We start from the raw sequence: 55346 nt of genomic DNA, 5'->3' as shown, positions 1-55346 counted from the left end.
GTTCGAAAAACTCACCGGGATCGCGGCCCCCATGCCGCTGGTCAACATCGACACCGACATGATCATCCCGAAGCAGTTCCTGAAGACCATCAAGCGTTCGGGCCTCGGCGTGAACCTCTTCGACGAGATGCGCTATGACCGCGACGGGAAGGAAAACCCCGATTTCGTGCTGAACAAGCCGCAGTACCGCGAGGCGCAGATCATCGTCGCCGGCGACAACTTCGGCTGCGGCTCGTCGCGTGAACACGCCCCCTGGGCGATCAAGGATTTCGGCATCAGCTGCGTGATCTCCACCAGCTTCGCCGACATCTTCTTCAACAACTGCTTCAAGAACGGCATCCTGCCGATCGTGCTGCCGAAGGAAGCGGTCGACGTGCTGATGAAGGACGCCGAGAAGGGCGCCAACGCCCGCATGACGGTGGACCTGCCGGCCCAGACCGTGACCACCTCGGACGGCGAGGTGTTCCACTTCGAGGTCGACAGCTTCAAGAAGCACTGCCTGCTGAACGGACTCGACGATATCGGCCTGACGCTGGAAAAGGCCGCCTCGATCGACGCCTTCGAGGCCAAGGCCGCCGCGGCCCGTCCCTGGGTCTGACATTCGCGTGGGTCGGCTCCGGCCGGCCCGCTGCGCCCCTGCCTTCGGGAGGCATGACCTCCCGCACAAGGCCCCCTTCCCCCGACATAGCCCGCAAAACGCCCCGCATCCGCGCCCATGCGATTGCGGCAGGCCCGACAGAATCGCCCGCCGCGCTTCTGCCGCATTGTGCCGGCGCTGATCTTGTTTTGCGCTCAATATCAGGATGTTGGGGCGGTTCTGTTCGTTAACGAAAACAATCCCGCTGGATCGTTTCGCCGCGAATATGGCAGTGACCGGGCGGCATTTTTCCCCGGCCCACCAGATTTGGTGCCTCTTTCGTGACAGTCGCCTAGAAGACACAAAAATTGATGCAAAGAGGCACCAGTTTGTCCTCGTTTTTGCCTCAAACTTGAAGTGTCATGGCGCCATGGCTTGAGCGGCACTCTAATTGCCGCCACAAATGAGGCCAAAATGAGGCATTCCACCCAGACACGGGCGGATTCAACTGGAACAGGTATCCGGCGATGTATCGGGACCGTCCAGATTGAAAGGATCGGACAGTGATCGGACGGATCGCAGGCGCAGCCTTGCGCGGACTGTTGGTGGCGCTGCTGGTGGCGACGCCCTCGTTGCTGCTGCCCGGCAGCATAACGGACGCGTCCGAGATGATCGCCCTGCTGGCCATCCTTGCCGGCGCGCTGACCTTTGCCGAATACAACACCGAATTCCCGAGCTTCATCGAATTCCGCGACGCCCCGCCGCTGAACCGGCTGCGCTTTTTCTGCCTGCTGGCGATGTTCCTCGTCCTGACCACGATCACCCGCCACACCACCGACCCGAGCGGCCTCACCGCCTTCCTGACGGGTCTCGGCGGCCTGATCGGCCACCTGACCGACTTCCCCTATTCGCCGGTGCGCCTCGCCATCCTGATGCTGCCGACCGAGGCCGGCGTGCAGACCGTCGACGCGGTGCGCATCGCGGCCGGCGTCTCCTATGTCATCGCGATGCTCACCGTGATCGCCTTCCTGATCTCGGTCCGCGTGATGGGCTGGCCCACCAGCAGCGGCGCCTTCAACGTCTGGGTGAACCTGCCGCTGTTCGACCCCACCACTGGCGGCGACGTGGTGCACCGTCTCCAGCGCGATGGGCGGATCAACATGATCGTCGGTTTCCTCGCGCCCTTCTTCGTTCCGGCGCTGATCAAGCTGGTCTCCGACAATTTCGAGCCGCTCTCGATGGAAGACCCGAAGACCCGCATCTGGCTGCTCAGCGCCTGGGCCTTCCTGCCCGCCAGCATGATGATGCGCGGGCTGGCGATGTCGCGCATCGCCGAACTGATCGAGGAAAAGCGCCGCCGCGTCTACGCCAGCGCCGAGGCGATGCAGACCGCCTGAACCTATCGGGCCGTCACTGCCTGCTCCGGCACCTCTGCCACCCCTGCCCCGATGGCGACGGCCAGCGCCGCCTCCAACTGCGTGTGGCGAAAGCCGGGCAACAGTTCCTGGAACCGCGCGCCGTCCAGCCAATGCGGCCTGCGCCAGAGATAGGACATCTCGACCAGCCGCCGGGCCATCGGCCAGACCGGGCGCAGCAGGTGCAGCGGCAGATACGAGAACCGCTTCAGCTGCAACCCTCGGCCCGTGACCCGTGACAGGGCCGCCACCAATTCGCGGCCGGTCAGGGTATAGCCGGGGAAGGGCACGTCGGTGAACGCGGGCAGGCTCTCGCGCTGCTCGGCCAGCAGCACGGCGGCACGGGCCACATCCGGCAACCAGGCCCAGGCGTGGGGAATGTCGGGATTGCCCGGATATTGCACCACGCCCCGGTCGAGCCGCGCGACCAGGATACGGTCGAACCAATTCCCCGAGGCGCCTGCATCGATGAAGTCACCCGCCCGCAGGACGATGGTCCGCACGCCCGAAGCACGGTAAGCCGCCTCCATCGCGATCCGCACCCGGCCGAGGCCGTTGGTGGCCCCATGCGGCGTGCGCTCGGACCAGGGCGCGGGCGTCTGTTCACCGAAGACATAGACATTCCCCGGCACGATGACCGTGGCCCCGGTCTGCTGCGCGACCTTGATCACCTTCTGCGTCAGGCCCGGCACCTGCTCGGCCCAGTCGGTATAAAGCGGGTTCCAGGCGTTGACGATCACATCCGCCCCCCAGGCCGCACGGGCAAGATCGCCCGAGGCACGGTCATAGTTGCGAACGGTCCAGCCAGCCTGGGCAAAGGCATCGGCGGCGGCACGGCCAAAACGGCCCGAAGCGCCGAGGATCAGAACGGTCTTGGACATCTGGTGTCTCCTTGGTTCATCCGATGGCACCAAGTTAGCTATTCAGCAGCAACGGGAACATTGCCCGAAACTGCAGCTATGGTATTCATCTATGAATGGATAACGCACTCACCTCCCTCGACTGGTCACTGATCCAGGTCTTCGTCGCCGTGGCCGAAACCGGCTCGCTCTCGGCCGCCGCCGCGCGGCTGGGGCGCAGCCAGCCGACGCTTGGCCGGCAGGTGCAGTCGCTGGAGCAGGCGCTCGACGCCACGCTCTTCGAACGCCACGCGCGCGGCCTGCGCCTAACGTCGCTGGGCGCCGACCTTCTGCCGCTGGCGCAACAGATGCACCAGGCGATGAACGCGCTGACGCTTACCGCGGCGGGGCAGAGCCAGCGGCTCGAAGGCACCGTGCGGATCACCGCCTCGGTCTTTGCCTCGCACTACCTGTTGCCGCCGATCCTCGCCCGCATCCGCGCCGCCGAGCCGGCGATCTCGCTGGTGCTGGTCCCTTCGGACCGCAGCGAGAACCTGCTGTTCCGCGAAGCCGACGTCGCCGTGCGCATGTTCCGCCCGACGCAGATGGACGTGGTCACCCGCCACGTCACCACCATCGAAATGGGCATCTTCGCCGCGAAGTCCTACCTCGCCCGCCATGGCCGTCCCCAGCGGCCCGACCAGCTCTTCGACTTTGACCTGGTCGGCTATGACGCCGACGAACTGATCCTGCGCACCATGCGCAAATTCGGCTGGCCGGCCACCACCGAGGATTTCGCGGTGCGCTGCGACAACCAGGCGACCTACTGGGAACTGGTGCGCACCGGTTGCGGCATCGGCTTCTCGCAACGGGTCTCGGGGCGCGCCGATCCGGCCGTCGAGGAGATCGACCTCGGCATCAGTATCCCGCCGCTCGACGTCTGGCTGGCTGCGCATCCGGCCATGCGCCAGACGCCACGGATCAGGCGGGTCTGGGACATGCTGGCCGAGGAATTGGAAAAGTCGCAGACCTGAGGCTCAGGCGATCCACCAGCGTTCGGCGATCCGCCCGTCATCCAGCGGCGCGCGGCTGCCGACCTGGCGCGGGATGCCCACACCGGCGCGGGCGGCAATGGCGATGTTCTCGGCGTTCGGGTGATAAAGGAATTCGCCCTGCCCGATCAGCCCTGCCGCCTCGGGCAGATAGACGAGGTCGACGTAACCGCCCCGCAGCGCCTCGGCCCGGACCGCGGCGTCGGGGATCACGATGACCTCGATCCGGTCGGCCCAGCCGGCGGTCCCGGCCTTGTAGTGGCCTTCGATCCGTGTCGCCAGCAGATGCCGCGCCTCGTCCATGCGGACGATCCGGTAGGCCCCGGTGCCCGCACCATTGCGCCGAATGGCATGGGCCGGATCCGCCAGATCCAGCGGCAGGCGCACATTCGCGGTCTCCAGTTCGAACACCAGGTCCTGAGCCGACTCGACGTGAACCGCCCGCACCGACGGCAGATCGCCCAGCGCCTCGGCCACGTGTCGGGCGTGTAGCGCCGTGCCGTCGTGGAACCGCGCGTCCTTGCGCAGGCGGAAGCTCCACCGCCGCGCGTCCTCGCTGCCGGTCCAGGACAGCGCCAGCTCGCCCCGCAGGGTGCCATCGGGCGCGATCTCGGTCAGCTGGTCAAAGGTGGCGCCTTGCGCGATCCGCGCCAGGCTGCCGTCGCGCGGCACCGCCAGGCGCATCACCCCACCGGCACGGGGTCGCGCATCCGCCGAAAGCCCCGAGGCCGCCAGCAGCGCCGCGGCGGCACCGGAGGTGAACAGGGCACGGCGGTCAAGGCGCGTCATTTCAGCCCCCGCGCCTCGGCGATGTCGTCCATCGCACGCACCAGTTCCGCGGAAATGCCTGGTTCGCTCAGCGCATGGCCGGCATTGCGCACCAGCTTCAGCTCGCCCTTGGGCCAGCGGCGCGACAGCTCCCAGGCGCCATGCGGCGGGCAGATCATGTCATAGCGCCCCTGCACGATAACGCCGGGAATATGCGCGATCCGGTCCATGTGGGCCAGGATCTGGCCATCGAACTCCAGAAAGCCGCGGTTGATGAAATAGTGGTTCTCCAGCCGCGCGAAGGCGCGGGCATAGTCACCGGGGCTCTCGCCCGAAGACCCGCTCGAATGGATCGAGGCCAGCGCATTCTCCCAGGCCGACCAGGTACGCCCGAACTGGGTTTCCTGCATCATGTTCCCCGAGAACAACCGCCGGTGATAGGCGGCGATCAGGTCGCCCCGCTCGTCCTCCGGGATCGGCGCCACGAAGCGTTCCCAGGTCTCGGGCCAGAACCTGCCGGCGCCGCCGCCATAGAACCAGTCCAGCTCGGACTGGGTCATCAGGAAGACGCCGCGCAGGATCATGTTGCTGACATGGTCGGGATGCGCCTGCGCATAGACCAGCGCCAGCGTCGCTCCCCAGCTGCCGCCGAAGACGATCCAGCGGTCGATCTTCAGAACCTCACGGATCGCCTCGATATCGGCGACGAGGTGCCATGTGGTGTTATCGACAACCGAGGCATGGGGCCGCGACCGCCCGCAGCCGCGCTGGTCGAACAGGATGACGCGATAGACCTCGGGGTCGAAATACCGCCGCATCGCCGGGCTGCAACCGCCGCCGGGCCCGCCATGCAGCACCACCACCGGAATGCCCTCGGGGTTGCCGCATTGCTCGACATAGACGCTGTGGCCCTGGCCAACATCCAGCATCCGCTGATCGAAGGGGTCGATCGGCGGGTAAAGATATTGCACTGCGCGCTTTTGATCCGGGTGTCTGTCCATCAATGCCCTATATAGTCGTCAGGAATAGAATGATCACGCGGAGTCAGCAATGCCAGTGTCACAAACCACCGTCGATCCTGCCGAGGTTGCCAAGTTCGAGGCAATGGCGGCCGACTGGTGGGATCCGTCCGGCAAGTTCAAGCCCCTGCACATGCTGAACCCCTGCCGGCTTGATTACATCTGCACCCAGATCGCCACCGAATATGACCGTGATCTCAAGGCCCAGCGCCCGTTCGAAGGGCTGCGCCTGCTCGATATCGGCTGCGGCGGCGGGCTGCTGTCGGAACCGATGGCGCGGCTGGGCGCCGAGGTGGTCGGCGCCGACGCGGCGGCGCGCAATATCCCGGTGGCGCAGATCCATGCCGAACAGATGGGGCTGGACATCGACTACCGCAACACCACCGCCGAGGCGCTGGCCGAGGCCGGCGAACGCTTCGACGTGGTGCTGAACATGGAGGTGGTCGAGCATGTGGCAGACCCGCTCGCCTATCTGACCGCCTGCCACGACCTGCTGAAACCGGGCGGGCTGCAGGTCTGCTCGACCATCAACCGCAACCCCAAGTCCTACGCCATGGCGATCTTCGGGGCCGAGGTGGTGATGCGCTGGCTGCCGCGCGGCACCCACGAGTGGAACAAGTTCATCACCCCCGACGAGCTGTTCGCGCTGCTCGAACAGGCAGGGCTGCGCCCGGTCGACCGCAAGGGCTTCGTCTTCAACCCGATCAGCTGGGCCTGGCGCCTCTCCGACCGCGATCTCTCGGTGAACTACGTCACGGCGAGCCTGCGCCCGGAGTAAATCCCCGTTTAGGGTCTAATCCTTGCGCTCCAGCCGCGCCCGCAGCTCGCGCAGGACCGGCAGCACGGTGCGCACCTTCTCGGTGCCCAGGTCGCCGACAACCTCGTTCAGCATCGGCGCGAGGGCAGCGACCGCATAGTCGCGCGCCTGCCGCCCGGCCGGGCTGATCGCCACCATCTTGCGGCGGGCATCGTCCCAGTCGGGCCGGATGTGGACATAGCCCGCCCACTCCAGCTTGTTCAGCGTATTGGTCATCGCGCCGCGGGTGACGTGAAAGGTCTCGGCCAACTGCGCCGGGCTGCGTTCGCCCCCCGAAAAGGCCAGGTGGTTCAGCACCGAGAAATGCGAGATCTCCATGCCGCGCGGCAACACCTTGCCCAGGCGGTTCCGCATGAGCTGGTCCGCGGCCAGGACCTCGCTGAACAAGGCGACCGCCAGGGTATTGTTGTCGTCCGCCATGAATCCTTCCCTGTCAGGGGCCGTCGAAATGCCTGACATGGGTCAGTGACGGAACCTTCCTGCGCGCATCGCTGACAAGCCTAGCATCCAGATCCACGATATGAAAACCCGGCTCGGTCCCGCCATCGACCAGCACCTCGCCCCAGGGCGAGACGGCCAGGCTGTGACCATAGGTCCGCCGCTGCTTGCCCGTGGTCTTCGGATGCTCGCCCGTCTGCGCCGGGGCCAGCACGTAGCAGCCCGTCTCGATCGCCCGGGCGCGCAGCAGGCTGTGCCAATGTGCCGCGCCCGTCACCGGCGAGAACGCCGCCGGAACGGTCAGGATCGAGGCCCCGGCCTGCGCCAGCGCCTGGTAGAGCGCCGGGAACCGCACATCATAGCAGACCGACATGCCGATCGCGCCGAAATCGGTCTCGGCCAGAACGGCGCGGCTGCCGGGACGGAAGCCCGCCGATTCGCGATAGGTCTCTTCCGGCGTCACCTCGACGTCGAACATGTGGATCTTGTCGTACCAGGCGCGCACCGCGCCATCCGGCCCGATCAGGAAAGAACGGTTGGCAAAGCGCCCGTCCGGATCGCCGGTCTTGAGCGCCAGCGACCCGATCAGCAGCCAAACGCCGAGGTCCGCCGCCTTGCGGCGCAGCCCCTGCAAGGTGATGTCATCGGCTTCCTGCTGCAGCACCGCGTTCTGCCGCTCGCGGCTGGCGGAAACGCAGTTTGTGACCTCCGGCGTCAGGATGAAACGCGCGCCGGCAGCGTGGGCCTCGTCCATATAGCCGATCACCGTCTCGAGGTTCGCCGCCGGGTCGTCACCCGAGCTGAGCTGAAGCAGCGCCGCCCGCATCAGTCGGCCAGCATCGGGTCAAGCTTGCCCGCGCGCTCCATGGCGTAAAGATCGTCGCAACCGCCGACATGGGTGCCGCCGATAAAGATCTGCGGCACCGTGCGCCCGCCGTTCGCGCGCTGCGTCATCTCGGCCCGGCGCTCGGGCGCGGCGGCGACGTCAATCTCGGCATAGCTCACGCCCTTCTGGGTCAGCAGCCGTTTGGCCGCATGGCAATAGCCGCAAAGCGGCGTCGTGTAGATTTCAACCTGTTTCATGTCCGGCCTGTGTCCTGTGGTCCGTTTCGACAGGGAACCTAGTGATCCTTGGTCACCCGCGCCAGTGCCAGCACGAAGACCTCACCAGATTGCGCTTGCCGGCAGGCCTCGGCACAGGCCGCCAGCGTCGCGCCCGAGGTCATCACGTCATCGACCAGCAGCACCGGACGGCCCACAAGACGCGCCTTTCGGCCGGGGTGAACCGCGATCGCCCCGTCGAGATTGGCAAACCGCTCGGCCGCGCTCCGCCCATCCTGGCTGGCGGTCGCCCGCCGGCGCAGCAGCAGGTCGGGACAATGCTCAAGCCCGGTTTGTTCCGCCAACGCGCGGGCCAGCAGCGCGCTCTGGTTATAGCGGCGGCGCAGCAGCTTGAAGCGGTGCAGCGGCACCGGCGCGACCAGCAGGTCGGGCCGCAGGAGCGGCCGCGCCGCGCGGGCCAGCCAGGGCGCGGCCAGCCGCGCCACCTCGGGCCGGTCGCCATGTTTCAGCGCCAGCACCAGCGCGCGGCCCTTGTCACGATAGAGCATCGCCGACCGCCCCCGCGCCCAGGGCCGGGGCGTGGCCATGCAGTCGTCGCATTCCACCCGCACCGCCTCGTCCGCGCCGGGCAAGGGCGCGCCGCAGGCATCGCAGACCGTGCCGCCGATGAAGGGCGTCTCGCGCCAGCACTGCGCGCAAAGGGCGAAATCGCTCTCGACCAGGGCCCCGCATCCGACGCAACGTGAGGGAAACAACAGGCGAACTGCCGTTTGAAACACCGCGCGCATGTGGCTAGGTATCCGCCATGACCAACCCACCCGCCCTGTTCGACCGCGCCGCCCTAGCGGCTCACCGCGCCCGCGCCCTGCCCGAGGCGCTGTTCCTGCACGAGGCCGCCCGCGACGAGGTGCAGGATCGCCTCTCAATGGTTAACAGAACCTTTACGGCGCCGGCCGTGGTCACGCCCTTTCCCGCGCTCTGGGAGGGCTTCGGCAAGATCGCGGCCGACAGCGACACGCTCGACCTGCAACCCGGCGCGCATGACCTGGTGGTGCATGCCATGTGCCTGCACTGGGCGAATGACCCGGTGGGCCAGCTGATCCAGTGCCGCCGCGCGCTTAAACCCGACGGGCTCTTCCTCGCCGTCCTGCTGGGCGGCCAGACGCTGAACGAATTGCGCGCCGCCCTGGGCGAGGCCGAGTCGCGCCTGACCGGCGGCCTGTCGCCTCGCGTCGCCCCGATGGCCGAGATCCGCGACCTTGGCGCGCTGCTGCAACGGGCGGGGCTGGCGCTGCCGGTGGCCGACAGCGTGCCGGTCACCGCCGCCTACCGCGACCTCTTCCACCTGATGCGCGACCTGCGCGCCATGGGCGAGACCAACGCCCTTTCCGCGCGCCGCCGCGGCCCAACCCGCAGGGCGCTGTTCGAGACGGCAAACAGTCTCTACAAAGACCATTTCGCCACGCCCGAAGGCCGCCTGCCCGCAACCTTCGACCTGATCTGCCTCACCGGCTGGGCGCCCGACGAAAGCCAGCCCAAGCCGCTGAGACCCGGTTCCGCCAAGGCCCGTCTCGCCGATGCGCTCAAGGTTCCGGAAACCAGACTGCCCGATTGACGCAAGCAGATATCCGCCTATTTCACCCGGATGCCCGCAGACGAGGACGTATTCCCGATGACCGAAGCCACCCGGCCAGCCCACGCACCCGCCACGCACCCCGCCCTCCCCCGCGAGAAGGTGGGCATCCTGCTTGCCAACCTCGGCACGCCGGACAACCACGACTACTGGTCGATGCGCCGCTACCTGAGCGAGTTCCTGTCGGACAAGCGCGTCATCGACTACCCCGCGTGGAAATGGCAGCCGCTGCTGCAGACGGTGATCCTCGCCAAGCGTCCCTTCTCAAGCGGCGCCAACTACCGGCTGATCTGGAACACCGAGGCGAACGAAAGCCCGCTGATGACGATCACCAAGGCGCAGACCGCGAAGGTCGCCGAGACCATGTCAGCACGGTTCGGCGCGCGCGTCATGGTCGATTTCTGCATGAGATACGGCAACCCTTCCACCGAATCGAAGGTGCGCGAGATGGTCGCGCAGGGCTGCAGCCGCATCCTGTTCTTCCCGCTCTACCCGCAATACGCCGGGGCCACCACGGCCACCGCCAACGACCAGTTCTTCCGCGCGCTGATGAAGGAAAAGTGGCAGCCCGCCAGCCGCACGGTCCCCGCCTATTTCGACCACCCCGCCTTTATCGAGGCGCTGGCGCAATCGGTCGAACGCACCTACGCGACCCTCGACCACCGGCCCGACCTGCTGGTCTGCTCCTACCACGGGATGCCCGAACGCTATCTCACCTCGGGCGACCCCTACCACTGCCAGTGCCAGAAGACGACGCGCCTGCTCAAGGAACGGCTGGGCTGGGAATCGTCCGATCTGGTCACGACCTTCCAGTCGAAATTCGGCCCCGAGGAATGGCTCAAGCCCTATACCGTCGAAGAGGTCGCGCGCCTGGCGCAAGCCGGGACCAAGCGGATCGCGGTCATTGCGCCGGCCTTCTCGGCCGACTGCATCGAGACTCTGGAAGAGATCAACGGCGAGATTCGCGAAAGCTTCGAACACGCCGGCGGCGAGTCGTTCACCTACGTGCCCTGCCTCAATGACGATGACGCCCATATCGCCGCGCTTGGCGAGATCATTGCCGAGAACCTGCGCGGCTGGGTCGACTGACCTGGCCGGCACAGCAAATAAAAAAGGCGGTGGTTTGACCCACCGCCTTTTCTTTGTTCCGTATCGTGCCGATTAGTCAGCAGCGACAGCAGCAGCCACCAGAACCAGCAGGATCAGCGGCAGCAGGATGCCCGACGACGAGCCTTTGGCTTCGGCGACGACAACCGGCTCGACCACGACCGGTGCGAGCGAACCAGCAGTTGCGGTCGAAGCAGCTGCAGCCAGGGAAGCGGCGAGAACGAGTTTCTTCATGTTAACCTCCAGTTTCGGCGCGCAACAGCATCCTGCGACGCGCACAATAGACGTACCTCGTATGATTTTTCTAACCAGCAAAAAGGAGGGATTGCAAATGGTTGTTGGAAGCGGTGCCCTAGGCGCCCGGTAAATGTCGTCAATTTGGCAACACTCTGGGTCCGCACGGGCACCCGGACGGCAGCCGGGCCGCCGTCCGGAGCAATTGAGCGGCGTTGCGTCAGTCGGCGGCGACGGCAGCAGCCACCAGAACCAGCAGAATCAGGGGCAGCAGGATGCCGCTGGACGAACCCTTGGCGTCCGCGACAACGACGGGCGGCGAGACGACAGGAGCCATGCCGCCGGCAGTGGCGGTGGTTGCGGAAGCGGCCAGGGCAGCGGCGAGAACGAGTTTCTTCATGATGACCTCCAGGTTCTGCGCCACCCGAACAGCCAAATGGCGCACCCGCAAAATGCACGGGTGCAGCAAATATATCAGATGCTTTCGATTCGTCGCCAAGCGACGATTGACGTATCGTCAGCGCGTGACGCGCCTTCGCGTCAAATGAGCAACACCTGCGTCCCGACCGAAGCCATGCCGAAGAGCTTGGCAATATGCTCGTTGTAAAGACCGATGCAGCCGTTCGACGACCGCCGCCCGATCTTGCGGGTATCGTGGGTCCCGTGGATCCGGTAATATTGCCAGCTCAGGTAAAGTGCGTGTGTTCCCAGCGGGTTATCCGGACCCGGCGGGATGTAGCTCGGCCATTCCGGGTTGCGCTCCAACATGCTCGGCGTCGGGCGCCAATCCGGCCCTTCGACCTTCTTGACAACGTTGGTCCGGCCCCGGCGGGTCAGGTCTTCGGTCGCCGGCACGCTGGAGGGGAACAGGTAATAGGTGCCGTCCTCGGTCCAGAAATGCAGCGCGCGCGAGGTGATGTCGACCAGGATCGCGCCCTTTTCCAGGTTGGTGAAGTAGGGCTGCCATTCCAGCGAGCGGAAGCTCGAGATGTTGTGCCGCACCGAATGCGACAGGTCCCGTTCAAGCTCGGTCGTGGCGGCGCTGTTCACGCCCTGCTGCTGCGCCAGCACCGGGCCCGCGGCAACGGCGGCTGCGGCCCCCGCAAGGAAACTCCGGCGCGAAGGAAGGAAATCTGAAGATCTGGTCATGACTCTGCTCGTCCCGTGTTCTCACGCTGACTTTGCGCCCTAAATATTGCCGGAATGACGCAGTCGCAAATCAAACCGGCGTAACCCGGCCAAATTCTGCCGTTGTGCGTTTGCGGCGCATCTGCGGTCAGGATAAATGCGGGGCCGGGTCGAAGACAAAGGGGCAAAAACATGGTTCGGCACGTATCGATGATCCTGGCGCTGGCAGTTGCGCTGGCTGGGTGTACCGTGCCGGAACCTCAGCTCGGTGCCGATGGCCGCCCGTTGCCGCAGGTCTACAAGATCCGCCCCGCCGACCAGGCCAAGATCCAGTTCCGGATGCTCGACGCCGTCAACGCGCTGCGCGGCGCCGCCGGGGCCGTTCCGGTGCAGATGAACGCCCAGCTGACCGCCGCCGCCGCGACTCACTCGCGCGACATGTCGGTGCAGAACCGCCCCTGGCACTTCGGTTCGGACGGCTCCTCGCCGATCGACCGCGTACGCCGCGCCGGCTATCCGGGCACCATGCTGGGAGAGGCGATTTCCGAAAGCTACGAGACCGAACTCGAAACGCTCGGCGGGTGGATGGACGAACAGGGCACGCGCGAGGTCATTCTCGACTCCCGCGCGCGCGCCATGGGGTTCTCGTGGTTCCAGGAAACCAACGGCAAGATCTGGTGGACGCTGATCCTGGGCGACTGACCGGGATCAGGCGTAGATCGAGATGACCGTGCCCTCGCGCACCATCGCGTAGATGTCTTCCATCTCGCGGTCCTTCACCGCGATGCAGCCGGCAGTCCAGTTCTTCTGCTTCGACAGCTTCTTGTTGTCGTTCGGCTGGCCGTGGATGAAGATATCGCCCCCCGCGCGTTTGCCCTGCGCCTTGGCAAAGGCCACGTCCTGCTCGTTGGGGTAAGAAATCCCCAGCGATAGGTGGAACGCGCTGTTCGGATTGCGCCGGTTGATGAAATAGGTGCCTTCCGGGGTCTTGCCGTCGCCCTCGAACTGCTTCGGTCCCGCCGGCGCAAAGCCGAGATCGATGTCATAGGACTTCAGCACCTCGGTGTGATGCAGCAGGTACATCTTGGACGCCGTCTTGTTGACAACGATGCCCGTCACCTCCGGGCCCCGATAGGTCCGGAACTTGCTGGCGCAGCCTGGAAGCGCCAGCGCCGCGAGAATGCCAAAGCCGAAAACACGGCGTTTCATTTGTCTGCCCTCGTTCATTTTTCGGGCAGAAATACCCGCGCTCGGGGCGCCTTGCAAAATCAAATTCGCGCGGGGTCGGTCGAAAAATCGCCGATCGTGGCCCGCGTCACCCGCGACGGAAGGCAGCTGCCAGTTCGATGTGCACCGACCAGCGGAACTGGTCGATCACCTGCACCCAGTCGAGGCTGTAGCCGGCATCGACCAGCACCCGCGCATCCCGCGCGAAGGTGACCGGATTGCACGAGACATAGGCGATCACCGGCAGCCCGGCCTTCGCCAGTTCGGCTGTCTGCGCCTCGGCCCCGGCGCGCGGCGGGTCGATCACCGCGGCGTCGAAGCGTTTCAGTTCATCCGGCATCAGCGGACGGCGGAACAGGTCGCGCGCCTCGCTTGTCACCTTCTTCAGCCCCTGCGCCTGCCGCCAGCCTTGGTCCAGCGCCTGCACCATCGCCTTTTCACCCTCGACCGCGTGCACCTCGGCCTGCGCCGCCAGCGGCAGCGCGAAGGTGCCGCAGCCTGCAAACAGATCGACCACCCGCTTGGCGCCGCCGGTGATCTCGGCCACGGCGGCCAGCAAGGCCGCCTCGCCCTGCGGAGTCGCCTGCAGGAAGGCGCCCGGCGGCGGCGCGACCTGTGCTGCACCAAAGGCCTGCACCGGCGGCTCGCGCAGGGCGACAACCTCGTCCTCCCAGGTCAGCCGCGCCAGGCGGTGACGCTCGGCCAGCCCGGCCAGCTCCATCCGCAGCGGCGTATCCGCCGGCTTGCCCCCGGCCACCAGCACGTCGAGCCCGTTGCGCGTGACCGTCAGAGTCACGTCCATCTCACCCTTGCGGCTGGCTCCGGCCTGCGCCAGCGCCTCGGCCAGCGGCAGCGCCGCGATCAGCGCGGGGTCGAGCAACCGGCAATCCGGGATCTCGACGATGGTGCCCGAGGCCCGGCCGTGGAAGCCCGCCAGCGACCCCTTCTTGGTTCGCCGCACCGCCAGGGTGGCCCGCCGGCGCGACTGCGGCGGCGAGGTCACGACCGGCCGCCACTCCGTTTCGATCCCCTGCGCAGCGAGCGCCGCGCGCACGACCTCCAGCTTCCACCCCTCGACGAAACTGTCCGAGGCATGCTGCAACTGGCAGCCGCCACAGCTGCGATAATGCCGGCAGGGCGGCGCCACCCGGTCCGGCGAAGGCGTGACGATGCGGATGTCGTCCAGCTGGCTCCCGGAGACCTCGGCGCTGATCGTTTCGCCCGGCAGGGTGCGGGGCGCGAACAGCGGGCCGGGCGCGATGCCGTCGCCCATATGGCCCAGCCGCTCGATGGTGAAGTCCTGACGCATGATCGGAAGATGTAACCCTATTCGGCCGCCTCGGCGCGGATGAACCCGCCCGACTGCCGTTCCCAGAATTTCGCGTAAAGCCCGCCCTTGGCCAGCAACGCATCGTGGGTGCCTACCTCGGCAATCCGCCCGGCGTCCAGAACGATAATCCGGTCCATCTCCGAAAGCGTCGACAGCCGGTGCGCAATGGCCAGAACCGTCTTGCCCTCCATCACCCGGTGCAGCGCGGTCTGGATCGAGGCCTCGACCTCGGAATCCAGCGCCGAGGTCGCCTCGTCCAGCACCAGGATCGGCGCGTCCTTGAGGATCGCCCTGGCCAGCGCGATGCGCTGCCGCTGCCCGCCCGAAAGCTTCACGCCCCGCTCGCCCAGATGCGCGGCATAGCCCTCACGCCCCTTGTGGTCCTTCAGCTTCAGGATGAACTCATGCGCTTCGGCCTTCTCGGCGGCGGCGATCAGCTCCTCCTCGGTCGCATCCGGCCGGCCATAAAGGATGTTGTCCCGCGCCGACCGGTTGAACATCGCGGTTTCCTGCGTGACCATGCCGATCTGCCGGCGCAGGCTTTCCTGCGTGACGCCGTCGATGTCCTGCCCGTCAATACGGATCTGCCCGGATTCCCCTTTGTAGAGCCTGAGCAGCAGCGATACCAAGGTCGACTTTCCCGCCCCCGAGGCACCAACGATCCCCAGCTTCTCGCCCGGCGCGATGGTCAGGGTGATGTTCTCGATCCCGCCGGTCTCACGCCCATAGGCAAAGCTCACCTGGTCGAACTCGATCTGCCCGCGCGGCACCACGAGATCGGCAGCCTCGGGCGCATCCTCGATCCGGATACGCGGCGTCAGCGTGCGCATCCCGTCCTCGACCTCGCCAAGGCTCGCATAGACCGCCATCAGCGACATGCTGACCCAGCCGGTCATCTGCGCGATGCGGATCGCCACCGCCCCGGCGGCGACGATATCGCCCTGCGTGGCGCTGCCCCGCTGCCAGAGCAGCAGCGTGCCGCCAATCAGGATCACCGGCAGCAGCCCCGCCAGCATCATCAGCCAGAACCGGAACTGCGCCGAAAGCTGCCCGAACTCCAGCGCGCGCTCGCGGAAATGGCCCAGCGCACCCAGCGCGGCGCGGTCCTCGTGATCGGCATGGGCAAACAGCTTGACGGTCTTGATATTGGTGATGGTGTCGACGATCTGCCCCGAAACCATCGCCCGCGCCCCGGCACGCCCCGCCGCCAGCTTGCGGATGCGCGGCAGGAACATGGCGATCAGCAGGAAATACAGGACCAGCCAGGCCGCGAAGACCACGGTCATGATGCCGTTGATCGAGGCGAGCAGCGCCAGCGACCCGGCCAGCGAGGCCAGAGCGAAGGCAACCACGTTGATCGCGTCCGACGCCACATCGGTCACGGCGCGGGCACATTGCATCTGCTTCTGCGCGATGCGCCCCGCGAAATCCTCGTCGAAGAAGCGCACCGACTGGCCCAGCGTCCACCGGTTGAGGCGCGACAGCACCAGCGGGTTGACATTGGGCTGCACGATGATCGCGTTCGAGGCCGAGGACAGCCCGAACAGCAGCGGACGGGCGATCAGGAAGAAGGCCACCGCCAGCACCAGCGTCGCGGTGTTCGACCCGTCGAAATAGGCCTCCGGCCCGCTGGCCCCCGCCGAGTCGATGACCCGGCCAAGTATCCAGGCAGTCCCGGCCTCCAGCATACCGGCCAGCACCGACAGGAAGGTTGCCAGCCAAAGCGCCGGCCAGGCACCGCTCAGCGTCCAGGCCATGAACGCGCCCAGCGTCTGCGGCGGCGGCCCCTCTGCCGGTCGGAACGCGTCTATCATGTCGCCAAGCTTCATTCTGCCGCCTCGGTATCGGTGTTCAGGGACCCGCCCGACTGGCGCGCCCGGAACCTGTGATATAGCCCGCCCGGCGCCAAAGGCGCGTCCGGTCCGTCATCTTCGACAATACGTCCTTCGTCGGGCCCCAGAATGCGACCCATCCCGGCCCTTGTCACCCCTCGGCAGTTCAGCCGAGCAGATCGTCGCGCGTCAGGGCAAAGCCTGAGTCGATCCAGCGCCGTTCCAGCTCGGCCAGCCGCGCGCCCAGCGCCGGCCCGGTGTAAGCGGGCATCAGGTCGCGCGCGGCAACTGGAAACCGCGCGGCGGCCCCCTGTTCGACGGCAGGCGTGGCCGCCGCATCCCAGGGCGTGCCCATCAGCGCATGGCGCAGCAGCAGCACGTCGCGCGCCGCGTCGGCCCCCAGCCGATAGGCCAGTTCGCCCGCCTGCGCCGCGCGGCCCGTCCAGTCGCGCAGCCGCTCCAGCGCCCCGGCCTGCGCACGGCTCAGGCGCAGCAGCTCGGCCAGGTCGCCGCCCAGCGCCGCCAGGCGGCGGATCGGGTCAGGCGCGGCCCCGGCCTCGGCCTCCAGATGTACCAGCGGCGCCAGCACGCGGTCGTCGGCCCCCGGCAGCAACCGCGCCAGCGCCCCCGTGCTGCGCAGCCCGGCCACGGCGGGCGCCGGATCGGGCGCGGCCAGCAGCTTGAGCGTCTCGGCCCCCACCCTTTCGCGCGAAAGCGACTCCAACCCGTCGAGATTGGCGGCAATCGCGGCAATCGCGTCCGGGTCCATCCCGTTGCCGGGATCGCCGTACCAGGCATGGAACCGGAAGAACCGCAGCGAGCGGAGATAATCCTCGCGGATCCGGTCCTCGGCGCTGCCGATGAAGCGCACGTGCCGCGCCTGCAGGTCGGTGATCCCGCCCAGCGGGTCGATCAGCGTGCCGTCGGGCAGCGCGTAAAGCGCGTTCATCGTGAAATCGCGGCGCGAGGCGTCATCCTCGACGCGGGTGGAAAAGGCCACCACCGCGCGGCGGCCATCGGTCTCGACATCGCGGCGGAAGGTCGTCACCTCGTGCGGAATGCCCCCCGCCACCAGCGTCACCGTGCCATGCTCGATCCCCGTCGGCACCGGCTTGATCCCGGCGGCCTGCGCCAGCGCGACCACCTGTTCGGGCGTCGCGTCGGTGGCGATGTCGATATCGGAAACCTCGGCCCCCAGCAGCGTGTTGCGCACGCAGCCGCCGACGAACAGCGCCTGCGCCCCGTCACGGGCAATCGCGGCGCAGACGGCCTGCGTGGCCTTGTTGCGCCGCCATGGCCCGTCGACGCGGATCACGGCTGCATCTGCGCGGCCAGCGCCCGCAGCATCCGGGCGGTTGCGCCCCAGATGTAGTAGGGCCCCCAGGGCACCACGAAATAGCGCCGCTTCATGCCACGCCAGCGGCGCGACTCGATCAGGTAGTTGCCGGGGTCCATCAGATGCGCCAGCGGCGTGCGGAACACCTCGCCCACCTCGCCGGGGTCGGGCATCAGCTGGAACGGCTCGCGCACCACGGCAAGCACCGGCGTCACGCGAAAACCCGTCACCGTCTCGTGCGCTGGCATACAGCCGATGACCTCGGGCAGGGTTTCCGGCAAGCCGATCTCCTCGCGCGCCTCGCGCAGCGCGGCGGCGGTCACATCGGCGTCGGTCGGCTCGACCTTGCCGCCGGGAAAGGCAATCTGGCCCGGATGGTGTTGCAGACCCGAAGCGCGCTTGGTCAGCAACACCCTCGGATCCGCCCCGGTCAGGTCGATCGCGATCAGCACCCCGGCGTCGCGCAGCTTGACGTTTTCGGGCCGCTGCGCCGCCGGGTTCAGATCGAAATCCGATGACGGCGCGCCCGGACGCGCAATTGCCGCGCGCAGGGCCGCCGCCAGTTCAGTCATTCTTGCCGGTCTCCGCCTCGAACCCGACCGACTTGGGGTCGAGCTCGTAATGCGCCGAGCAGAACTGGCAATCGGCGGTCACCAGCCCCTCGGGCGTGGTCATCTTCCCGATGTCGCGCGCCGAGTAGATCGAGAGGCTCTGCCTCACCCGCTCTTCCGAGCAGGTGCAGCCGAAGCGGACCGAGGTGGTGTCATAGACCCGCGGGCCTTCCTCGTGGAACAGCCGCACCAGCAGGTCGGTCGGCGGCACCGAAGGGCCGATCAGCTCCATCTCCTCGACAGTGTCGAGCAGGATGTTCACCCGGTTCCAGTTCTCGCCGGCCTCGCCGTCGACCAGATCGCCTGCCGCCAGGATCCCGCCCTCGCCTTCGCGCGTCGCCACGAAGGGCGAGGCCTTGGGCATGTGCTGGATCATGATCCCGCCCGCACGCCAGCTTTCCGGCACGCCCGGATAGGACGCCCGCCCGAAGCTGAGCGAGAACCGAGTCGGCAGCTGTTCCGACTGCGCGAAATAGGCCCCGGCGCATTCCGCCAGGCTCACGCCGGCCAGGGGCACGATGCCCTGGTAAGGCGTGGTGCCCTCGCCTTGGTCGATCAGGATCGCGAAATAGCCCTTGCCCACCTGGTCCATCGGCGACCCATCGGTCAGCCGCTCGGCGTCATAGCTGGCATAGGCGCGGATGCGCGCCGGCTCGCCCTCGGTCTCGGGGGCATAATAGTCGGTCGCGATCATCCGCACCGGGCCGTCCGACTGCACCTGCAGCGACAGCTTCCAGCGGAGTTTCACCGTCTGCCCGATCAGGGCGGTCAGCAGGGCCATCTCGGCCACCAGCGCCTCGACCTGAAGCGGGTAGTTATGTTGTTTCAGGATACCATCCAGAACACCGTCCAGCCGGGCGACCCGGCCGCGGATGTCGGAGGCATCGAGCTGGAAAGGCAGGACGGTATCGTCCCACGCGAGTTTTTGTCCGAACGTCATGGGGTTTCCTTAAGCGCCAAGGCTTGGCATACCGCCGCTATATAGGCGCGACAAGCCGTGGAAAAAGGGTTTCGGCCGTGATCAGGCGTTTTGGAGACACACCCGACCCCGGCCGGACTTATATCCGGCGCGCAGGGGCTTATGCGATTCTGCCGCTCGACGGGCGGCTTCTGCTGACCCACCAGGCCGAACCCGAACCCGAGATTCAGCTGCCCGGCGGCGGCATCGACCGGGGCGAATCACTCGTCGCGGCGCTCCACCGCGAGGTCTTCGAGGAGACCGGCTGGCGCATCTCGGCACCGCGCCGCTTCGGCGTCTTCCGCCGTTTCGCCTACATGCCCGAATACGACCTCTGGGCCGAAAAGATCTGCACCATCTACATCGCTCGCCCCGTCGCCTGCCTCGGTGAGCCCACCGAACCGGGACACGAGGCGCTCTGGGCCGACATGGACGCCGCCGCGCGCCTGCTGGGCAATCCGGGCGACCGGCATTTCACCGCGCTTTTCGCCAGTCTCAACGCCCGTTGAACTCGAACAACGTGGCCGAAACGTCGTCTTCCACGCCATAATCGGGCGCCATCCGTTCCATCAGGTTCCAGAACAGGTCCTCGAGCCATTCGCGGCCCGACTGGTCCGGCTGGCAGCGCGCAACGATATCGAGCATCCCTTCGGCGTCGAGCATCCCGCCCCCGACCACCTGCGCCTCGGTGAACCCATCGGAATAAAGCAGCAGCCGGTCTCCGGGCTCCAGCACCAGTTCGGTCTGGCTGAAGGACGCCTCCTCCAGCAGCCCGATCGGCAGCCCGCCCCTGCCGACGAATTCCATCTCCCCGTTCGCGCGGATCAGCAGGGGGTGCGGATGACCCGCCTGCACCAGCCGCAACCGCCCTGAGCCCAGGTCGACCGTCGCATAGGCCATGGTGAAATACTCGTCGATGCCCTTGTCGGCCATCAGCCGGGTGTTCAGATCTTCGGCCACCGCCACCGGCGGGCGCAGCGCAAGGCCCCGGTCATCAGTCTCCACACCGAGGTTCTGGTCGAAATAGACCGCGCTCAGGTAATTGCCCAGCCGCGCAGTCATCAGCGCCGAGGTGATGCCATGCCCCGAGACGTCCAGCGAATAGAAGGCCACCTGATCGGGCCGCGGCGCGAACATCCCCACCAGGTCGCCGCCGATATGCCCGCAGGGCTTGAGCAGCAGGCTCACCCGCGAGGCTCCGAAGGCCTCCGACACCCGCGGCACCAGCGATTGCTGGATCTTCCGCGCCTGCTTCAGGTCGTGGTCGATCGAGTCATAGGCCGCCTGCAACCGGTCCAGCGTCTCGCCGATGATGCGGTTCTTCTCGGACAATTCGCGCTGCATCGCGATGATCCGGTCCCCGGCAGAGATCCGGGCGCGCAATTCCTCGCGGTTGACCGGCTTGGTCAGGAAATCGTCGGCCCCGGCGTCCAGGCCCTGCGCCGTCTCGACCTTGCCGCTCTTGGCGGTGAGCAGGATGAAATAGCCATAGCGGTCGGACGGCAACTGCCGGAAGGCACGGCAGAAATCGAGCCCGTCCATTCCCGGCATCATCCAGTCCGACAGCACGATATCTGGGCGTGCCGCCTTGCAGATCGCCAGCGCATGATCGCCGCTTTCCGCCTCGATCACTGCGCAACCCCATTTCTGCAACATGCTGGCAAGGATGCGCCGTTGCAGCCGGCTGTCGTCGACCACCAGGACAGTGCGAACGGACCCGGCCTCTGGCCCGGTGCGGATCGGCGAAGACTGATTGAACCGCAAGGCGCGTCCTGCTGTGTCAAAGCTGCAATGCGCCCCTCCTGCCAGAACAGTCTTAACACCGCATGAATGCTTGAATTTTCCACGCTATCCGTCCGGCGTTAACGGGGCCTTCACCGCCCTCCCCTAGCCTCGCCCCGGATGGAGGACCTTGCCGATGATCGATTGGCCCCGCGTCATCGAATTGCGCGACGAAGTCGGCACCGATGACTTTGCCGAGGTTGTCGACCTCTTTCTGGAAGAGGTGGAAGAGCTGTCCGGACGGTTGCAGGTCACGGCGAATGCCGAGCGGTTGGCGGCCGACCTGCACTTCCTGAAAGGCAGCGCCCTCAACCTCGGTTTCGCCCATCTCGCCGCCCTCTGCCAGCACGGCGAACAGGCCGCCAGGACCGGCCGGGCGCAGGATGTCGACCTCGGCCAGATCCTGCGCGCCATCGATCAATCGACGGCCCTGTTCCTGGGAGAGCGGACCCAGCGCCTCGCAGGCTAGGATTGCCTGCCCCCGGCGATGCGGAATGCTTGCCCCGCTGGAGAAAACGGGATAACCCGCTGCCGACCTGCAAACCAAGGAACTTTCCATGTCCGCGCCCAAGAAAGTCGTTCTGGCCTATTCCGGTGGCCTCGACACCTCGATCATCCTGAAGTGGCTGCAAACCGAATACGGCTGCGAGGTTGTCACCTTCACCGCCGACCTCGGCCAGGGCGAGGAACTGGAACCGGCCCGCAAGAAGGCCGAGCTTCTGGGCATCGCGCCCGAGAACATCTACATCGAGGACGTCCGCGAGGAATTCGTGCGCGACTTCGTCTTCCCGATGTTCCGCGCCAATGCGCTCTACGAAGGGCAATACCTGCTCGGCACCTCGATCGCCCGCCCGCTGATCTCCAAGCGCCTGGTGGAAATCGCCGCCGAGACCGGCGCCGACGCCGTCGCCCATGGCGCCACCGGCAAGGGCAACGACCAGGTGCGCTTCGAACTCGCCGCCGCCGCGCTGAACCCCGACATCAAGGTGATCGCACCCTGGCGCCTGTGGGACCTGACCAGCCGCACCAGGCTGCTGGAGTTCGCCGAACAGAACCAGATCCCGATCGCCAAGGACAAGCGTGGCGAAGCGCCCTTCTCGGTCGACGCGAACCTGCTGCACACCTCCTCCGAGGGCAAGGTGCTGGAAAATCCGGCCGAAGAAGCCCCCGACTACGTGCTGCAGCGCATCACCCGCCCCGAAGACGCACCGAACGAGCCGGAATTCGTCGAGATCACCTTCGAGAAGGGTGACGCCGTCGCCATCAACGGCGAAGCGATGTCGCCCGCGACGATCCTGACCCGGCTCAATGAACTGGGCGGCAAGCACGGCATCGGCATCCTCGACCTGGTCGAGAACCGCTTTGTCGGCATGAAGTCCCGCGGCGTCTACGAAACCCCCGGCGGCACCATCCTGCTCGAGGCGCACCGCGGCATCGAACAGATCACGCTGGACAGCGGCGCGGGCCACCTCAAGGACTCGATCATGCCGCGCTACGCCGAGCTGATCTACAACGGCTTCTGGTTCTCGCCCGAACGCGAGATGCTCCAGGCGCTGATCGACAAGAGCCAGGAACATGTCTCCGGCACCGTGCGTCTCAAGCTCTACAAGGGCTCGGCCCGCACCGTGGCCCGCTGGTCCGACCACTCGCTCTACTCCGAGGCCCACGTGACCTTCGAGGAAGACGCCGGCGCCTACGACCAGAAAGACGCCCAGGGCTTCATCCAGCTGAACGCGTTGCGCCTGCGCCTGCTAGCCTCGCGCAAGCGCCGCCTCGGCTGAGAAAATGGCGGCCCCTCACCCGAGGGGCCGCCACACTCGCACCAACCCACCCTCTAAAGCGGTAGCCGCTACTTGGCGGTGATGGTCTGCATCACCAGCTTGCCATCCGGCTTGATCGGGCCGTCTTCCTTGGCCCCCAAGGTGTATTCGAAGGCACCGGTCTTCATGCCGCCCGCCTCGGAATGCACCATCAGCATCAGCATCTCGCCCGGCTTGACCTCCTCGGTCAGGATCGCGGCCACGTCGACGTTCTCACCCATGCGCAGCGGCGCATAGCCCACCACCGGGCCAGGCTTGCCTTCGGCATCGGTGCGATGCACCACCATCCAGCCATTCTCTCCGGCAACGACCTTGCTGGCCGAAACGATCCCGTTGGACACGTCCTGATCCGCGGCCTCGACCATCGGCGCCATGGCATGCGACGCGGCAAAGGCGGCCCCGGCCGCCATCGTCAGGGCCAGGGCGGTAACTGCAATCTTCATCGAACTTCTCCCTCCAGAGTGACATTCACACGAGACGGGCGGCCACATCGGCCCCCACTCGCAACCAGTCACGCAGGGCGCGCGGGAAAAGTTTCAAACAAGATGTGCTTTTTGAAAAATGCTCGCCGCCAGCCCCGCTCCGCACGCGGCACGCGCAACGGAGGCGTGCGCGAGGCTGGAAGCTTGGACAACGCATAAGCTGATCCGAGAACACGTCAACACAACCGGAAGGATAGTTAACTGACTGAGATATCACGAGAATAAACGTATCTCCAAAATGAAATCTATCCACGGCCAATTTCCCGCCACAATCGTTAACGAAACGGAGTGGACACAGCAGGGCAACAATAGGCGGGCCAACCGTGAACGTTATTTGGGGATCGCTGATAGCAACACACGCGATTATCGCGGTGTTCGTCGTCGCATGGGGAATGCTGGAACGCTGGCTCCCGCCGATGGAAAAGGCCTCCGGTCGCCTGTGCTTCGGCATCCTTGTCGGCCTGACCGCAATTGCGGCCATGTCGATGTCGGCCGAGGTCATGCCCGGCTTCATGTTCGACCTGCGGCACCCGCTGATCGCGGCAAGCGGCCTGTTTGCGGGCCCGCTGGCTGCGGTGGTCACCGGCATCATGTCGGCAAGCTATCGCGCCTACCTCGGCGGCGGCGGAGCCCTCGCCGGCGTCATCGGCATCGGCGTGTCGGCCAGCATCGGGCTTGCCGGCCACTACCTCTTCGGATCGCGTCGCAAGAGCCTCCCGCGGGTGCTCGGCTTTGCCTGCCTCGTCGGCCCCGGCGTGCTCACCAGCCTCTTGGTGCTTGACGCTTCCCTCCGCAGCACCCTGCTGCAGCAGGTCGGCCTGCCGATGGTCGTCATGACCTTCCTCGGCACCCTGGTGACAGTGCTTCTGATCGAGACCGAGGTGCAAAAGCGCCGCGCCTTCCAATCCAACCGCCTCTACCGCGCAATGGTCAAGGCGATGCCCGACTGTCTGAACGTGAAAGACCTCGAAGGTCGCTTCCTCATCGCGAACAAGGCAACCGCCGACGTGCTGAACGCCCCCGAAACCGGCGATATCATCGGCAAGACCTATTTCGACTTCTACGAAACGGAACGCGCAACCGAGCTGCGGGCGATGGAACAGGCGGTCATCAAATCCGGCGAAGCCCGCCAGACCGAACAGCTCTTCCGGTTCGTGAACGGCTCCGAGGCCTGGTTCTCGACGCTCAAGGTGCCCCTGCGCGACGACAAGGGGCAGATGATCGGCATCATCACCCACAACCGCGACATCACCGACCTGCACAACCTGGCCGTCCAGAAAGAGCAGTTCATCTCGACCGTCAGCCATGAACTGCGCTCGCCCGTCACCTCGATCCGGGGCGCACTGGGTCTGGTCTGCTCGCTGCCACTCTCGGACATGAATCCCAAGGTGTCCAAGCTCATCACCACCGCCGACCGCAATGCCAGGCGGCTGGCCGAGCTGATTGACGACATCCTCGATTTCGAAAAGGTCGTCTCGGGCAAGATGGACTTCGAACCCGAGGAAATCGACGTCGCTGAAACCCTCTCCGATGCGGTCGACGCAATCGCGCATTACCTGCCCGAGAAGGGGGTCTCGGTGCAACTCGACAACCAGGCTCCCGACGCGCGGATTTCGGTCAACCCGCAACGGCTGAACCAGATCCTGTCCAACCTTCTGTCCAACGCGGTGAAGTTCTCGCCCGAGGGCGGCAAGGTCACCGTCTCCACATCGCGCGTCTCCGGCTTCGTCCAGATCGCGGTCTGCGACCAGGGCCCCGGCGTCCCACCAGAGTTCGAAGCACAGCTCTTCGAGCGCTATTCGCAGGACAAGATCCGCGCCAGCAAGGCGAACCGCTCCAACATCGCCAGCACGGGCCTTGGGCTCAGCATCGCCAAGGAGATGGTCAACAAGATGGGCGGGGACATCCGCTATGACAGAGCCTCGGGGAAAACGGCATTCGTCGTCTCTCTGCCCGAGCTGACATTGGCCCAAAGCGCCTGAAGAACGGCCTCAAGCAAGGTTGCCCGCCGCGCCGCGTGCCGTTAAACGTCGCCTGCCATAAGGCAGGAGAAGACGCAGTGTCAAATACCATGCGATTGGCCATCGGTAGCGTCTTCGTCGGCGTGCTGGTCCTCGGCATCAAGTTCGTCGCCTGGTGGCTGACCGGGTCGGTGGCGCTCTACTCCGACGCGCTCGAAAGCACGGTCAACGTCGCCACTGCGATCGCTGCGCTGATCGCCATCCGGGTGGCCGCGCGTCCGGCCGACGCTTCGCATCCCTTCGGGCACCACAAGGCCGAGTTCTTCAGCGCCGTGCTCGAAGGCGTGATGATCATCGTCGCCGCCCTGCTGATCCTGCGCGAGGCCTATCTCGGCTTCCTGAATCCCGTGGCCCTGAACCTGCCCATCGAAGGCCTGCTCATCAACGGCGCCGCCACGGTCATCAACGCCTTCTGGGCCTGGGTCCTGGTCACCCGCGGCCGCCGCGCCCGCTCGCCCGCGCTTGTCGCCGATGGCAAGCACCTGTTCACCGATGTGATCACCTCTGCCGGCGTCGCCCTGGGTGTGCTGGTCGCCATCGTGACCGACTGGTGGATCCTCGATTCCCTGATGGCCGCCCTCGTCGCATTGAACATCCTCTGGTCCGGCTACAACGTGGTGCGCGAGTCGCTTAGCGGCCTGATGGACGAAGCCATTCCGCCCCACACCCTCGACGTCGTCCGCCGGATCATCTCGACCGAAGCCGGAGGCGCGGTCGAGGCCCACGACCTGCGCACCCGCCATGCCGGCCAGGCAACCTTCATCGAGTTCCACCTGGTGGTTCCCGGCGAAATGTCGGTCTACGACGCCCACGAGATCTGCGACCGGGTCGAAGCCGCGCTGAAGAAGGCGATAGACGGCGCCAAGATTACCATCCACGTCGAACCCGAGCACAAGCAGAAGCATTCGGGCATCGTCGTTCTGGACTGAGAACCGGGGCGACACCCCTGCCGTCGCCGTTGACAAGACCATCGCATTGCGGTCGGCTCGGGATGCCCCCAAGCTCTGATCGGGCAGTGAGCGCATCACTGAAGACAAGCGAGGTTCCACCATGAAGACATTCGCGGCAAGGCTGACCCTGATCTGTTGTCTGCCCCTCCCCGCCCTTGCCGATCCGGCGACGGAATGCGGCGGCAGCAGCCAGGTCGAGATCGGAAACTGCGTGGCGGATACCCTGCAAAGGGTCGATGCGACGATCGATATCTACCTCGGCTTCGCGACCCGCGCCGCCGAGGAACTCGACCAGGCCACCGGCCGCAAGCTGGCCGTTCCCGCCCTTGAGGCTTCTCAGACGGCCTGGTCGGCCTACCGGGACGCGCATTGCGATTACGTCGGCGCCACCTTCGGCGGCGGGTCCGGCACCGGCATCGGGATCGACTCCTGCCGGATCGAACTCGGCCGGGCACGCGCGGCGGATCTGATGCGATACGTTCGCTAGGGGCGCGTCAGACCGAACGCAACAGCCCGCGCTCAACCGCGCAGCGCGCGCTCGCCCAGGCCAAGGCCGCGCCCGATGATGCCCTTCATGATCTCGCTGGTCCCCGCATAGATCCGCGCGATCCGGGCGTCGCGGAACATGTGGCTGATCTCGTATTCGTCCATATACCCGGCGCCGCCGTGGAACTGCACCCCGGCATCCACCACCGCCCCCTGCAACTCGGAACAGAGCAGCTTGGCGGCGGCGGCATCCTCGGGCGTCAGGCGCGCGGCGTTCGACAGCATCACGCATTGGTCGAGATAGGCCTGGGCGGCATCGAGCCGCGCGCGCAGGTCGGCCATGACAAAGCTCGTGTTCTGGAACGCCCCGACCGGCTGGCCGAAGGCCTGGCGCTGCTTGACGAACTCCAGCGTCACGTCGAAGGCCACCTGCGCATGGGCCAGCGAGGAAATCGCGCTCATCGTCCGCTCGACCGCCAGGCATTCGGCCATATAGGCAAAGCCGCGCCCCGGATCGCCCAGCAGGTTGTCGCGCGGCACCCGCACGTCCTCGAACCGCAGCTCGGCGGTGTCCTGCACCGGCATCCCCATCTTGCGCAGGTGCCGCCCGCGCGAAAAACCCGGCATGTCCGAGGTGACGACGAACAGCCCGATCTGGCCCCGCTTGTCCCCGGTCCGCGCCGCTACGACGAAAAGGTCGCCGATGATCCCGTTGGAAATGAAAGTCTTGGCCCCGTTCACCAGGAAATGGTCGCCACGGTCCTCGGCCCGGGTGCGGATCGCGGCAAGGTCCGACCCGGTGTCCGGCTCGGTCATGGCAATGCCCATGATGGTCGCGCCACTGACCGCGCCGGGCAGGAAACGGGCCTTCTGCGCGGGCGTGGCAAAGCTGTCGATGTAGGGGCCGACCAGCATGGAATGGGCGTTGTGGAAAAAACCGATGTCGGTCCAGCGGATGGTTTCCTCCTGCAGGACCTGATCATACCGGATATCGCGGATACCCGGCCCGCCGAAGTTCTCTTCGGCCCAGAGGCAAAGCCAGCCCTGCGCCCCGAAGGTGCGGAAATCCTCGCGGTCGACATGGCCCTGCGCGCGCCATTTCGGCACCTTGGCCGACATGTTCTGCTGCAGGAAGCGGCGGACCTGGCTGCGGAACATCTCGTGTTCGTGCTCCAGATGCATACGTGGGAAAGCCATGCTCACTCCTTGGCAAGTTCGGCGCGCAGGGGTCGCATCAGCCGCTGTCCCGCGACGGGCGGCGACAGGCGGGCCGCATCGACGATCCGCGCCCTGGCGGTTCGGCCGGGCCGGCCCCAGGCCCCGCCATCAGTTGCGCCCGCGGTCGTCCAGGCCTAGGCCCCGCCCGATGATCTCGCGCATGATCTCGCTGGTGCCGGCGTAGATGCGGCTGATACGGGCATCGCGGTAGAGGCGCGATATCTCGTATTCGTCCATATACCCCGCGCCGCCATGCAGCTGCAGGCATTCATCGACCACCCGCCCCTCGACCTCCGAGGTGAAAAGCTTGGCCTCGGCGGCCATTTCGGCCGAAAGCCGGCCCTCCATGTGCTCGCGCACGCAATGGTCGGTCAGCGCCCAGGCGGCATCCAGCTCGGTGCGCATCGAGGCCATCTTGAAGCGCGAGTTCTGAAAGGTGCCGATCGGCCGGCCAAAGGCGCGGCGCTCCATGATGTAATCCATGGTGATCGCAAAGGCCCGCTCGGCGCGGGCGACAAAGCCGACGGCGCCGATCATCCGTTCTTCGGCCAGGTTCATCATCATGGTCTTGAACCCGGCCCGCGGGTCGCCCAGCACGTTGGCCTTGGGCACCTTCACGTTGTCGAAGAACAGCTCGGCCGTGTCCTGGCTTTCCAGTCCCATCTTCTTGAGGTTCCGCCCGCGCGAAAAGCCGGGCGACCCCGTCTCGACCAGGAACAGCCCGATCTCATGGGCGCGGTCGGGGTTTGTGCGGGCGGCGACCACCACCAGGTCGGCAAGGAAGCCGTTGGAAATATAGGTCTTGGAACCGTTCAGCACCCAGTGGTCGTCCATCTCGACCGCCCGCGTGCGGATCGCCGCCAGGTCGGACCCGGTGCCTGGCTCGGTCATGGCGATGGCCAGGATGCAATCGCCCGAAACGACCCCCGGCATGTAACGCTCGCGCTGGTCGTCCGAGGCGAACCTGTGCAGGTAGGGCCCGACGATGCGGTTGTGCAGCCCCAGGAACAGGCCCGACTCGCGCGGGCCGATCTCTTCGCAGAGGATCATGTCATAGCGGAAATCCTGCAGGCCAAGCCCGCCGTATCTCTCGTCGGCGAACATGCAGAGGAAGCCCTGCTCGCCCGCGCTCTTCCAGACCTCGCGGCTGACGCTGCCGGCCTCGCGCCAGGCCTGGGAATGCGGATAGACCTCCTTGTCGGCCCAGGCCCGCACGGTCTTGCGGAAGATCTCGTGTTCCTCGTCATAGATGGTGCGTCTGATCATCCGGCTCTCCGATTGGCGCGTCTTGTCGTGAAATGAGGTAACGCGGGGCGCGTCTCTGCGCGCCCCGCGTCTTGGCCTACTTGATCGTCTGGACCAGCACCCAGTGCCCGTTCTCGATGCGGCTGACAAAGACCTCGTCGGCGCCGACATGATCCTCGGCCGAGAAATCGACGCGGTTGCCCGAGATCGGGTCTTCATAGTCAAGCGACTCCATCGCCTTGATGAAGTTCTCGCGGGTCAGGTCCGGCCCGGCGGCTTCGAGGGCGGCAACCATGATGCCCGCGCCCGAACGGCCCAGCAGCGCGCCGGTGCCGGGATAATCCTCGCCCGTGGCGGCCTTGTACTGCGCGACCCATTCGGCCACGGCCGGATCGCCCATCCGCGCTTCCAGATCCTGCCAGCCCGCGCCGGCGTAGACGCCATCCATCACGCCCTGCTGCGCCAGGCCCTTGGCCACCACGGTGTGGAAGCCGGCGCCCGAGAGCATGATCTTGAGGTCGTTCATGCCCAGCTTGCGGGCGGTGGCGACCGCGTTGATCATCTGGCTGATGCCCAGCGCCATGCCGACGGTGTCGCAACCCGAGTCCTTGACCCGCGCCAGCGCGCCGGTGAAATCGGTCTCGTCCGGCTTGTGGCCGATCTCGGCCCCCAGTTCGACCTTGCCGGCGGCGGCCAGGTCGTGGACCGCGGCCTCGATCTCCTTGCCGAAGTCGGTGGGCAGGATCATCAGGCAGACCTTCTTGGTGCCCTCGTGGTCGGCCATGTATTGGGTCGTCGCCTTGATCGCGTCGTAATAGGACGAGGTGCCGGCGAATTTCCACGGTGCCGGCGGATCGATCATCTGGCGCGCCGCGGTGATCGGAGAGACGTTCGGCACGCCCTTGGGCTCCATGATCTGGAACATGGCCAGGTTGTGCGGCGTGCCCAGGCTCAGCAGCATGGCGAAGACCTCGTCGCGGTTCACCAGCTTGTTGGCGGCCTGCGCCGCCTTGGGCACCTGATAGCCGTGGTCCTCGACGATGTAGTTGATCTTGCGGCCATGCACGCCCCCCGCGGCATTGACCTGGTCGAAATAGGCGCGCGCGGCGGCGACGGCCGGCACCGAGAAGGGCGCGAAGATGCCCGACAGGTCATGCGCGCCGCCAATCTTGATCTCGGTGTCGCTGACACCCGGCGTCTGTGCCGCCAGCGGCGAGGCCAACAGCGTGGCCGCGGTCGCCAGTGCTTTGAAATGCTTCATTTCCTTCCTCCCATTTTCTGACCCCGCAAGGGTCAATACATCTCGTCGATCAGCGCCGCGTGGCGCCGGCTCACGAAATCCCGTTTCAGCTTCATCGTAGGCGTCAGCTCCTCGTCCTCGGCGGTGAGCTGGATCTCGATCAGGCGGAAATCCTTGATCTGCTCGACCTGGGCAAACTGCCGGTTGGTCTCGCTCACCACGCTGCCGATCAGCTCGCGCACCTCGGCCGCGCGGGTGAGCGAGGCGAAATCCGAGAAGGGCACCTGCCGGTCCTGGGCGAATTTCTCGACGTTCTCCTGGTCGATCATCACCAGGCAGGTCAGGTATTTGCGCCGGTCGCCGATCACCACCGCATCCGCGATATAGGGCGAGAACTTCAGCTTGTTCTCGATCTCGGCCGGGGTGATGTTCTTGCCCCCGGCGGTGATGATGAGGTCTTTCATCCGGCCGGTGATGGTCAGGTGGCCGTCATTGCCGATCCGGCCCAGGTCGCCCGTGCGCAGCCAGCCGTCCGGCGTGATCGTCTCGGCGGTCTTCTCGGGTCGCTTCCAGTAGCCGGCAAAGACGCCGGGGCCGCCGACCAGCAGCTCGCCCGTGTCGTCGATGCGCAGCCTCACCCCCGGCAGCGGCGCGCCGACGGTGCCGACCCTGTTGTCGTCCGTGGTGTTGATCGTCGCCACGCCGGCGGTCTCGGTCATGCCGAAGCCCTCGACCAGCGGCACACCGATGGCAGCGAACCAGCCGATCAGCTCGGGCGAGATCGGCGCCGCCCCCGAGGTGACGCGGCGGGCCTTCGACAGCCCCAGCATCCGGCGCAGGTTGCCCAGCACCAGCAGGTCGGCCAGCCCATGTTGCAGGCGCAGCCAGGGCGAAGGCCGCGCGGCCCCGGCCCGGCGCGCGCCGACGCGCAGCGCCCAGTCGAAGGCGCGCGCGCCCACCGGCCCGGCCTCCGAGCGCATGATCATCACGCGGGAATAGATCTTTTCCCAGATCCGCGGCACCCCGGCAAAGACATCGGGCGAGACCTCCTGCAGGTTCTCGAACACGGTTTCGGGGCTTTCCGCGAAGTTCACCACCGCTCCATGCGCCAGCGGCGCCTCGACCGAGACCAGCCGTTCCAGCACATGGCACAGCGGCAGGAAGCAGAGCAGGTTGTCGGTTTCGTGGAAGTCCAGCATCGAGCTGCCCGCAACCAGCTGGAAGATCATGTTGCGATGGGTCAGGATCGCGCCCTTGGGCGGCCCGGTGGTGCCCGAGGTATAGATCAGCATCCGCGGCTCCTCGGGTCGGACCGCGCGCAGCGCCCGCTCGAAACGCTCCGGGTCGGGGTCGGCCTCGCCCAGCGCGACGAGGGCGTCCAGGAACATCACCCTGGGATGCGCGAAGTCGGCCAGCCCGTCGCGGTCGAAGACGATGACATGCTCGATGCCCGGCATCTCGGCGCGCAGGGCGATCCACTTGTCGAGCTGTTCGTCATTCTCCACGAACAGCACCCGCGCGCCGCTGTCCTGCGCCAGATAGGCCAGTTGCTGCGGGCTGTCGGTGGTATAGACCCCGGTGGGGATCGCCCCGATCGAGGCGGCGGCGAGGTCGCAGTACAGCCATTCGCGCCGGTCCTCGGCCAGGATCAGCACCGGCTCGCCGCGCGTCACGCCCAGCTGCAGCAGCCCCAGCCCGATCTTGCGCGCGGTCTCGTAGTAGTCGCGCCAGGAATACGACTGCCAGATGCCCAGTTCCTTGGCGCGGTGACAGACCCGGTCACTGTACCGGGCACAGCGGTCGGCCCAGAGCGAGACGATGGTAGCATGGCCGTCAAAGGCGATGACCTCTTCGGCGTCGATGCGGGCTATCTCCATGTCTTGCGCCTCTTCCACCGCTTCTGGCCGCGCTCGGTCGCCTCGGTGCGGCCGAGGTAGAATTCCTGGATGTCCTCCGAGGCCTTGAGCCGCTCGGTCGGGCCCGACATCATGATGCGCCCCATTTCCAGCACGTATCCCTTGTGCGCCGTCTCGAGCGCGATATGGGCGTTCTGCTCGACCAGCAGCATGGTCACCCCCTGCTCGGCGTTCAGCCGCGCGATGATCTCGAAGATCTCGGTGGTCAGCAGCGGCGACAGGCCAAGGCTCGGTTCGTCCAGCATCATCAGCTTCGGCCGCGCCATCAGGCCGCGCCCGATCGCCAGCATCTGCTGCTGCCCGCCCGAGAGGAACCCGGCCGCCTGCCGCCGGCGCTCCTGCAGGATCGGGAAATAGCCATAGACCAGGTCGAGATCGTCCTGCGCGCCACCCTTGCGGGTGAAGGCGCCCAGCCGCAGGTTCTCCTCGACGGTGAGATAGGGAAAGACCTCGCGCCCTTCGGGCACCAGCGAGATGCCCCGCGCCACTAGCCGCGCCGGGTCCACCCCGGCGATTTCCTCGCCCAGGAACGTGATGCTGCCCTTGCCGGGGTCCATCAACCCCGCGATGGTCTTCATCAGCGTCGTCTTACCGGCACCGTTCGCACCCAGGATGGCGACGATCTCGCCCTGTTCGACGTCGATCGACACCCCGCGCAGCGCCTTGATCGCGCCGTAGAAGGCTTCGAGGTTGCGCACCGAAAGCACGCTCATGACGCCCGCTCCGTTCCAAGGTAGGCGGCCTGCACGTCCGGGTGCCCCTGCACCTCGGCGGGCGTGCCCAGCGCCAGCGGCCGCCCGTTCGCCACCGCCAGCACGCGGTCGCAGACCTGGGTCACCAGCGACATGTCGTGTTCGACCATCAGCACCGTCAGCCCCATCTCGCGGCGCATGTCCTCGATCCAGAAGGCCATGTCCTGCGTCTCCTCCACCGACAGCCCCGAGGCGGGTTCATCCAGCAGGATCAGACGCGGGCCGATCGCCAGGGCGCGGCCGATCTCGACCACCTTGCGCACGCCATAGGGCAGCCCGGCGATCATCTTGCCGCGATAGGCCTCGAGCTCCAGGAACTCGATCACCTCCTCGACCTTGCGCCGATGCGCCCGCTCCTCGCGGCGCACCTTGGGCAGGAACAGGATATCCTGCACCACATTGGTCGCCCGGTGGCTGTGCCGCCCCATCAGCAGGTTGGCCAGCACCGTGGAATGGTCGAACAGCTCGATGTTCTGGAAGGTCCGCGCGATGCCAAGGCGGGCGATGTCATGCGCCCGCAGCCTGGTGATGTCCTGCCCGTCAAACCGGATCCTGCCCCGCGTTGGTTCGTAGATGCGCGAGATCAGGTTGAAGATGGTCGACTTGCCGGCGCCGTTCGGGCCGATGATGGCAAAGACCTCGCCCGGCTCGACCGCGAACGAGATGCCGTCCACCGCCTTCACGCCGCCGAAGTGGATGGCGAGATCGTCGACTTCGAGCAGGCTCATCGCATCCGCTCCGTCTTGAGATAGCTCTTCTGGCGTCGGAACATGTCGCGCCGCGCCAATGGGAACAGCTCGATCCAGGCCCGCAGCTTGAGCCAGCGTCCATACAGCCCCGTCGGCTCGTAGATGATGAAGCCGATCAGGATGAGCGAGAAGATCAGCGTATCAAGGCCCGGCACCGCCGACAGGTCGATGCCCACCCCGGCCTTCAGGTTGTCGCGCAGGATCGCGATCAGCTGCGGCACCCCGGTGATCAGGATCGCGCCCAGAAAGGCCCCCTGGATCGACCCGAGGCCCCCGATGGTGACCACCAGCAGCAGGTTGATCGAGATGAAGATCGAGAACAGCTCGTAATTGAAGTAGCCGATGTAATGCCCCATCAGCGCCCCGGCCAGGCCGGTGACCCCGGCCGACAGGCCGAAGGCCAGCGCGCGGGTGCGGGTGACGTTGACGCCCAGCGCCCGGGCCGAAACCTCGCTGTCGCGCACCGCCAGGAAGGCGCGGCCGGTCGGGCTGCGCAGCAGGTTGGCATAGCCCCAGGTGGTCAGCGCCACGACGGCAAGGCACAGCCAGTAGAAATTCGCCAGCGCGCCGTAGCGGTCGAAACCGATGCCCAGGATCGTGATCGAGGGCGCCATCTGCCCGCCGACGCCGCCGGTGATCGGTTCCAGCAGGATCACCAGCTCCTCGACGATCACGAAGACCGCCAGCGTCGCGATGGCAAGGTAGATGCCCGACATCCGCGCGGCCGGCAGCGCGATCAGCCCGCCGAAGACCCCGGCGATCAGCCCGGCCAGCGGAAAGCTGACAAGAAAGGGCAGCCCCGCGTTCATCAGCGCCGCCTCGGCATAGGCCCCCACCGCAAGGAAGGCGGCATGTCCAAGGCTCACCTGCCCGGTATGCCCGACCGCAATCATCAGCCCCATCCCGGCCAGCGCCCAGATCAACGTGTTCACCGCCTCGGCCAGGTAATATTCGCCCAGCACGAAGGGCAGCAGCGCCATCACCCCCAGCAGCAGCGCCATCCGGGCGCGCTCCCAGCCGTGTTCATGCAGGTCGATGTCGCGGTCGTAGCTGGTCTTGAAGATCACCCGCATGGCTCAGACCTTCTTCATCTGGACTTGGCTGATAAGGCCGCTGGGCCGGGTGAGCAGCACCACGAGCATCAGGATATAGGGCGACATCTGCGCCACCTCGCCCGGCGCGTAGCGGCCGGCGATGGGTTCCACCAGCCCGACGATCAGCCCGCCCAGCAGCGCGCCCGGCAGGGACCCCAGCCCGCCGATCACCGCCGCGGCAAAGGCCTTGATGCCCAGAAGCCCGATGTTCGGGTCGATCGCCCCGCGCGAGGCATAGAGCACCCCCGCCACCGTCGCCACCGCCCCCGACAGGCCCCAGATCAGCGAGTTCACCCGCATCACCGGCACCCCGACGATATAGGCCGCCAGCTGGTTCTGGCTGGCCGCCTGCGCCGCAAGCCCGATCCGGGTGAAGGCGAAAAAGGCCCAGAGCGCCACGGTCAGAACGATGGTCACCGCAATGGCGATCAGGTCGGCATAGCCGATCACCACCCCGCCCAGGTTCAGGTTCTGCCCGCCGTAGGGCGTCTCCATCACCAGCGGCGTATAGCCAAAGACCGCACCGGCGACGAAGCGGAAGACAAAGCCCATGGCGATGGTCAGGATCACCAGCGCGAATTGCGGCTGGCCGAAGATGCGCCGCACCACGACACGCTCGACCCCCCAGCCCACGCAGAACATGACTGCCATGGCAAGCGGCACCGCCAGCACGAAGGGCAGGCCAAGATGATCGCCATTCCCCAGCCCAAGCGCCACGAAGGCGCCAAGCATCATCATGTCGCCCTGGGCGAAATTGACCCCTTCGCTGGCTTTGTAGATCATCACGAAGCCAAGCGCGACGAGGCCGTAGATACAACCATTCGCAAGGCCGCCGACGGCAAGCTGAAGAAGCTCCATCAGCCCACCCCGCGCGCGGCCACGGCGGGTAATCCGGTATCCATGCCGTCACCTCCCCAGTTCGGCAATGAACGCTATTGACACAATTTAAACAGGTGTGTCTAATTTTAGTCAATCCTGTTTCTCCCGAGATTTTCCGCCCTGATGAACACCGCCACCCAGCGCATCCATCAATCTGCTCTGCGTATCTTCGCCGAGGAGGGCGGCACCTCGATCCCGGTCAGCGAGCTTGCCCGAGAGGCAGGGCTGTCGCGCGGCACCATCTACAACAACCTCGACAACCCGTCGGATCTGTTCTCCTCGGTTTGCGATGCGGTGGCCCTGGAGTTCCGCCAGACCATGGCCGAGGCCTGCACGGGCATGACCGATCCCGCCGAGAAGCTCTCGGCCGCGATCCGGCTCTGCGTGCGCCGGGTGCATGACGATCCGCACTGGGGCCGCTTCATCGCGCGCTACGCCATGATGGAGCCCAGGCTCGGCAACTTCTGGAGCGAAATGCCCGCCGCCGAGCTGCGCCGGGGCCTGGCCGCGGGCCGGTTCCGGTTCCACCGCGACCAGGTCGCCTCGATCACCGCCACCGCTGGCGGCGCCACCTTCGGGGCGATGTCGCTGGTGCTCGACGGGCGCCGGACCTGGCGCCAGGCCGGCAGCGACACCGCCGAGATCATCCTGCGCGGCATCGGCATAGATCTGGCCGAAGCCAGCGAAATCACCCAACGCGAATTGAACCCGCTGCCCCATATCTTCGTGTTCGACACGAATTAGGCGGGCGTTACCAGGAGGAGAGGACCATGGCGGCAACGGCCTATATATACGATGCCATCCGCACCCCGAGATCAAAGGGCAAGGGCGACGGCACCCTGCACGAGGTGAAGCCGATCAACCTTGTCACCACGCTGCTGGCCGAGATGCAGCAGCGCCACGACCTCGACACCGCGCGTGTCGACGACGTCATGCTGGGCTGCGTGGCCCCGGTCATGGAACAGGGCGCGGTGCTGCCGAAGATCGCGCTGCAGAAGGCCGGCTGGGATGAATCCGTGCCCGGCGCCCAGGTGAACCGCTTCTGCGCCTCGGGCCTCGACACCTTCAACACCGCCGCCGCCAAGGTCGCCTCGGGCTGGGAAGACCTGGTCTGCGCAGGCGGGTTCGAGTCGATGTCGCGGGTGCCGATGGGGGCCGACGGCGGCCCCTTCGCCGAAGACCCAGAAACCGCCATCGTCACCGGCTTCGTGCCGCAGGGCATCGGCGCCGACCTGATCGCCACGCTCGAAGGCTGGTCGCGCGACGACGTCGACGCCTTTGCCCTGGAAAGCCAGAAACGCGCCGCCCATGCCCGCGAGTCCGGCTGGTTCGACCGCTCGGTCGTGCCGGTGCGCGACGAGAACGGGCTGGTGATCCTGGCCAAGGACGATTTCATCAAGTCCGATACCGACATGCAGAAACTGGGTGCGCTGAAACCGAGCTTTGCCGGCCCCGGCGCCATGGGCTTCGACGCGGTGGCGCTGGCCAAGTATCCCCAGGTCGAGCGGATCAACCACGTACATACCCCCGGCAATTCCTCGGGCATCGTCGACGGCGCCTCGCTGGTGATGGTCGGCAGCGAACAGGCGGGCAAGGACATCGGCCTCGACCCGCGCGGCCGCGTCGTCTCGATCGCGCTCACCGCGACCGAACCGACGATCATGCTCACCGGCCCCGGCCCCGCCTCGCTCAAGGCGCTGGCCAAGGCCGGGCTGACCATCGACGACATCGACCTGGTCGAGATCAACGAGGCCTTCGCCTCGGTGGCCCTGCGCCTGCAACGCGACCTCGACGTGCCGGACGAGAAGCTGAACGTCGTCGGCGGCGCCATCGCCATGGGCCACCCGCTGGGCGCAACCGGCGGCTGCCTGGTCTCGACCATGCTCGACGAACTGGAACGGCGCCGATTGAAACGCGCGCTGATCTGCATGTGTGTCGGCGGCGGCATGGGCATCGCCTCGATCATCGAACGGCTGTGAGGGAGGAAGCGATGCAGGATTTCATCTGGGACAAGGACGCCGACGGCATCGTCACCGTCACCATGGACATGCAGGGCCAGTCGGCCAACACCATGAACGCCCGCTTCGAGCCGGGAATGCGCGCCATCTGCGACCGGCTCGAGGCCGAGCCGGGGCTGACCGGCGTGGTCTTCGCCTCGGCCAAGTCGACCTTCTTTGCCGGCGGCGACCTGCATGACATCCTCGCCACCGAAACCGCCGACGAGCAGAGCTTCGCCTTCATCGAGGCCAACAAGGCGGTCTACCGGCGGCTGGAAAAGCTGCCCGTTCCGGTGGTCGCCGCGATCAACGGCGCGGCGCTGGGGGGCGGCTACGAGCTCTGCCTCGCCAGCAACCGCCGCATCGTGCTGAACTCGCCCAAGGCGGTGGTCGGCCTGCCCGAGGTGACGCTGGGCCTGCTGCCCGGCGCCGGCGGCGTCGTCCGCCTGACCGCCCTGCTCGGGCTGGAAAAGGCCCTGCCCTACCTGCTGGAAGGCAAGCAGGTGCAGCCCGCCGATGCGCTCGCCGCCGGCATGGTCGACGAGATCGTCGAGACCGCCGACCAGCTGATCCCCGCCGCCAAGGCCTGGATCCGCGCGAACCCCACGGCGCATGTGCAGCCCTGGGACCAGAAGGGCTTCCGCTATCCCGGCGGCGACACGCTCGCCCCGAAGAACCGGCAGATCATCCAGGCCTCCTCGGCGATGCTCTACCAGAAGACCCGCGGCCTGCTGCCCGCGCCCGAGAAGATCCTCGACGTCGCGGTGAACTCGATGCGGATGAATTTCAACGCCGCACTGCGCATGGAAACCCGCCGCTTCATCGGCCTGATGGCCTCGAAAGAGGCCAAAGCGGCCATCTCCACCTTCTTCTTCGGAATGCAGGCAATCCGCTCGGGCAAAGTGCGCCCGGAAGGCGCGCCATGGAAGGCCACTTCGGCGGCGGTGCTCGGGGCCGGCATGATGGGATCGGGCATCGCCCATGCCCAGGCCGCACGCGGCATCCAGACCCTGCTCAAGGACACCGACCTCGCCAATGCCGAACGGGGCAAGGCGCATTCGGAAAAGCTCTGCGCCGGCGCGATCAAGCGAGGGCGCATGGACGAGGCCAGGCGGGACGCACTGCTGGGCCAGATCACCCCGGCAACCGAAAACGCCGCGCCCGGCACCATCGACATCGTCATCGAGGCGGTGTTCGAGGATATTGACCTCAAGGAAAAGGTCATCGCCGAAACCTGGCCGATGCTGACGCCCGAAGGGATCTATGGTTCGAACACCTCGACCCTGCCCATCTCGATCCTGGCCGAGGCCTGCCCCGACCCGACCCGCTTCATCGGCCTGCATTTCTTCAGCCCGGTCGACCGCATGAAGGTGGTCGAGATCATCATGGGCGCGAAAACCAGCCAGGACACGCTGCGCAAGGCCTATGACTATGTCCAGCAGATCGGCTACCTGCCCATCGTGGTGAACGATTCACGCGGGTTCTTCACCAGCCGCGTCTTCGGCACCTTCATGGACGAAGGTCTGCAACTGCTGGTCGACGGCATGGCCCCCGCCGCCATCGAGCGGGCGGCGTGGCTGGCCGGAATGCCCGTCGGCCCGCTCCAGGTCTTCGACGAGGTCTCGCTGATCCTCGGCCAGAAGGTCCGCAAGACCCACGCGGCGCTCGACCAGCGGCTGGGCGTCGACAGCGGCTTTGGCCGCCACAACACCGCCACCGTCGCCGTGACCGACCCGATGATCGCCATGGGCCGCGGCGGGCGGCAATACGGCGGCGGCTTCTACGACTATGACAGCGAAGGCAAGCGGACGCTCTGGCCGGGACTGGCGCAGTTCGCCAGGGGCAATGCCGAGATCGGCATCAAGGATGCAGTAGACCGTATCCTCTACCGCCAGGCCATCGAGACACTGCGCTGCCTGGACGAAGGCGTGCTGAATACCGAGATCGAAGCCAACCTCGGCGGAATCATGGCGATCGGCTTCCCGGCCCATACCGGCGGCGCCATCCAGTTCATCCGCGGCGAGGGCATCGACCATTTCGCCACCCGTGCACGGCAACTGGCCGAGCTCTACGGCGACCGCTTTGCCGTGCCCGACCGCACCTACGACCTGCTGCGCGGCAAGAGTGACATGGCGGCTTAGACATACTCGGTTAACCTGCTCAAACCAGCACCATGTCGGCAGCTGACCCATGAGCCGAACGTCCGCCATGCGCCGGTAGAATCCACTGTTGGTCATCATCGTGGCTTCTACCGGCTTAAGGTCACACAGGGAGGAGTTGGATCGTATCCGGCTGTAAATATCGTTTCATAAGGTGGTCTTCATGTCGGCCCTTTCGACGCGCTGGATGACCGCGAACTTGCTCGTTCGGTCGATTGCCACGGAGGGATAGAGTTTGCCCTCGGCCCTCTGCACTGCGGAGCTACCAATGTGAAAGAAGCCGATGGAACAGCGCTGGAAGCGCTGACGTTTCGGCTTGTCGCCTTTAACATCCGGTAGCCTGGAGATGCCATGCCTCTGCAGGCACCGGTGCAGGAGGACGAGATTATCGCATCATGCTTCAGATATGCGATGGACTTGAAAACCCATGTTTCAAGTTGGTGCCGCTGAAGGGACTCGAACCCCCGACCCCATCATTACGAATGACGTGCTCTACCAGCTGAGCTACAGCGGCCCTGGTGCGGCGGCGTTTAGCATCGCCGGCGGCGGCAGGAAAGGGCTAATTTTCCTGCCGCTGCTGCGGTTCGGCGGTGTCGTCCTCCGGCACCAGTTCGGCATCGGGAATGTCCGTGGTCGCCTCAGCCTCGGCACGGGTCGGCGCACCGACGATCAGAGGCAGCATGTGAACGCCCGTCGCGGTCGGAACATCCGAGTAATGCGGTGCGCGCCAGCTCAGGGTGTCGAGACCGCCGCAGTTCTCGCAGACCGGCTGCCAGTCGGCGTGGATATGCTGGCAGTTGTCGCAGACCCACTGCGGCCCGCGCGGCGCATTCAGCGCCCGCGCCAGCCAGCCGTTGACGATGGCATCCGACGCACCCTCGCCCCGTTCGATCGCCGCCATCAGCGTCAGCGCCCGCGCATCCGCCCCCGAGGCCTGCGCCAGGTCGCCCAGCGCGCGCCGCGCGGCGGGGAAGTCCTCGGCCACGAGGTTCAGCTCGGCCAGCAGCAGCTTGGTCTCGGCGTGCTCCGGGTGGATCTTGGTCAGCAGCTGGAAGCGTTTCAGCCGCTCCTGCGGCGTCTCGTTCGGCTCGATCTGGGCAAAGGCGGCCGCCAGGTCGGGATGCGGCTGCGCCTCCCAGGCCTTCTTGAGGATCCGCACCGCGTATTTCGGCTGGCCCTTGCGGACATAGCTGCCCGCCGCCAGCGCCGCCGCCGGCACCAAGTCGGGCGACAGCCGGTTGGCCTCGATCACCTTCTCGCGCGTCTCGACGCTGGTCTCGTCGTCCAGCAGCTCTTTCGCCTCGGACAGCGCCAGCACCGCCTCGCGCCGCGTATAGACGTCGCGCGGCAGGTTCCCGGCCTTGAGCTTGGCGTTCAGCGTGCTGCGCGCACCGGCCCAGTCATGCGCCTCGGCCTGCAGCTTCAGCAGCACGTCCTGCGTCTCCTCGTGGCGCGGCTTCAGCTGGAACGCCTTCTCGGCCAGCTTGCGCGCCGTCTCGGTGTCGCCCTCGGCCAGCTTCTGCTTCATGATCCCGCGCACCCCGACAAAGCGGGTGGAGTCGTCGGCGATCAGCTTCTTGTAGGTCTCGGCCGCCTTGCGGGTATCGCCACTCATCTCGGCCGCCTGCGCGGTCAGCAGGTTGGTCAGCTCGGGCTTGCGCAGGTATTTCTCGGCCTTCGCGGCCTTGGACATGGCCAGCCGCCCCTCGCCCGAGGCCAGCGCCATCAGCCCGTCGGCCAGCGCCTGATACCCCTTGCGCTCGCGCCCGCGGTCGAAATAGCGCGACACGGCGGTCTCGTCGCCGCTGAGGAAGCGCAGCACCGCAACGCTCAGCGACAGCAGCTTGAGCAGCACCCAAAGCGCCAGCAGCAGGGCCAGCAGCCCGATCACCGACTGCAACGGCCCCAGCGTGTATTCCGTCCCGGCAAAGGTCACGCGAACCCCGCCGCCCGCCTCCATAAGGTAGGTGGCCCCCAGCGTCAGCGCCGCGACCAGGGCGACGAAGAAGAGGATCTTGATCAGTGACCAGAGCATGTGTGTCCCCTCACTTCGAAGCCAGCGATTGTGAAAGCGCGTCGGCCGCGCCCATGGCAGCCTGACGCCGGCTCGCCTCGGCGATCCATCCGGCCATCTGCGCCTTGGCAACGTCCGGCAGGGTGTCGAGTTCCTGCAGCGCCGTGTCGATCCGCCCGTCGGTCACCGCCGCCTCGGCCCGCGACAGCACCGCGTCGGGGTCGTCGCCGGCACGCGGCTCTACCGAGCGCGCGCCGAACTGGCGGGCCAGGAAGGCGCTGAACCCCGCGTCCTGCTTGCGCGTCGCCTCGCGCGCCGCGGCCAGCGCCTCGCGCGCGGCCTCCGGGAAACCGGCGCGCAGCGCGGCCAACGTGGTCACGCCCGTCTCGGCAGAGTCGGCCAGCGGCGCCGGCACGTCGAGGCCCGCATCCCGCAGGTCGCCCAGCACCTCCGCATAGGGCTCGCCACCGATCAACGCCGTCTGCAACCGCGTCAGCGCATTGCGCTGCGCCGCCAGCTGGCGCGACTGGCCGGCCTCGGCCTCCATGCTGCGCGCCTGGGCGATGTAATTGTCGACCTCGGCGCGCTGCTCGGCCAGGGCCTCGCGCATCCGGGTCAATTCGCGCTCGTAGGCGTCGATGGCACTCTGCGAGACGCCTTCGCTGATCGGCCGCTTCTCCAGCGCATCGATCCGCGCCTCCAGCGCCGAAACCGCCGAGGTTAGCTCCGAAAGCTGGCCGCCCAGCGGCGTCACGGCACCGGAAAGAGCCTCGATCTGCTTAGACAGCGGCCCGGTGTCGGGCATCTTGATCGCCACCACCTGCTCGCGCAGTGCGCCCATCTCGCCCGCCTGGTTGGCGAGCGTGCTCTCCAGCTTGTCGATCTGCGCGGTGTAATCCGCCTCGCGCCAGCTTGGCGGCAGCAGCGGATCGATGATCCCTGCCTTGCCAGCAACCAGCCCCAGTGCGGCGGCAACGACGCCACCCAGCAGGGCCGGGCCAAATCCACCGCGTCGCGGTTCGGGTTGGGAGGAAGCCACCGGCTCGGGGATCGCCTCCGGCTGTTCCGCCGGGGGTTCGGGGGTCTCCACCGTCTCTTCGAGCGGCGTTTCGGTCTCGGTTTCCGCAGCCGCGGGCTCGCTCGCCGAAATCGGATCGCCGTCTATCTCGGACTCGGACTTCGGATCGCTTGCCACCGTTGTTAACCCCTTCGAATCTGAAATGACCTGCCGCGCCAGGACTCAAGACTACTGCGCAGGCCGGACCCCCTCAACCCGGCTGATCCGGCCAAGGCAATCGCCTATGGCTTGGACCATGCTCTGGGCGTCGGGGTGCTCTGCTACTGAGATGTAAGCAAAATTCAAGGAATTCAAGGACTCCGCCACCGCCTCGCTCATCGCGACCGCATGGATCGGCGCCGTTCCGCGGGCCAGCCCGGCAAAGTGTCGCGCCGTGCGGGGCGAGAACAGCGGCGCGATCACGGGCAGTTCGCCCGCCAGCGCGGCGCGCGCCGCATCGTTCAGATCGCGCAGCGGCTGGGCATAGACCGGCACCGCCCGCGTCTCGATCCCGCCCTGGCTCAGCCGCCCGGCGATGTCGCCGCGCCGATGCTGGCCCACCAGGTGCACCAGCGGCCCCGCCGGGCCTTCCCGGAGCAGCGCCGGCACCAGTTCGTCCGCCGTCGCGCCCATCGCGCGGGCATCCCAACCGGCCTCGCGCGCGACTTCGGCCGTCACCTCACCCACGCAAAAGCACGGCAGGCTGCGGTCCGTCACAAGCGGCGCAACCGCCCGAACCGCATTGGCCGAGCTGAACACGATCCCCCGCGCAGCACCCAGATCAAGGCTCTGTACAAGGGGTTCGATCTCCATCAGCGGCGAAATCACCACCTCGACCCGGTCACGCATCTCGGCGGGCAGGGCTTCGGCGAAGGCAAGGGAAGACGCGCGGGGCCGCGTCAGCAGCAGGACGGGTCGCATCGGCGGGCTCGGGATTGTGAGCAGGGACATTGGGTGATACCTCCACCACTGGAGTGATGCAACCGCGCAGGCCCATGACAGACACCCTCACCATGCTGGGACTCGAGAGCAGCTGCGACGACACCGCGGCCGCCGTCGTGCGCCGCTCGGCCAGCGGGGCCGAGGTTCTTGCCTCGGTCGTCATCGGCCAGACCGGCCTGCACGACGCCTTCGGCGGCGTGGTTCCGGAAATCGCCGCCCGCGCCCATGCCGAAAAGCTCGACGTTGCGGTGCGGCAGGCGCTCGACGATGCCGGGCTGACGCTCAACGACATGGACGCCATCGCCGTGACCTCGGGCCCCGGCCTGATCGGCGGCGTGCTGTCGGGCGTGATGTGCGCCAAGGGCCTCAGCGCCGCCACCGGCCTGCCGCTGGTCGGGGTCAACCACCTCGCCGGTCACGCCCTGACCCCGCGCCTGACCGACGCCATCGCATATCCCTACCTCATGCTGCTGGTCTCGGGCGGGCATTGCCAGTTCCTGATCGTGCGCGGCCCGCAGGATTTCACCCGCCTCGGCGGCACCATCGACGACGCCCCCGGCGAGGCCTTCGACAAGGTCGCCCGCCTGCTGGGCCTGCCCCAGCCCGGCGGCCCCTCGATCGAACGCGAGGCCATGGGCGCCAACCCCAAGCGTTTTCCCCTGCCCCGCCCGCTGATCGACCGCGACGACTGCAACCTCTCCTTCTCGGGGCTGAAAACCGCCGTCCTGCGCACCCGCGACGCGCTGGTGGCCGAATTCGGCGGCCTTACCCGCGCCGACCGCGCCGATATCTGCGCCAGCTTCCAGGCCGCCGTCTGCGACGTGCTGGCCGACCGGATGCGCCGCGCGCTTGCCCGCTACCTGGCCGAAAACCCCGTCACCCCCTGCGTCGCCGTCGCCGGTGGTGTGGCCGCCAACATGGCGATCCGCGCCCGCCTCGAAGCGGTCGCCGCCGACCTCGGCGCGCAATTCGTCGCCCCGCCGCTGAAGCTCTGCACCGACAACGCCGCGATGATCGCCTATGCCGGCATCGAGCTCTTCGAAGACGGTGTGCGCCACGATCTCACCCTTTCGGCCCGCCCGCGCTGGCCGCTCGACACCTCGCAGGCCGCGCTGGTCGGCAGCGGCAAGAAGGGGGCCAAGGCATGAGGGTCGGCATCGCCGGCGCCGGCGCCTTCGGCACCGCGCTCGCCATCGCGCTGGGGCGCAAGGGGCCGGTCACGCTCTGGTCGCGTTCGGCAGATCAGGCCGCGCGCATGGCCGCCGAGCGCCGCAACGAGGCCCGCCTGCCCGGCGCCGACCTGCCCGAAACCGTGACCCCCACCGCCAATTTCGCCGACCTCGCCAACGCCGACGTGCTGCTGCTGGCCATGCCGATGCAGCAGATGCGGGCGGCGCTGGCCGAACACCACGCACAGCTGGGCAACCGCCCGCTGGTCGCCTGCTGCAAGGGCATCGAGCTTGCCACCGGCTTCGGCCCCACCGGCGTCATCGCCGAGGCCGTGCCGGGCGCAATCGCGGCCATCCTCACCGGCCCCAGCTTCGCCGGGGAAATTGCCCGCGGCCTGCCCACCGCGCTCACCCTCGCCTGCGCCGATCCGGACCATGTACAGGCTCTGCAAAGGGCACTCAGCACCGAAACCCTGCGCCTCTACCGCACCACCGACACCGCCGGGGCGGAACTCGGCGGCGCGCTCAAGAACGTCATGGCCATCGCCTGCGGCGCGGTCATCGGCGCGGGCCTTGGCAACAGCGCCCGCGCCGCCCTGATGACCCGCGGCTATGCCGAGATGCTGCGCATCGCCGCCGCGCGCGGCGCACGGCCCGAAACCCTGGCGGGCCTCTCGGGCTTTGGCGACCTCACCCTCAGCTGCACCTCGGAAATGTCGCGCAACTACCAACTCGGCCTCGCCATCGGCCGGGGCGAGACCTTTGACGCCACCGTAACCGTCGAAGGCGCCGCCACCGCCCGCGCCATCGCCGCCGCCCCCGCCTATCGCGGCATCGACCTGCCCATCACCCATGCCGTGGCCTCCCTTGTCGACGGGCGCGAGACGCTGCCCTCCATCATGGCGCAACTGCTGGCCCGCTCGCTCAAGGAAGAGTGACCTCTCAGGACGAAAGGACAAAGACATGGCCTACTGGCTGTTCAAATCCGAACCCGAGACCTGGAGCTGGGACAACCAGGTCGCCAAGGGCGATGCCGGCCAGGAATGGGACGGCGTGCGCAACTACCAGGCCCGCAACTTCATGCGCGCCATGCAGGTCGGCGACCTTGGCTTCTTCTACCACTCGCAGACCGACAAGGCGGTGGTCGGCATCGTCGAGGTCTGCGCCCCGGCGCATCCCGACAGTTCGACCGACGACGAACGCTGGGATTGCGTCGATGTGCGCGCGGCGCGGCCCTTCGTCAAGCCGGTGACGCTCGACCAGATCAAGGCCGACCCGCGCCTGGCCGACATGGTGCTGGTGAAAAACTCGCGCCTGTCCGTGCAGCCGGTGACCGAAGACGAATGGCGGCTGGTCTGCGGCCTGGGCGCGACAAAGCCCTGATCGGGCCGATACAGACGCGGATCGGAGGGCCGGCCAAACACCGGAACCCTCCTTCACCCGCGTGCTCCCGTCTCACCACACGCATCTGAATCCGGTTCCGGCCGTACTGGCCGATGCGCAGTCCTAACGCGCGACCTCCCGCTAGGCAAAGAAATAGCCCCAAGAATTCGCTTCAAATCGGCCCAAACGAAAACGGCGCCCCCCTTTCGGAGAGCGCCGCTTCCTCGCATCCCGCGATAATCAGTAGCGATAGTGTTCCGGCTTGAACGGGCCTTCCGGCGCGACGCCGATATAAGCCGCCTGCTCGGGCTGGAGCTTGGTCAGCTTGACGCCGATCCGGCCCAGGTGCAGCCGCGCGACCTTCTCGTCGAGGTGCTTGGGCAGGATATAGACCTGGTTCTCGTATTCGTCGCCCTTGGTCCACAGCTCGATCTGCGCCAGCACCTGGTTCGTGAAGCTGGCCGACATCACGAACGACGGGTGGCCGGTGGCGTTACCGAGGTTCAGCAGGCGGCCTTCCGACAGCAGGATGATCTTGTTGCCCGAGGGCATCTCGATCATGTCCACCTGGTCCTTGATGTTGGTCCACTTGTGGTTCTTCAGCGCGGCAACCTGGATCTCGTTGTCGAAGTGGCCGATGTTGCCGACGATCGCCATGTTCTTCATCTCGCGCATATGCTCGAGACGGATGACGTCCTTGTTGCCGGTGGTGGTGATGAAGATATCGGCGCTGGCGACTTCGTCTTCCAGCAGCGTCACCTCGTAACCGTCCATCGCCGCCTGCAATGCGCAGATCGGGTCGACCTCGGTCACCTTCACCCGCGCGCCGGCGCCCCGCAGCGAAGCGGCCGAGCCCTTGCCCACGTCGCCATAGCCGCAGACCACCGCAACCTTGCCGGCCATCATGGTGTCGGTGGCACGGCGGATACCGTCGACCAGCGATTCCTTGCAGCCATACTTGTTGTCGAATTTCGACTTGGTGACCGAGTCATTGACGTTGATGGCGGGGAACGGCAGGTGGCCCTTCTCCATCATCTTGTAAAGACGGTGAACGCCGGTGGTGGTCTCTTCCGAGACGCCCTTGATCATGTGGCGCTGCTTGACGAACCAGCCGGGGGTCGCGGCCATGCGCTTCTTGATCTGGGCAAAGAGGTATTCCTCTTCTTCCGAGGTCGGCGTGGCGATCAGGTCGGTCTCGCCCTCTTCGACGCGGGCCCCCATGAGGATGTAGAGCGTCGCATCGCCGCCATCGTCGAGGATCATGTTCGCGCCGCCTTCGGCGAACTGGAAGATCTGGTCGGTATAGGTCCAGTAGTGCTCCAGCGTCTCGCCCTTCACGGCGAAGACCGGCGTGCCGGTGGCGGCAATCGCGGCGGCGGCGTGGTCCTGGGTCGAGAAGATGTTGCACGACGCCCAGCGCACATCGGCGCCCAGCGCCACCAGGGTTTCGATCAGAACGGCGGTCTGGATCGTCATGTGCAGCGATCCGGCGATCCGCGCGCCCTTCAGCGGCTGTTTCGCACCATATTCTTCGCGCAGGGCCATCAGGCCCGGCATCTCGGTTTCAGCGATATCGAGTTCCTTGCGACCGAAGTCGGCGAGGGCGATGTCCTTGACGACATATTCCTGAGTCACGGCAAAAATCTCCTTGGGTCTGGCGCGCGTCTAGCATTCCTGCCCCAAACGCGCAATCCGCTGGCCCCAAAGCCGCCGCCTCAGCCCTGCTGCGCCACCGCCCCCGCCTTCACCGGCCCGCTGAAGAAATCCGTGCCCGCCGCGACGATGCAGCTCAGCCCGTTCGGATTGGTCATGAGGATGGTGAAGGTTCCCGTCTCGGGCGAGGCCCAGACCTCCAGCAACGTCTCGACCGGCGAGGTGCCCTGCAACCCGCCCGCCGTCAGCTGCTCCGAGAACTGCACTTTCAGCCGCTCGACCACCAGGTCGCGCTTCGCGCAATTCTGCGCCGATGCGGGCAAGGCCAGTCCGGCGACAACAAGCGTTGCCGCAAGTAATCCCTTGAACATCTTGTGCCCCTTTTCATACCAGTATGAAGCTGGGGGGCACGCCGGGAGGATTAACGTGCCCCCCAGTCTATCGAAGATGCCGCTGCGACACGCCGGGCCTTCTGGCCCAAATGTCGTGATCCTGCGTGGCAGCGCGGGTCTTCGATGAAGGCAAGGCTGCGCCCGAATTGTGGCGAAAAGATGGCAAAGTCACAGGAGTGTGTCACGATGGCAACACAGGCGCGGGCATGGCAGCGGATGCTGTCCGGCCGCAGGCTCGACCTGCTCGACCCGACCCCGGTGGATATCGAGGTCGAGGATATCGCCCACGGCCTCGCCTTCGTCGCGCGCTGGAACGGGCAGACCCATGGCGACTTCGCCTATTCGGTGGCCGAACACTCGCTGCTGGTCGAAACCCTGTTCACCCGGATCTGGACCAGCCCGCCGGTCCGCTGGCAACTGGCCGCCCTGCTGCACGACGCGCCGGAATACGTGATCGGCGACATGATCTCGCCGGTCAAGGCGGCGGTCGGCCCGGGCTATGGCGACCTCGACCAGCGGCTGACCGCGGCGATCCACATCCGCTTCGGCCTGCCCGCCGTACTGCCGGTCCAGGTCAAGAAACAGATCAAGAAGGCCGACCAGGTCAGCGCCTGGATGGAGGCCACGCAACTCGCCGGGTTCTCGGTCGCCGAGGCCAACAAACTGTTCGGAAAGCCCGATCAGAGCCTGATTTCCGGCCTCAGGCTGCACCTGCGCCCGCCAACCGAGGTGCGCGCGGCCTACACCGCGCGGCACGCCGAACTCATGGCAACGCTGGACTGAACCCTAAAGCTTGACCGCTTCCAAACGGCGGTAGAACGGCATCGCCGCCTCCGCTAGTTCCGCCGCCGCGCCCGCCAGTTCCGGCAAGGCGCCCTCGGCCCCGGCAAACCCGGTCGAGCGATGCACCGCCCCATACCAATGCGGCGCCCAGGCGCCGTCCTGCGGATGCCCGCCCGATGGCCAGCGCAGCATCCCCGCGTCCCACTCCAACCCCAGCGCCTCGCACAGCCGGCGCAGCATCGCCTCGGGGTTCGCGCGAATGTCGTGGCTGTCGATCACCAGCGGGTCGCCCCCCGCGGCGGCCACCTCGTCGAACATCTGCGCCTGCTGCACGAAACCGATCCCCTCGAGCGTCAGCGCATCGTGCTTCTCGGTATAGCTCGCGATCACCCGCGTCGGGTGGCGGATCAGGAAGACATTGCGCATCGCCCCCATCCAGTCGCGCGGCACCCCGTCGACCATGTGGTGGCACATGTGCTTCTGGTAGAAATGCGCCCGCCCGCCCGGAACCGGCCCGATCAGGCTCTGTACAACGGTTTCCGGGTCGTCCGACTGCGCCGCCATCACCTCGGCCCGCATCGGATGCTCCAGCCCGGTCCGCGCGAGATAACAGGCATAGAACGGTTCGTCGACAACCGCGCAATCCGCGCGGTTGCCGAAGGAATACATCATCGCCGTGCTCAGATTGCGCGGCCCCGACCACATCGCGATCCGCATCCCCGAAGCCTCCTAGCCGATCTTGCACGAGGCCAGGACGGCCATGTTCAGGATGTCATTCGCCGTCGACACCGTCGAGGCGATCTGGATCGGCTTGTCGACCCCGACAAGGATTGGCCCGATCACCGTCGCCCCCGCCATCTCCTGCATCAGCTTGACCGAAATCGAAGCCGAGTGCCGCGCCGGCACCACCAGGATATTCGCCGGCCCGGTCAGGCGCGAGAACGGATAGGCCGCCTGCGCCTGCGGGTTCAACGCGACGTCGACGGTCATCTCGCCCTCGAACTCGAAGTCGGCGCCGCGCTTTTCCAGCACGGCGGGCGCGCGGTGCATCTTCTCGGCCCGCTCCGACATCGGATAGCCGAAGTTCGAGAAGCTCACGAAGGCCACGCGCGGCTCCAACCCCATGTGGCGCGCCACCTGGGCGCCGCGTTCCGCGATGGTCGCCAGGTCCTCGGCCTCGGGCCACTCATGCACCAGCGTATCGCCGATCAGCACGATCCGGCCCTTGTGCAGCAGCGCGGTGATCCCGACCGCCCCATGCGAGGCATCGGCGTCGAACACATGGCAGATCCGCTCCAGCGCATGGGCCGACTTCCGCGTCGCCCCGGTTACCAGCCCGTCGCCATGGCCATGCGCCAGCATCAGCGAGGCAAAGACATGCCGGTCCCGCGCCGCAAGGCGGTGGATGTCCTGCGCGTCATAGCCCTTGCGGTTCAGCCGGTTGTAGAGAAATTCCTTGTAGGTCGCGAGATGCGCGGTATTCGCCGCGTTCACGATCTCCAGCTCGCCCACCGCATCGGCCAGGCCGGCGGCCTCCAGCTTCTTCTTCACGTCATCTTCGCGGCCCACCACCAGCGCGGTGCCCAGGCCCGAACGCTGATACATGACCGCCGCCCGAAGCACGCGCGGATCATCACCCTCGGCAAAGATCATCCTCGACTGTGCCGCCCGGGCACGCGCGTTCAACCCGCGCAGGATACTGGCGGTCGGGTCCATCCGCGCCTTCAGCGACAGCTCGTAGGCTTCCATGTCGATGATCGGCCGCCGCGCCGCGCCGGTGTCCATGCCGGCCCGCGCCACCGCCGGCGGAATCCGGTGGATCAGCCGCGGGTCGAAAGGCGTCGGAATGATGTAGTCGCGCCCGAAGGTCAGGTTCTTGCCATAGGCCAGCGCCACCTCGTCCGGCACATCCTCGCGCGCGAGCCGGGCCAGTGCCTGGGCGCAGGCGATCTTCATCTCGTCGTTGATCGCCCGCGCATGAATGTCGAGCGCGCCGCGGAACAGGTAGGGAAAGCCCAACACGTTGTTGACCTGGTTCGGATAGTCCGACCGCCCCGTCGCCACGATCGCGTCGGGCCGCACCTCATGCGCCTGCTCCGGCGTGATCTCGGGATCGGGGTTCGCCATGGCAAAGATCACCGGGTTCGGCGCCATGTCCATGACCATCTGCTGGGTCACGGCACCCTTGGCCGAAACGCCCAGGAACACATCCGCGCCCACCATCGCCTCTTCCAGCGTGCGCAGCTCGGTCTTCACCGCATGGGCCGACTTCCACTGGTTCATGCCATCGGTGCGGCCCTGATAGATCACGCCCTTGGTGTCGCAGGTGATGCAGTTCTCGTGCCGCGCGCCCATGCTCTTGAGCAGTTCGATACAGGCAATCCCCGCCGCGCCTGCACCGTTCAGGACGATCTTTACGTCCTCGATCTTCTTCCCGGTGATATGCAGCGCGTTGATCAGCCCCGCCGCACAGATCACCGCCGTGCCATGCTGGTCGTCATGGAAGACCGGAATATCCATCTCTTCCTTGAGCCGCTGCTCGATGATGAAGCACTCGGGCGCCTTGATATCCTCGAGGTTGATGCCGCCAAAGGTCGGCCCCATCAGCTTGACCGCCTGGCAGAAGGCGTCCGGGTCCTCGGTATCCAGCTCGATGTCGATACTGTTCACGTCGGCGAAGCGCTTGAACAGGATGGACTTGCCCTCCATCACCGGCTTCGACCCCAGCGCCCCGAGGTTGCCCAGCCCCAGCACCGCCGTACCGTTCGAGATCACCGCGACAAGGTTGCCCTTGTTGGTATAGTCATAGGCGGTTTCCGGATCCTTCGCGATCACCTTGCAGGGCACCGCCACACCGGGAGAATAGGCCAGGCTCAGGTCCCGCTGGGTGGTCATCGGTACCGTCGGGCGAATTTCGAACTTGCCCGGCGTCGGTTCCAGGTGGAACGCCAGCGCTTCCTCGTCGGTGATCCGGATCCTCGTCATCGGGTGCCTCTCCTCCAGTGCGGATTTCCTCATAACTCAGCGTGAAGCCCGTCACAACGGATATGCGTTTTCGCCTTTCACGGCGCCGACGGGGTTTGTAAGGTCCGCCCGTTCCGGACAATTGGGGGTGCGGGTGTCGAACGTCACGCCGATGATGGCGCAATATCTCGAGATCAAGGCAGGCCACGAGGGCGCGCTGCTGTTCTATCGCATGGGCGATTTCTACGAGATGTTCTTCGACGATGCCGTCGCCGCCTCGGCGGCGCTCGACATCGCGCTGACCAAGCGCGGCCAGCACCTCGGCCAGGACATTCCGATGTGCGGCGTCCCGGTTCACGCCGCCGAGGGCTATTTTCTCACCCTCATCCGCAAGGGCTTTCGCGTCGCCGTCTGCGAACAGATGGAAGACCCCGCCGAGGCCAAGAAACGCGGCTCTAAATCGGTGGTTAGGCGCGAAGTTGTCCGCCTGGTGACCCCCGGCACCCTGACCGAGGACTCGCTCCTCGAAGCCCGCCGCCACAACTTCCTCGCCGCCTATGCGCAGGTCCGCGACGAGGCCGCGCTCGCCTGGGCCGATATCTCCACAGGCGCCTTCCACGTCATGGAGATCGCCCCCGCCCGCCTTTCGCCGGAACTCGCCCGCCTCGCCCCGTCCGAGCTGGTCGTCGTCGACAGCCCCGACGCGCCCTATACCCTGGCCGAGGATCTGGGCATTTCGCTCTCGCCGTTGGGCCGGTCGAGCTTTGACAGCAACGCCGCCCAATCGCGCCTCTGCACCCTCTTCACCGTCGCCACGCTCGACGCCTTCGGCACCTTCACCCGGGCCGAGATCTCGGCCATGGGCGCGCTGGTCGACTATCTGGAAATCACCCAGAAGGGCAAACTGCCGCTGCTGCAGGCCCCGGTGCGCGAAACCGCCGCGCGGGTGGTGCAGATCGACACCGCGACCCGGCGCAACCTGGAACTGACCCGCGCGCTCTCGGGCGGGCGCGAGGGCTCGCTGCTCTCGGTGATCGACCGCACCGTGACCCCGGGCGGCGCGCGCCTGTTGGAACAGCGCCTCTCCAGCCCCTCGCGCGATCTCGACCTGATCCACGACCGGCTCGACGCCATCGACTTCGCCGTCGCCGAAACCCGCCTCGCCACGGACCTGCGCGAGGCGTTGAAGAAAACGCCCGACCTCGACCGCGCCCTCTCGCGCCTCGGCCTCGACCGTGGCGGCCCGCGCGACCTGGTGGCGATCCGCACCGGGCTGGAACAGGCCCGCGCCATCGTCGCCATGACCGAAGGGCGCGACCTGCCCCGCACCATGGCGCAGGCCGCCCGCGACCTGGTCGGTTTCGACACGCTCACCGCCGAACTCGACGCCGCGCTGGTGGCCGAACCGCCGCTGCTGGTCCGCGACGGCGGCTTCATCGCCCGCGGCTACAACGCCGAACTCGACGAATCCGTCGCCCTGCGCGACGAGGGCCGCTCGGTCATCGCCCAGATGCAGCAGGAGTATATCCGCGATACCGGCATCAACTCGCTGAAGATCAAGCACAACAACGTGCTGGGCTATTTCATCGAGACCACGGCCACCCATGCCGAGAAGATGCTCTCGCCCCCGCTGAACGAACGCTACATCCACCGGCAGACCACCGCCAACCAGGTCCGCTTCACCACGGTCAAGCTGTCCGAGCTGGAAACCCGCGTCCTGAACGCCGGCAACCATGCGCTGGAGCTGGAAAAGCGGCTCTACGAAGGGCTTCGGCAGCAGGTTCTGGCGCAGGCTCCGCGCCTGTCACAGGCGGCCCGCGCCCTGGCCGAGCTCGACCTGACCACCGCACTCGCCGATCTCTCGCGCGGCGAGAACTGGTGCCGCCCCCGCGTCGACAATTCCCGCGCCTTCCATATCGCGGGCGGCCGCCACCCGGTGGTCGAACGCGCCCTGCGCCGCGCGGGCGAAAGCTTTGTCGCCAATGACTGCGACCTCTCCGCCACCGATGGCGCGGCGATCTGGCTGCTGACCGGGCCGAACATGGCCGGCAAGTCGACCTTCCTGCGCCAGAACGCGCTGATCGCGCTTCTCGCTCAGGCCGGCAGCCATGTTCCCGCGGACGAGGCTCATATCGGCCTGGTCAGCCAGCTCTTCAGCCGCGTCGGCGCTTCGGACGACCTGGCACGGGGCCGCTCGACCTTCATGGTCGAAATGGTCGAAACCGCCGCCATTCTGAACCAGGCCGACGACCGAGCGCTGGTCATCCTCGACGAGATCGGGCGCGGCACGGCCACCTATGACGGCCTCTCCATCGCCTGGGCGACGCTCGAACACCTGCACGCAACCAACCGCGCCCGTGCGCTCTTCGCCACCCATTACCACGAGCTGACCGCCCTGGCCGGCAAGCTGCCCGGCGTCGAAAACGCCACCGTCAGCGTCAAGGAATGGCAGGGCGAGGTGATTTTCCTGCACGAGGTCAAGCAAGGCGCGGCCGACCGTTCCTACGGTGTCCAGGTCGCCCAGCTCGCCGGCCTGCCCGCCTCGGTGGTGTCTCGGGCGCGCGTCGTCCTGGAAGCCCTGGAAAAGGGCGAACGCGAAGGCGGCCCCAAGCCCAAGGCGCTGATCGACGACCTGCCCCTGTTCTCGGCGGCGGCGAAAAACGAACCCGCCCCGGAAAAGACCGTCGCGAACCCGGCGCTCGACATGCTGACCGCCCTGCACCCCGACGAACTGACCCCGCGCGAGGCGCTAGAGGCACTATATAGGCTTAAGGAAGCCGCCGGGACTAACTAGAAGTTGTTTCCCGTGAAACAAA

Annotated in this window: 54 protein-coding genes, 1 tRNA gene and 1 pseudogene (1 of these 56 only partly in view); 21 read left to right on the top strand and 35 right to left on the bottom strand. The window is 66.7% G+C overall.

What is annotated here, in order from left to right:
* Positions 1-598, top strand: the 3' portion of a protein-coding gene (gene leuD, locus IE266_RS02150; protein ID WP_189678383.1) for a 3-isopropylmalate dehydratase small subunit. Its footprint begins 8 nt before the window's first position; 598 of the gene's 606 nt are visible here — the last part of the coding sequence; its start codon lies off the left edge, out of view; its stop codon occupies positions 596-598.
* Positions 599-1140: 542 nt separating this feature from the next.
* Positions 1141-1974, top strand: coding sequence for a hypothetical protein (locus tag IE266_RS02145; protein WP_189678382.1), 834 nt, complete (start codon positions 1141-1143; stop codon positions 1972-1974).
* A 2-nt stretch (positions 1975-1976) separates the two neighbouring features.
* Here IE266_RS02145 and IE266_RS02140 read toward each other — a convergent pair whose 3' ends face one another.
* Entirely contained in the window at positions 1977-2873 is an 897-nt protein-coding gene (locus tag IE266_RS02140; protein ID WP_189678381.1) for a sugar nucleotide-binding protein, read from the bottom strand.
* 95 nt (positions 2874-2968) lie between these two features.
* Here IE266_RS02140 and IE266_RS02135 point away from each other — a divergent pair, with 95 nt between their 5' ends.
* A complete protein-coding gene (locus IE266_RS02135; RefSeq protein ID WP_189678380.1) occupies positions 2969-3865 on the top strand; it encodes a LysR family transcriptional regulator in 897 nt (298 codons plus the stop codon).
* Positions 3866-3868: 3 nt separating this feature from the next.
* Here IE266_RS02135 and IE266_RS02130 read toward each other — a convergent pair whose 3' ends face one another.
* On the bottom strand, positions 3869-4672 hold the full coding sequence (locus tag IE266_RS02130) for an ABC transporter substrate-binding protein (RefSeq protein ID WP_189678379.1): 804 nt from the start codon (positions 4670-4672) through the stop codon (positions 3869-3871).
* Positions 4669-5652: a prolyl aminopeptidase gene (gene pip / locus IE266_RS02125; RefSeq protein ID WP_189678378.1), complete on the bottom strand. Its 984-nt coding sequence runs from the start codon at positions 5650-5652 to the stop codon at positions 4669-4671. The genes IE266_RS02130 and pip overlap by 4 nt, the downstream gene beginning before the upstream one ends.
* Positions 5653-5701: 49 nt before the next feature.
* Here pip and ubiG point away from each other — a divergent pair, with 49 nt between their 5' ends.
* Positions 5702-6448 carry a bifunctional 2-polyprenyl-6-hydroxyphenol methylase/3-demethylubiquinol 3-O-methyltransferase UbiG gene (ubiG, locus tag IE266_RS02120; protein ID WP_189678377.1) on the top strand — a complete coding sequence of 249 codons (747 nt, stop codon included), beginning with the start codon at positions 5702-5704 and terminating at the stop codon, positions 6446-6448.
* 15 nt (positions 6449-6463) lie between these two features.
* Here ubiG and IE266_RS02115 read toward each other — a convergent pair whose 3' ends face one another.
* Genes IE266_RS02115 through IE266_RS02100 form a run of 4 tightly spaced genes read right to left on the bottom strand, consistent with a single transcriptional unit; the run spans position 6464 to position 8775 of the window.
* Entirely contained in the window at positions 6464-6907 is a 444-nt protein-coding gene (locus IE266_RS02115; protein WP_189678376.1) for a MarR family winged helix-turn-helix transcriptional regulator, read from the bottom strand.
* Positions 6908-6920: 13 nt separating this feature from the next.
* Positions 6921-7751, bottom strand: a complete 831-nt coding sequence (locus tag IE266_RS02110) for a carbon-nitrogen hydrolase family protein (protein ID WP_189678375.1) — start codon at positions 7749-7751, stop codon at positions 6921-6923.
* A complete protein-coding gene (gene grxC, locus IE266_RS02105) occupies positions 7751-8008 on the bottom strand; it encodes a glutaredoxin 3 (RefSeq protein ID WP_189678374.1) in 258 nt (85 codons plus the stop codon). The genes IE266_RS02110 and grxC overlap by 1 nt, the downstream gene beginning before the upstream one ends.
* 38 nt (positions 8009-8046) lie before the next feature.
* Entirely contained in the window at positions 8047-8775 is a 729-nt protein-coding gene (locus tag IE266_RS02100) for a ComF family protein (RefSeq protein WP_189678373.1), read from the bottom strand.
* Positions 8776-8792: 17 nt separating this feature from the next.
* Between IE266_RS02100 and IE266_RS02095 the strand changes: the two genes are divergently transcribed.
* Both IE266_RS02095 and hemH read left to right on the top strand, forming a co-directional pair.
* Positions 8793-9602, top strand: coding sequence for a methyltransferase domain-containing protein (locus tag IE266_RS02095; protein WP_189678372.1), 810 nt, complete (start codon positions 8793-8795; stop codon positions 9600-9602).
* A gap of 57 nt (positions 9603-9659) precedes the next feature.
* Positions 9660-10709 carry a ferrochelatase gene (gene hemH / locus IE266_RS02090; RefSeq protein WP_189678371.1) on the top strand — a complete coding sequence of 350 codons (1050 nt, stop codon included), beginning with the start codon at positions 9660-9662 and terminating at the stop codon, positions 10707-10709.
* A gap of 72 nt (positions 10710-10781) precedes the next feature.
* Here hemH and IE266_RS02085 read toward each other — a convergent pair whose 3' ends face one another.
* The 3 genes from IE266_RS02085 to IE266_RS02075 form a co-directional block, all read right to left on the bottom strand.
* The gene (locus IE266_RS02085; RefSeq protein WP_189678370.1) at positions 10782-10961 is read right to left on the bottom strand and encodes a hypothetical protein; all 180 of its coding nucleotides are present in this window, start codon (positions 10959-10961) and stop codon (positions 10782-10784) included.
* A gap of 220 nt (positions 10962-11181) precedes the next feature.
* Positions 11182-11361: a hypothetical protein gene (locus IE266_RS02080; protein WP_189678369.1), complete on the bottom strand. Its 180-nt coding sequence runs from the start codon at positions 11359-11361 to the stop codon at positions 11182-11184.
* A gap of 140 nt (positions 11362-11501) precedes the next feature.
* Entirely contained in the window at positions 11502-12110 is a 609-nt protein-coding gene (locus tag IE266_RS02075) for a L,D-transpeptidase (RefSeq protein WP_189678368.1), read from the bottom strand.
* 171 nt (positions 12111-12281) lie between these two features.
* Between IE266_RS02075 and dalA the strand changes: the two genes are divergently transcribed.
* Entirely contained in the window at positions 12282-12791 is a 510-nt protein-coding gene (gene dalA, locus IE266_RS02070; protein WP_189678367.1) for a divisome-associated lipoprotein DalA, read from the top strand.
* Positions 12792-12797: 6 nt separating this feature from the next.
* Here dalA and IE266_RS02065 read toward each other — a convergent pair whose 3' ends face one another.
* The 6 genes from IE266_RS02065 to hslO all read right to left on the bottom strand — a co-directional run bounded on the left by IE266_RS02065 (position 12798) and on the right by hslO (position 19365).
* A complete protein-coding gene (locus tag IE266_RS02065) occupies positions 12798-13298 on the bottom strand; it encodes a L,D-transpeptidase family protein (protein ID WP_189678366.1) in 501 nt (166 codons plus the stop codon).
* Between the two features lie 106 nt (positions 13299-13404).
* Positions 13405-14625: a class I SAM-dependent RNA methyltransferase gene (locus tag IE266_RS02060; protein WP_189678365.1), complete on the bottom strand. Its 1221-nt coding sequence runs from the start codon at positions 14623-14625 to the stop codon at positions 13405-13407.
* A 17-nt stretch (positions 14626-14642) separates the two neighbouring features.
* The gene (locus IE266_RS02055; RefSeq protein ID WP_189678364.1) at positions 14643-16475 is read right to left on the bottom strand and encodes an ABC transporter ATP-binding protein; all 1833 of its coding nucleotides are present in this window, start codon (positions 16473-16475) and stop codon (positions 14643-14645) included.
* Positions 16476-16644: 169 nt separating this feature from the next.
* Positions 16645-17790 (bottom strand): CCA tRNA nucleotidyltransferase, encoded by a 1146-nt coding sequence (locus IE266_RS02050; protein ID WP_189678755.1) that lies wholly within the window; start codon positions 17788-17790, stop codon positions 16645-16647.
* A complete protein-coding gene (locus IE266_RS02045; protein WP_189678363.1) occupies positions 17790-18386 on the bottom strand; it encodes a CoA pyrophosphatase in 597 nt (198 codons plus the stop codon). The genes IE266_RS02050 and IE266_RS02045 overlap by 1 nt, the downstream gene beginning before the upstream one ends.
* On the bottom strand, positions 18379-19365 hold the full coding sequence (gene hslO, locus IE266_RS02040; RefSeq protein WP_189678362.1) for an Hsp33 family molecular chaperone HslO: 987 nt from the start codon (positions 19363-19365) through the stop codon (positions 18379-18381). The genes IE266_RS02045 and hslO overlap by 8 nt, the downstream gene beginning before the upstream one ends.
* Before the next feature lie 77 nt (positions 19366-19442).
* Between hslO and IE266_RS02035 the strand changes: the two genes are divergently transcribed.
* Positions 19443-19892 carry an NUDIX domain-containing protein gene (locus IE266_RS02035; RefSeq protein ID WP_189678361.1) on the top strand — a complete coding sequence of 150 codons (450 nt, stop codon included), beginning with the start codon at positions 19443-19445 and terminating at the stop codon, positions 19890-19892.
* Here the strand turns inward: IE266_RS02035 and IE266_RS02030 are convergent.
* Positions 19879-21147 (bottom strand): PP2C family protein-serine/threonine phosphatase, encoded by a 1269-nt coding sequence (locus IE266_RS02030; protein ID WP_229863862.1) that lies wholly within the window; start codon positions 21145-21147, stop codon positions 19879-19881. The genes IE266_RS02035 and IE266_RS02030 overlap by 14 nt on opposite strands.
* A gap of 154 nt (positions 21148-21301) precedes the next feature.
* On the opposite strand from IE266_RS02030, the gene IE266_RS02025 reads away from it, so the two are divergent.
* Positions 21302-21634, top strand: a complete 333-nt coding sequence (locus IE266_RS02025) for an Hpt domain-containing protein (RefSeq protein WP_189678360.1) — start codon at positions 21302-21304, stop codon at positions 21632-21634.
* A gap of 88 nt (positions 21635-21722) precedes the next feature.
* Positions 21723-22946: an argininosuccinate synthase gene (locus IE266_RS02020; protein ID WP_189678359.1), complete on the top strand. Its 1224-nt coding sequence runs from the start codon at positions 21723-21725 to the stop codon at positions 22944-22946.
* A gap of 68 nt (positions 22947-23014) precedes the next feature.
* On the opposite strand, the gene IE266_RS02015 is transcribed toward IE266_RS02020, so the two are convergent.
* Positions 23015-23428, bottom strand: a complete 414-nt coding sequence (locus IE266_RS02015) for a DUF7282 domain-containing protein (protein WP_189678358.1) — start codon at positions 23426-23428, stop codon at positions 23015-23017.
* A 362-nt stretch (positions 23429-23790) separates the two neighbouring features.
* On the opposite strand from IE266_RS02015, the gene IE266_RS02010 reads away from it, so the two are divergent.
* From IE266_RS02010 to IE266_RS02000, 3 genes are all read left to right on the top strand, one after another.
* Positions 23791-25449 (top strand): ATP-binding protein, encoded by a 1659-nt coding sequence (locus tag IE266_RS02010; RefSeq protein WP_189678357.1) that lies wholly within the window; start codon positions 23791-23793, stop codon positions 25447-25449.
* Positions 25450-25526: 77 nt separating this feature from the next.
* Entirely contained in the window at positions 25527-26417 is an 891-nt protein-coding gene (locus IE266_RS02005) for a cation diffusion facilitator family transporter (RefSeq protein ID WP_308434558.1), read from the top strand.
* A 121-nt stretch (positions 26418-26538) separates the two neighbouring features.
* Entirely contained in the window at positions 26539-26925 is a 387-nt protein-coding gene (locus IE266_RS02000) for a lysozyme inhibitor LprI family protein (RefSeq protein WP_189678356.1), read from the top strand.
* Between the two features lie 32 nt (positions 26926-26957).
* Here the strand turns inward: IE266_RS02000 and IE266_RS01995 are convergent, their stop codons facing one another.
* The 8 genes from IE266_RS01995 to IE266_RS01960 form a co-directional block, all read right to left on the bottom strand.
* A complete protein-coding gene (locus IE266_RS01995) occupies positions 26958-28121 on the bottom strand; it encodes an acyl-CoA dehydrogenase family protein (RefSeq protein ID WP_189678355.1) in 1164 nt (387 codons plus the stop codon).
* 129 nt (positions 28122-28250) lie between these two features.
* Positions 28251-29408: an acyl-CoA dehydrogenase family protein gene (locus tag IE266_RS01990; RefSeq protein ID WP_189678354.1), complete on the bottom strand. Its 1158-nt coding sequence runs from the start codon at positions 29406-29408 to the stop codon at positions 28251-28253.
* 76 nt (positions 29409-29484) lie between these two features.
* Entirely contained in the window at positions 29485-30648 is a 1164-nt protein-coding gene (locus IE266_RS01985; RefSeq protein WP_189678353.1) for an ABC transporter substrate-binding protein, read from the bottom strand.
* 32 nt (positions 30649-30680) lie between these two features.
* Positions 30681-32504 carry an AMP-dependent synthetase/ligase gene (locus IE266_RS01980; RefSeq protein ID WP_189678352.1) on the bottom strand — a complete coding sequence of 608 codons (1824 nt, stop codon included), beginning with the start codon at positions 32502-32504 and terminating at the stop codon, positions 30681-30683.
* On the bottom strand, positions 32495-33256 hold the full coding sequence (locus IE266_RS01975) for an ABC transporter ATP-binding protein (RefSeq protein ID WP_189678351.1): 762 nt from the start codon (positions 33254-33256) through the stop codon (positions 32495-32497). Before IE266_RS01975 ends, IE266_RS01980 begins: the two co-directional genes overlap by 10 nt.
* Positions 33253-34023, bottom strand: a complete 771-nt coding sequence (locus IE266_RS01970; protein WP_189678350.1) for an ABC transporter ATP-binding protein — start codon at positions 34021-34023, stop codon at positions 33253-33255. Before IE266_RS01970 ends, IE266_RS01975 begins: the two co-directional genes overlap by 4 nt.
* Positions 34020-35117, bottom strand: coding sequence for a branched-chain amino acid ABC transporter permease (locus tag IE266_RS01965; protein WP_189678349.1), 1098 nt, complete (start codon positions 35115-35117; stop codon positions 34020-34022). The genes IE266_RS01970 and IE266_RS01965 overlap by 4 nt, the downstream gene beginning before the upstream one ends.
* 3 nt (positions 35118-35120) lie before the next feature.
* Positions 35121-35996 (bottom strand): branched-chain amino acid ABC transporter permease, encoded by an 876-nt coding sequence (locus tag IE266_RS01960; RefSeq protein ID WP_189678348.1) that lies wholly within the window; start codon positions 35994-35996, stop codon positions 35121-35123.
* A gap of 144 nt (positions 35997-36140) precedes the next feature.
* On the opposite strand from IE266_RS01960, the gene IE266_RS01955 reads away from it, so the two are divergent.
* The 3 genes from IE266_RS01955 to IE266_RS01945 are packed head-to-tail and all read left to right on the top strand — an operon-like array spanning position 36141 to position 40155.
* Entirely contained in the window at positions 36141-36761 is a 621-nt protein-coding gene (locus tag IE266_RS01955) for a TetR/AcrR family transcriptional regulator (RefSeq protein WP_189678347.1), read from the top strand.
* Between the two features lie 26 nt (positions 36762-36787).
* Positions 36788-37996 (top strand): acetyl-CoA C-acetyltransferase, encoded by a 1209-nt coding sequence (locus IE266_RS01950; protein ID WP_189678346.1) that lies wholly within the window; start codon positions 36788-36790, stop codon positions 37994-37996.
* Between the two features lie 11 nt (positions 37997-38007).
* On the top strand, positions 38008-40155 hold the full coding sequence (locus IE266_RS01945) for a 3-hydroxyacyl-CoA dehydrogenase NAD-binding domain-containing protein (RefSeq protein ID WP_189678345.1): 2148 nt from the start codon (positions 38008-38010) through the stop codon (positions 40153-40155).
* Positions 40156-40341: 186 nt separating this feature from the next.
* Here the strand turns inward: IE266_RS01945 and IE266_RS26815 are convergent.
* The 5 genes and pseudogenes from IE266_RS26815 to IE266_RS01925 all read right to left on the bottom strand — a co-directional run.
* Positions 40342-40548: pseudogene (locus tag IE266_RS26815) on the bottom strand (IS481 family transposase); the annotation flags it as partial.
* A gap of 63 nt (positions 40549-40611) precedes the next feature.
* Positions 40612-40687 (bottom strand) — tRNA-Thr (locus tag IE266_RS01940).
* Positions 40688-40732: 45 nt separating this feature from the next.
* A complete protein-coding gene (locus tag IE266_RS01935) occupies positions 40733-42208 on the bottom strand; it encodes a heme biosynthesis protein HemY (RefSeq protein ID WP_189678344.1) in 1476 nt (491 codons plus the stop codon).
* Positions 42209-42218: 10 nt separating this feature from the next.
* Positions 42219-43382 carry a COG4223 family protein gene (locus IE266_RS01930; protein WP_189678343.1) on the bottom strand — a complete coding sequence of 388 codons (1164 nt, stop codon included), beginning with the start codon at positions 43380-43382 and terminating at the stop codon, positions 42219-42221.
* A 51-nt stretch (positions 43383-43433) separates the two neighbouring features.
* Positions 43434-44195, bottom strand: coding sequence for a uroporphyrinogen-III synthase (locus tag IE266_RS01925; protein ID WP_189678342.1), 762 nt, complete (start codon positions 44193-44195; stop codon positions 43434-43436).
* 44 nt (positions 44196-44239) lie between these two features.
* On the opposite strand from IE266_RS01925, the gene tsaD reads away from it, so the two are divergent.
* From tsaD to IE266_RS01910, 3 genes are read left to right on the top strand one after another with little or no spacing between them, the layout of a single operon-like run.
* Positions 44240-45334, top strand: a complete 1095-nt coding sequence (gene tsaD / locus IE266_RS01920; protein WP_189678341.1) for a tRNA (adenosine(37)-N6)-threonylcarbamoyltransferase complex transferase subunit TsaD — start codon at positions 44240-44242, stop codon at positions 45332-45334.
* Complete coding sequence (locus tag IE266_RS01915; protein ID WP_189678340.1) at positions 45331-46293, top strand: NAD(P)H-dependent glycerol-3-phosphate dehydrogenase; 963 nt, start codon at positions 45331-45333, stop codon at positions 46291-46293. The genes tsaD and IE266_RS01915 overlap by 4 nt, the downstream gene beginning before the upstream one ends.
* 25 nt (positions 46294-46318) lie before the next feature.
* The gene (locus IE266_RS01910) at positions 46319-46738 is read left to right on the top strand and encodes an EVE domain-containing protein (RefSeq protein ID WP_189678339.1); all 420 of its coding nucleotides are present in this window, start codon (positions 46319-46321) and stop codon (positions 46736-46738) included.
* Between the two features lie 240 nt (positions 46739-46978).
* Here IE266_RS01910 and ahcY read toward each other — a convergent pair whose 3' ends face one another.
* Entirely contained in the window at positions 46979-48373 is a 1395-nt protein-coding gene (ahcY, locus tag IE266_RS01905) for an adenosylhomocysteinase (RefSeq protein WP_189678338.1), read from the bottom strand.
* Between the two features lie 80 nt (positions 48374-48453).
* A complete protein-coding gene (locus IE266_RS01900; RefSeq protein WP_189678337.1) occupies positions 48454-48762 on the bottom strand; it encodes a hypothetical protein in 309 nt (102 codons plus the stop codon).
* Positions 48763-48969: 207 nt separating this feature from the next.
* Between IE266_RS01900 and IE266_RS01895 the strand changes: the two genes are divergently transcribed.
* Positions 48970-49566, top strand: coding sequence for an HD domain-containing protein (locus tag IE266_RS01895; RefSeq protein WP_189678336.1), 597 nt, complete (start codon positions 48970-48972; stop codon positions 49564-49566).
* 3 nt (positions 49567-49569) lie between these two features.
* Here IE266_RS01895 and IE266_RS01890 read toward each other — a convergent pair whose 3' ends face one another.
* Positions 49570-50283 carry a sulfotransferase-like domain-containing protein gene (locus tag IE266_RS01890; RefSeq protein ID WP_189678335.1) on the bottom strand — a complete coding sequence of 238 codons (714 nt, stop codon included), beginning with the start codon at positions 50281-50283 and terminating at the stop codon, positions 49570-49572.
* Between the two features lie 12 nt (positions 50284-50295).
* Positions 50296-52551, bottom strand: coding sequence for an NADP-dependent malic enzyme (locus IE266_RS01885; protein WP_189678334.1), 2256 nt, complete (start codon positions 52549-52551; stop codon positions 50296-50298).
* Between the two features lie 151 nt (positions 52552-52702).
* Here IE266_RS01885 and mutS point away from each other — a divergent pair, with 151 nt between their 5' ends.
* Positions 52703-55324 (top strand): DNA mismatch repair protein MutS, encoded by a 2622-nt coding sequence (mutS, locus tag IE266_RS01880; RefSeq protein WP_189678753.1) that lies wholly within the window; start codon positions 52703-52705, stop codon positions 55322-55324.
* Positions 55325-55346: the final 22 nt, after the last annotated feature.

The organism is Seohaeicola zhoushanensis, assembly GCF_014656415.1.
Lineage (GTDB): Bacteria > Pseudomonadota > Alphaproteobacteria > Rhodobacterales > Rhodobacteraceae > Seohaeicola_A > Seohaeicola_A zhoushanensis.
Note: the sequence above shows the minus strand (reverse complement) of the source record. Positions and strands in the feature narration are given on the sequence as shown.

Bases quoted from the DNA above. Each gene is read 5' to 3' on its own strand.
- IE266_RS02140 (WP_189678381.1), bottom strand. From the start codon at position 2,873: ATGTCCAAGACCGTTCTGATCCTCGGCGCTTCGGGCCGTTTTGGCCGT.
- IE266_RS02085 (WP_189678370.1), bottom strand. From the start codon at position 10,961: ATGAAGAAACTCGTTCTCGCCGCTTCCCTGGCTGCAGCTGCTTCGACC.
- grxC (WP_189678374.1), bottom strand. From the start codon at position 8,008: ATGAAACAGGTTGAAATCTACACGACGCCGCTTTGCGGCTATTGCCAT.
- IE266_RS01945 (WP_189678345.1), top strand. From the start codon at position 38,008: ATGCAGGATTTCATCTGGGACAAGGACGCCGACGGCATCGTCACCGTC.
- IE266_RS01960 (WP_189678348.1), bottom strand. From the start codon at position 35,996: ATGGAGCTTCTTCAGCTTGCCGTCGGCGGCCTTGCGAATGGTTGTATC.
- IE266_RS01950 (WP_189678346.1), top strand. From the start codon at position 36,788: ATGGCGGCAACGGCCTATATATACGATGCCATCCGCACCCCGAGATCA.
- IE266_RS01900 (WP_189678337.1), bottom strand. From the start codon at position 48,762: ATGTTCAAGGGATTACTTGCGGCAACGCTTGTTGTCGCCGGACTGGCC.
- IE266_RS02055 (WP_189678364.1), bottom strand. From the start codon at position 16,475: ATGAAGCTTGGCGACATGATAGACGCGTTCCGACCGGCAGAGGGGCCG.
- IE266_RS02080 (WP_189678369.1), bottom strand. From the start codon at position 11,361: ATGAAGAAACTCGTTCTCGCCGCTGCCCTGGCCGCTTCCGCAACCACC.
- mutS (WP_189678753.1), top strand. From the start codon at position 52,703: ATGATGGCGCAATATCTCGAGATCAAGGCAGGCCACGAGGGCGCGCTG.
- IE266_RS02130 (WP_189678379.1), bottom strand. From the start codon at position 4,672: ATGACGCGCCTTGACCGCCGTGCCCTGTTCACCTCCGGTGCCGCCGCG.
- IE266_RS01890 (WP_189678335.1), bottom strand. From the start codon at position 50,283: ATGCGGATCGCGATGTGGTCGGGGCCGCGCAATCTGAGCACGGCGATG.
- IE266_RS01980 (WP_189678352.1), bottom strand. From the start codon at position 32,504: ATGGAGATAGCCCGCATCGACGCCGAAGAGGTCATCGCCTTTGACGGC.
- IE266_RS02100 (WP_189678373.1), bottom strand. From the start codon at position 8,775: ATGCGCGCGGTGTTTCAAACGGCAGTTCGCCTGTTGTTTCCCTCACGT.
- IE266_RS02135 (WP_189678380.1), top strand. From the start codon at position 2,969: ATGGATAACGCACTCACCTCCCTCGACTGGTCACTGATCCAGGTCTTC.
- ubiG (WP_189678377.1), top strand. From the start codon at position 5,702: ATGCCAGTGTCACAAACCACCGTCGATCCTGCCGAGGTTGCCAAGTTC.
- IE266_RS02115 (WP_189678376.1), bottom strand. From the start codon at position 6,907: ATGGCGGACGACAACAATACCCTGGCGGTCGCCTTGTTCAGCGAGGTC.
- IE266_RS01995 (WP_189678355.1), bottom strand. From the start codon at position 28,121: ATGGCTTTCCCACGTATGCATCTGGAGCACGAACACGAGATGTTCCGC.
- IE266_RS01975 (WP_189678351.1), bottom strand. From the start codon at position 33,256: ATGAGCGTGCTTTCGGTGCGCAACCTCGAAGCCTTCTACGGCGCGATC.
- IE266_RS02015 (WP_189678358.1), bottom strand. From the start codon at position 23,428: ATGAAGATTGCAGTTACCGCCCTGGCCCTGACGATGGCGGCCGGGGCC.
- IE266_RS01915 (WP_189678340.1), top strand. From the start codon at position 45,331: ATGAGGGTCGGCATCGCCGGCGCCGGCGCCTTCGGCACCGCGCTCGCC.
- hemH (WP_189678371.1), top strand. From the start codon at position 9,660: ATGACCGAAGCCACCCGGCCAGCCCACGCACCCGCCACGCACCCCGCC.
- dalA (WP_189678367.1), top strand. From the start codon at position 12,282: ATGGTTCGGCACGTATCGATGATCCTGGCGCTGGCAGTTGCGCTGGCT.
- IE266_RS01965 (WP_189678349.1), bottom strand. From the start codon at position 35,117: ATGCGGGTGATCTTCAAGACCAGCTACGACCGCGACATCGACCTGCAT.
- IE266_RS01985 (WP_189678353.1), bottom strand. From the start codon at position 30,648: ATGAAGCATTTCAAAGCACTGGCGACCGCGGCCACGCTGTTGGCCTCG.
- IE266_RS02060 (WP_189678365.1), bottom strand. From the start codon at position 14,625: ATGCGTCAGGACTTCACCATCGAGCGGCTGGGCCATATGGGCGACGGC.
- IE266_RS02075 (WP_189678368.1), bottom strand. From the start codon at position 12,110: ATGACCAGATCTTCAGATTTCCTTCCTTCGCGCCGGAGTTTCCTTGCG.
- IE266_RS02095 (WP_189678372.1), top strand. From the start codon at position 8,793: ATGACCAACCCACCCGCCCTGTTCGACCGCGCCGCCCTAGCGGCTCAC.
- IE266_RS01955 (WP_189678347.1), top strand. From the start codon at position 36,141: ATGAACACCGCCACCCAGCGCATCCATCAATCTGCTCTGCGTATCTTC.
- hslO (WP_189678362.1), bottom strand. From the start codon at position 19,365: ATGACGTTCGGACAAAAACTCGCGTGGGACGATACCGTCCTGCCTTTC.
- IE266_RS01885 (WP_189678334.1), bottom strand. From the start codon at position 52,551: ATGACGAGGATCCGGATCACCGACGAGGAAGCGCTGGCGTTCCACCTG.
- pip (WP_189678378.1), bottom strand. From the start codon at position 5,652: ATGGACAGACACCCGGATCAAAAGCGCGCAGTGCAATATCTTTACCCG.
- tsaD (WP_189678341.1), top strand. From the start codon at position 44,240: ATGACAGACACCCTCACCATGCTGGGACTCGAGAGCAGCTGCGACGAC.
- IE266_RS02065 (WP_189678366.1), bottom strand. From the start codon at position 13,298: ATGAAACGCCGTGTTTTCGGCTTTGGCATTCTCGCGGCGCTGGCGCTT.
- IE266_RS02110 (WP_189678375.1), bottom strand. From the start codon at position 7,751: ATGCGGGCGGCGCTGCTTCAGCTCAGCTCGGGTGACGACCCGGCGGCG.
- IE266_RS02025 (WP_189678360.1), top strand. From the start codon at position 21,302: ATGATCGATTGGCCCCGCGTCATCGAATTGCGCGACGAAGTCGGCACC.
- IE266_RS01925 (WP_189678342.1), bottom strand. From the start codon at position 44,195: ATGTCCCTGCTCACAATCCCGAGCCCGCCGATGCGACCCGTCCTGCTG.
- IE266_RS01990 (WP_189678354.1), bottom strand. From the start codon at position 29,408: ATGATCAGACGCACCATCTATGACGAGGAACACGAGATCTTCCGCAAG.
- IE266_RS01895 (WP_189678336.1), top strand. From the start codon at position 48,970: ATGGCAACACAGGCGCGGGCATGGCAGCGGATGCTGTCCGGCCGCAGG.
- IE266_RS01910 (WP_189678339.1), top strand. From the start codon at position 46,319: ATGGCCTACTGGCTGTTCAAATCCGAACCCGAGACCTGGAGCTGGGAC.
- IE266_RS02000 (WP_189678356.1), top strand. From the start codon at position 26,539: ATGAAGACATTCGCGGCAAGGCTGACCCTGATCTGTTGTCTGCCCCTC.
- IE266_RS02045 (WP_189678363.1), bottom strand. From the start codon at position 18,386: ATGACTGAACTGGCGGCGGCCCTGCGCGCGGCAATTGCGCGTCCGGGC.
- IE266_RS01970 (WP_189678350.1), bottom strand. From the start codon at position 34,023: ATGAGCCTGCTCGAAGTCGACGATCTCGCCATCCACTTCGGCGGCGTG.
- IE266_RS01935 (WP_189678344.1), bottom strand. From the start codon at position 42,208: ATGCTCTGGTCACTGATCAAGATCCTCTTCTTCGTCGCCCTGGTCGCG.
- IE266_RS02020 (WP_189678359.1), top strand. From the start codon at position 21,723: ATGTCCGCGCCCAAGAAAGTCGTTCTGGCCTATTCCGGTGGCCTCGAC.